This is a genomic window from Oceanisphaera submarina, from assembly GCF_046521305.1.
In the GTDB taxonomy this organism is placed as follows: Bacteria; Pseudomonadota; Gammaproteobacteria; order Enterobacterales; family Aeromonadaceae; genus Oceanimonas; species Oceanimonas submarina.
Genome location: NZ_JBKGFN010000013.1, coordinates 1 through 57,054, shown reverse-complemented (window position 1 = coordinate 57,054; position 57,054 = coordinate 1). Strand labels below are relative to the sequence as shown.

Below are 57,054 nucleotides of genomic sequence, written 5' to 3'. Positions count from 1 at the left end.
GTCTGAATATGAAATTGAAATAGATACCTCGCTCGGCACCTTTCGGGCCGAGCTGGACTTCGACTACCTCAAACGGCTGGCACGGATTCAGCTCCGGCAGCCGCCGGGCGAGCTGGAGCAGGCCGCCACCGAGTTGCTGGGCGCCCTGGCCTTTCAGTTGGTGCCGCTGGAGCTGGTTAGCCCCCCTTTGCCGCTTTCCCGACTCGATCAATTGACACCACTGTTTGAGCGGCTGCGTGCCCACGGCGCCAAAGGCACCCGTCACGCCCTGCACTATGCCTTTGGCCTGCACCTGAACCCGGAACTGCCGGACACCGACAACCTCACCCTGCTGCGTTACTTCAAGGCCTACCTGTGTCTGCATGACTGGCTGGAGCAACGGGAAGACATAGTTGCGGCCCGTACGCTGTCGCCCTATATCCGTGGCTTTGCCAGAGACTACAGCCGCAAGGTGATTGACCTCGACTACTGGCCCGACTTGCCACAATTCAGCGAAGACTACCTGGCTGCCAACCCCAGCCGCAACCGCTCGCTGGACTTGCTTCCCATGCTGGCCTGGCACGACGAAGCTCGGGTGCAAGAGGTGGTGAAGGACGGCAAGGTCAACAAGCGGCCCACGCTGCATTACCGGCTGCCCAACTCCGACATCGACAATCAGCGCTGGTCGTTGCAACACGCCTGGAACGGCTGGCTGCAGGTGGAAATGCTGGCCAACGATGAACGCCGGCTGGATCAGCTCTGTCGACACTATGCCGCCCATCTGGACAGCCTGACGCCCGATTTTCTCGATCCCTGGAAGAGCAAGGTCACGCCATGGCTCCGCTGATTGGCGTGACCGGCCCCGACAGCCGACTCCCCTGGGCCTGGTGGGCCACCAGGCTGGCCATTTTTCTGGCCGGAGGCCGGGCGCTGCGGCTGACCCCCTCTTCCATCCGCCCCCATAAGCGGGACAAACTGCAGGGGCTGATCATCGGTGGCGGCGACGATATCGATGCCGCCCTCTATGGTGAAGATACAGGTCGGGCGCCCGCCGACCCCGAGCGGGACGCCTTCGAAATCGAGCTGATCGAGCATGCTCTGGACACTCAACTGCCCCTGCTCGGCATCTGCCGCGGCGCCCAGTTGATCAACGTGGTGCTGGGCGGATCCCTGCATTCGGATATCCGACCGCTGCGCCACCATACCTCCAACCGCCGTACCCTCTTGCCACGCAAGACCGCCATCGGCCGGGGCCAGGGCCGGTTGCATGACAGCATTCGCCGGCCGCGCTGGCGCATCAACAGCCTGCATCATCAGGCGGTGGACCGACTCGGCGACGGCCTGACGGTGGCGGCCCGGGATCTGGACGGCTTGGTGCAGGCCATCGAGAACCGAGGCGAGCACTATATGCTGGGGGTACAGTGGCACCCGGAATACCTGCCCTACCTCGGTCATCAGCGTGCCATCTTCCGCACCCTGGTCCGGCTCGCCCGCGCCGCCCGCCCCGAACGACTCTATAGTTGATGATCTTATGCTTGATTATCTGATTGTCTTTGCCAGCAGCCTGCTCGCCGCCACCATAGCGCCCTTTTATTCCGAGGTGGTGCTGGCGGCGGTGCTGACCCGCCAACCCGATGCTGCCGTGCTGCTGTGGGCCCTGGCCAGCGTCGGCAACACCCTGGGCTCCGTGGTCAACTGGTGGCTGGGTAAATACCTGCTGCATTACAAACACAAACGCTGGTTTCCCATCAAGGACAAGCAACTGGAGCGGGCCCAGCGCTGGTTTCAGCGTTTCGGCGTCTGGTCATTGCTGCTCGCCTGGGCCCCGGTGGGGGGCGATGCCCTGACCTTTATCGCCGGTATCATGAAGGTGCGCCTGCTGCCTTTCATCCTGCTGGTATTCATCGGCAAGTCGGTGCGTTATCTCATCGTCATCTATTTCGCCGAACGGTTTTTGCTGTAGCTACAATGCGGATAAATCTCGATGATACGCCGTGGTATTGCGACACAAACCGGTAACATGGCTACCCGTATTATGCTAGAAATGTGGCATGGCTAGCCGAAAGTCTAATTGAGCATGGCGACCATCTGCGTCACCTTGTTACACAATGGTTATTGGATATACCCCAAGGAGCGGAATAATGAGTGAAGTCAAGGTTCATCCCGTCATGGCACAGTTTGCCGAACACGCCCTGATAGACGATGCGGGTTATCAGCGTATGTATCGGGAGTCCATCGAAAACCCGGATAAGTTCTGGGGTGAACAGGGCAAACAGGTCGACTGGATCAAACCCTATACCAAGGTGAAGAACACCTCTTACGATCCCGGCCACATCAGCATCAAGTGGTTTGAAGACGGTACTCTTAACCTGTCCGCCAACTGTATCGACCGTCATCTGGCTACCAGGGCCGACGAGATCGCCATCATCTGGGAAGGCGACAGCCCGGACGACGACAAGAAAGTCACCTATCGCGAGCTGCACGAGCAGGTGTGCCGTTTTGCCAACGTGTTGAAAGCCCAGGGCGTGAACAAAGGCGACGTGGTCAGCATCTATATGCCCATGGTGGTGGAAGCCGCCGTGGCCATGCTGGCCTGTACCCGCATCGGCGCCGTGCACTCCGTGGTATTCGGTGGTTTCTCTCCCGACGCCCTGGCCAGTCGCATCATCGACTCCGAGGCCAAGGTGGTGATCACCGCCGACGAAGGCCTGCGTGGCGGCCGAAAAGTGGCACTCAAGGCCAACGTGGACACAGCCCTGACCAAACCCGGTGTCAGCCCGGACTGCAAGGTCATCGTCTATCGCCGTACCGGTGGTGACGTGGCCTGGTTCGAAAACCGCGACATCTGGTGGCACGAAGCCGTCACCAAGGTCGATGCCGACTGCCCGCCGACCGAGATGAACGCCGAAGATCCGCTGTTCATCCTCTATACCTCCGGCTCTACCGGTACGCCCAAGGGCGTACTGCACACCACCGGCGGCTACCTGGTATATGCGGCCATGACCTTCAAGTACGTCTTCGACTACCACCAGGGTGACGTTTACTGGTGTACCGCAGATGTGGGCTGGATCACCGGCCACAGCTACCTGCTCTATGGCCCCCTGGCCAACGGCGCTACCACATTGCTGTTCGAAGGCGTGCCCAACTACCCCAAGACCAACCGCATGGCGCAGATCGTCGACAAGCATCAGGTCAATATTCTTTATACCGCGCCCACCGCCATTCGCGCCTTCATGGCCAAGGGTGACGAGGCGGTGGAAGATACCAGCCGTGCCAGCCTGCGCGTGCTGGGCTCGGTGGGCGAGCCCATCAACCCGGAAGCCTGGGAATGGTATTATCGAGTGATCGGTGACGAGCGCTGCCCCATCGTCGATACCTGGTGGCAGACCGAGACCGGCGGCATTCTAATCACCCCGCTGCCCGGCGCTACCGATCTCAAACCCGGCTCTGCCACCCGCCCCTTCTTCGGCGTACAGCCGGCACTGGTGGACGGTGAAGGCACTGTGCTGGACGGCGTGACCGACGGCAACCTGGTGATCCTGGACTCCTGGCCGGGTCAGATGCGCACCATCTTCGGTGATCACGACCGCTTCGAGCAGACCTATTTCTCCACCTTCCCCGGCACCTATTTCAGTGGTGACGGTGCCCGCCGTGACGAAGACGGTTATTACTGGATCACCGGCCGGGTGGATGACGTGCTCAACGTATCCGGTCACCGCATGGGCACCGCCGAAATCGAATCGGCCCTGGTGGCCCATCCGAAAATCGCCGAGGCGGCGGTGGTCGGCGTGCCGCACGACATCAAGGGGCAGGGCATTTACGCCTATGTCACCCTCAACGCCGGCGAACTCCCCTCCGCCGAGCTGCATAAAGAGGTGAAAGACTGGGTGCGCAAGGAAATCGGCCCCATCGCCACTCCGGACATCATCCACTGGGCCGAGGGCCTGCCCAAGACCCGCTCCGGCAAGATCATGCGTCGCATACTGCGCAAGATTGCCACCGGCGATACCGGCTCTCTGGGCGATACCTCCACCCTGGCCGATCCGGCCGTGGTCGATCGTCTGATCGAAGAACGCGGCCGCATCGCCTGACGAGGAAGCCCCGACAAATAAACGCCGCCTTCGGGCGGCGTTTTTGTCGCGGTCGTCTGCTCGGCCCTCTCCGTGTAAGATGCATGTTAATGACCGAAAATGTCGCACCAACCGTCGAGCCGCGCTACATGGCGTCTCTGCACTCGGCTCCCGGCGGCCCTCAGCCACCGGTTACCGGGCTTTAACCTGCAATCAGTGATTAGACCAGTAAATTGCTGCCAATTTTCACGAAATCACTATAATTGACCGGTCTGAGTCGAGCCGTACGATTTTATTTGCCAGAAATGGGTAAAAACGGCTAGGCTCCCTGTTGCTCGATGTGAACACCGCAAGATTGCCGAGGATTGCTGCATAATGACCGATAAATTCCGAATTCTGTTGCTGAACGGACCCAATCTTAATCTATTGGGTCAGCGCGAACCCGGCATCTATGGTCAAAACAGCCTGAACGACATCGTTGCCCGCCTGACCGAACAGGCAGCCGAGCGCGATATCGAACTCAGTCACCTGCAATCGAATGCAGAGCATCAACTGATCGACGCCATCCACCAGGCCTATGGCAAGCAGGATTTCATCATTATCAATCCTGCCGCCTTCACGCACACCAGCGTTGCCATTCGTGATGCCCTGCTGGGGGTCAATATCCCCTTTATCGAGGTACATCTGTCGAATGTGCATGCCCGTGAGCCTTTCCGCCATCATTCCTATCTTGCCGACAAGGCGACAGGCGTGATTTGTGGCTTCGGCGCCGATGGTTACGAATTTGCCCTGGAAGCGGCGGCACGCCATCTGGCCCGTCGTTAACCCCTCAGCACAGTACTAACATAACAAGAGAACGCTCATGGATATTCGTAAAATCAAAAAACTGATCGAACTGGTAGAAGAATCCGGCATCGCCGAGCTGGAAATATCCGAAGGTGAAGAGTCCGTTCGCATCAGTCGTTACGGTAACCCCGGCCAGGTCATGCAGCCCCAGTATCAGCAGATTCAAGCCGCGCCGGCACCGGCCCCCGCCGCTCCCATGGCTGCCGCGCTGGCACCCGCCGCTGCAGAAGCCGCCGCTCCGGCCGTTAGCGGTCATGTGATGCGTTCCCCCATGGTCGGTACCTTCTACCGCGCCTCCAGCCCCGGTGCCAAGAATTTCGCCGAAGTGGGCCAGACCGTTAACGTCGGTGACACCCTGTGCATCGTTGAAGCCATGAAGATGATGAACCAGATCGAAGCCGACAAATCCGGCGTGATCAAGGCCATCCTGATCGACAACGGCCAGCCGGTCGAGTTCGACGAGCCGCTGTTCATCATCGAATAAGGAATTCTCATGCTGGATAAAGTAGTCATCGCCAACCGCGGTGAAATTGCCCTGCGGATCCTGCGCGCCTGTAAAGAGCTCGGGATCAAAACGGTGGCGGTGCACTCCACCGCCGACCGTGAGCTCAAGCATGTACTGCTGGCAGACGAGTCCATCTGTATTGGTGGCAACCAGTCCCATCAGTCATACCTGAACATTCCATCCATCATCGCCGCTGCCGAAGTGACCGATGCGGTGGCCATTCACCCGGGTTACGGCTTTCTGGCCGAGAATGCCGACTTTGCCGACCAGGTCGAGAAGTCCGGTTTCGTCTTCATCGGCCCCCGTGGTGATACCATCCGCCTGATGGGTGACAAGGTCAGTGCCATTTCGGCCATGAAAAAAGCCGGCGTACCCTGCGTACCCGGCTCCGACGGCCCCATCGGTGACGACGCCAAGAAAAACGCCGCCATTGCCAAGCGCATCGGTTATCCGGTGATCATCAAGGCCGCCGGCGGCGGCGGTGGTCGCGGCATGCGCGTAGTGCGTAACGAAAGCGAGCTGGAAAAATCCATCGTCATGACCAAAGCCGAAGCCGGTTCCGTTTTCGGCAACGACATGGTGTACATGGAAAAATTCCTGGAAAACCCGCGCCATATCGAAATCCAGATCCTGGCCGACGGTCAGGGCAAGGCCATTCATCTGGCCGAGCGGGACTGCTCCATGCAGCGTCGCCACCAGAAGGTGGTGGAAGAAGCACCGGCACCGGGCATTACCGCCGAAATGCGCAAGTTTATCGGCGATCGTTGCTGCAAGGCCTGTGTCGACATCGGCTACCGCGGTGCCGGTACCTTCGAGTTTCTATATGAAAACGGCGAATTCTATTTCATCGAAATGAACACCCGTATTCAGGTAGAGCATCCGGTTACCGAGATGATCACCGGTGTGGATCTGATCAAGGAGCAGCTGCGCATCGCCGCTGGCCAGCCCCTGTCTATCACCCAGGAGCAGGTAACGGTTCGCGGCCATGCCATCGAATGCCGGATCAACGCCGAAGATCCGAAGAGCTTTATCCCGAGCCCGGGCGAAATCACCCTGTTCCATTCTCCGGGTGGTCTGGGCGTGCGTTGGGATTCGCACATTTATGCCGGTTACAAGGTTCCGCCCTACTACGACTCCATGATCGGCAAGCTGATCTGCTACGGCGAAAATCGCGACATCGCGATCGCCCGCATGACGCACGCCCTGAACGAGCTGGTAATAGAAGGCATCAAGACCAATATACCGCTGCATAAAGAAATCATGAGTGATGAAAATTTCCGCAACGGCGGCACCAATATTCATTATCTCGAGAAGAAGCTGGGTCTGTAAGACACCGCGACTGCTGATTGAAAACGGCGCCTTCGGCGCCGTTTTTGTTTTTTCCTCTCGCCGCCCTTTGCCGTTAGAATATCGCCTCAACGCCCCCTGAAGAGAGACAAGATGACAATCCATCGTATCAATCCCTGCCAACGCTGGTCCGACATTACCGTATTCAACGGCATCGCCCACTTCGTCGAAGTGCCCGAGTCCGATCTCGATGCCGACGTTCAGGGCCAGACTGCCCAAATCTTCGCTCAGGCCGAACAGGCCCTGGCCAAGATAGGCAGCGACAAGACGCGCCTGCTGTCGGTCACCATCTACCTGACCGACTTCACGAACCTGCCCGCCTTCAATGCGGTATGGGACACCTGGTTCGAGTCCGGTACCGCTCCCAGTCGAGCCTGCGTCAAGGCCGAGCTGGCCAACCCGCGCTACCTGGTAGAACTGGCGTTTGTGGCCGCCGCCGGTGACGGCTTTAACGACTGATCCGTACCTTCTGGCGGGAGGCGGCGAGCCTTCCGCCACAGACGCAAGTCATGAATTGATTACTGTTGGCCCCCGCTGGTATCCTTCGCCCCCTTCAAAGGGGACTCCTGATGACCAATATCGTATCCATTGCCCGTCGAGAAGCCGCCTTGAGTGTGATATTGGCGGTGCTGTACATGCTTGGCTGGTGGCTAAGCGCCTATCTGGTGCCGCCCGGCATCATACTGGCCGGCTGGCCGCTGTGGTTTGTGCTGAGCTGTCTGTTCAATCCCTTGCTGTTTGTCGTGCTCTGCATGCTGATGGTGCGTTACTGCTTTAAAACCGTTGCTTTGGACAGCCCCGTGCCGGGTAAAAAGAGCGGCCTGGAGAACAGCCATGAACCTTGAGTTGTTGATCCCGCTGGTTATTTACCTGTGCGCCATGCTCGGGCTCGGTTTCTGGCTGAGCCGTCGCCCGCAGGAAGGCAGCTTCGTACAGGACTATTTTCTCGGCAACCGCTCCATGGGCGGCTTTGTGCTGGCCATGACCATGGTGGCCACCTATGCCTCGGCCTCTTCCTTTATCGGCGGCCCCGGTGCCGCCTATCGCATGGGGCTGGGCTGGGTGCTGCTGGCGATGATACAGGTGCCCACCGTATGGCTGACCCTGGGGGTGCTGGGCAAGCAATTCGCCCATATCGCCCGCCGGGTCAACGCGCTCACCATCAACGACATGCTCTATGCCCGCTATCGCAGCCCGCTGGTGGTAATACTGGCGGCACTGGGCCTGCTCGCCGCCTTTGTCGCCACCATGGTGGTTCAGTTTATCGGCGGCGCCCGGCTGCTGGAAACCGTGACCGGTCTGCCCTATCAGGGCGGCCTCGTCATCTTTGCCACCACTGTGCTGCTCTACACCCTGATTGGCGGCTTTCGCGCCGTGGTGATAACCGATGCGGTGCAGGGCGTACTGATGCTGCTGGGGACCCTGGTACTGCTGGCTGGCGTGCTGCACGCCGGTGGCGGTGCCGGCGCCATGTTCAGCGCCCTGTCCGAGATCGATCCGGGCCTGGTAGAACCTCGCGGACCGGACGGCTTTCTCGGCACCAGCTTCATGCTGTCGTTCTGGGTACTGGTCTGTTTCGGGGTTATCGGCCTGCCCCACTCTGCGATACGCTGCCTGGCCTATAAAGACAGTGGCGCCATGCACAAGGGCATTATCATCGGCACCCTGATCGGTGCCCTGCTGATGTTCGGCATGCACTTTGCCGGTGCCCTGGGTCGAGTACTGCTGCCCGAATTGAGCGTGCCCGACAAGGTAATGCCCACCCTGATGCTCACCGTGTTGCCTCCCATCGTGGCCGGGCTGTTTCTGGCCGGGCCCATGGCCGCCATCATGTCGACCATCGACTCCCAGTTGATCCAGGCTTCTGCCACCCTGGTAAAAGACCTGTACCTCAACTACCTGAGTCGCACCCCGCCCTCTCCCACCGCCATCAAGCGCGCCAGCCGGCTGGTGACTCTGGTGCTGGGCCTCGTCGTGCTGTGGGCGGCGCTGAGCCCGCCGGACATGATCATCTGGCTCAATCTTCTGGCCTTCGGCGCCCTGCAGGCCATCTTCTTCTGGCCGCTGGTGCTGGGACTGTACTGGTGGCGCGGCAACGCTACCGGGGCGCTGGCGTCCATGGTCACCGGTGCCGTCTGCTACGGCTTGCTAACTACCCTCGGCATCAAACCGCTGGGACTGCATGCCATAGTGCCCAGCCTGGCCCTGTCGGGCCTGGCCTATGTGTTCGGATCGCTCTCGACCGCGCCGCCCACCACCGAGGTACGCCAACTGTTTGGTCGCGATTAACTTCAAGCTACGGATACAGACGTTGGTCGGTGCTCCTGAGGCAACAGACTACTCTGCTGCCAGATAAGGACAAAGGGATCTGCTCAGCCGCGCCAGGGGTGGCGCGGCTGAGCCCCCAGGGAGGAGGTTACGGCGTGTCGGCAAAGCAGTGTCCGTTGTCCGACTTCCTGCTGCTCACCTTTCCTGCAGCCCGCCAACAGGACACCGGAGCGCTGCAATGTTAGAATCCCCACTTTACCGTTTGATGAAGCCTCGCCATGCCCTGGATACAAATTCGCATTAACGCCACCGAAAAAACCGCCGACAAGGTCAGCAACATGTTGCTGGGACGCGGTGCTCAGGCGGTGACCTATATGGACGCCGAAGACAAACCGGTATTCGAACCCCTGCCCGGCGAAACCCTGCTGTGGGACGACACCGTGGTCGTAGGCATGTTTGATGCCGAAACCGATCCGTCTCCCATCATCGAGTTCCTGAAAAAATACTATCGCAAGGATCTGACCTACAAGGTCGAACAGCTGGAAGACAAGGACTGGGTACGAGAGTGGATGGACAGCTTCCACCCCATGCGTTTCGGCCAGCGACTGTGGATTTGTCCCAGCTGGCGCGATGTGCCGGATCCCACGGCGGTCAACGTGATGCTGGATCCGGGGCTGGCCTTCGGCACCGGCACCCACCCCACCACGGCCCTGTGTCTGGAATGGCTCGACGGCCAGGATCTGAACGATAAAACCGTGATCGACTTCGGCTGTGGCTCCGGCATTCTGGCGCTGGCGGCCCTCAAGCTGGGCGCCAAGGAGGTGATCGGCATCGACATCGATCCCCAGGCACTGCAGGCCAGCCGCGACAACGCCGAGCGCAACGGCGTGGCCGACCGGTTGAGCGTCTATCTGCCCCAGGATCAGCCCGACGGCCTCAAGGCCGACGTGGTGGTCGCCAACATACTGGCCGGCCCGCTCAAGGAGCTGTCACCGCTGATCAGCAACCTGGTCAGGCCCGGCGGCAAGCTCGCGCTGTCCGGTATCCTCGAGAGCCAGGCCGACGGCCTGAATCAGGTCTACGAGCAGTGGTTCGACATGGACAGCCCCGAGCTGCGCGAAGACTGGGCCCGACTCAGCGGTATCAAGCGATAAGCAGTAAAGGCTCATAGACAAGGCGCTCATCGGAGAGGCTCCTGCCGGAGCCTTTTTCATTGCCGTGCAAACGTCGGACAAAAAGACGGCGCCGCAGACCCGCAATACGAAATAGTACCAAATGGGGACTATTGGCCGATACCAGGGCAAAACCGGCGGAACTCACGAATTGAACGAGCTCCATACCAGAGCCGGCCGGCGCAAACAACGCCAGAAAGCCCGCCAAATCGCCCTGAAACTGCATAAAAAATGCACCGACGTCTTGACTTATAAAAAATTACGCGCCGCTCAATTTGTGACCTTTTCAGCCCCTTAAAAAATGCGTAAGATACGCGACCCTGAGCCGAGATAGCCGTATTCTCATGGAAATTGGTCCTTACAAATTGTCTAGCCCCCTGTTGGTGGCACCGATGGCCGGAGTAACCGACAGGCCCTTTCGTACCCTGTGCCTGCGCATGGGAGCCGGAATGGCGGTATCGGAAATGATGTCGTCAAACCCCAGGGTGTGGCAGTCCGAGAAGTCTCTTCGGCGTATGGATCATGAAGGGGAAACGGGTATCCGATCCGTCCAGATTGCAGGGGCAGATCCGGCGTTGATGGCCGAGGCGGCCCGGTTCAATGTGGACCAGGGCGCGCAGATTATCGACATCAACATGGGCTGTCCGGCAAAGAAGGTAAACAAGAAGATGGCGGGGTCTGCCCTGCTGCAATTCCCGGAGCTGGTACAAGAGATTGTCAGCGCCGTGGTGAATGCAGTAACGGTTCCGGTCACCCTGAAAATTCGTACCGGCTGGGATCCGGACAACCGTAACGGCGTGCACATTGCGCGTATCGCCGAAGACTGCGGTATCCGGGCCCTGGCCGTGCATGGTCGCACGCGGGCCTGCATGTACAGGGGTGAGGCGGAATACGACACCATCAGAGCAGTAAAACACGCCGTCTCTATTCCCGTGATAGCCAACGGGGATATCGACAGCCCGACAAAGGCGCGTTTTGTACTGGATTATACCGGCGCCGATGCCATTATGATTGGCCGGGCTGCACAGGGACGGCCGTGGATTTTTAGAGAAATCCGCCACTATCTTGAACAGGGTACTACTCCCGCACCGCTTCCCAAGGACCAGGAGCGGGCGATGATCCGGGAACATGTTGCCGCACTGCACGCGTTTTACGGTGAGGTAATGGGCGTAAGGATTGCCCGGAAACATGTGGGGTGGTATCTGCAAGGTAGTGATGCGGGCCGTGACTTTCGCAGTGATTTCAACGCTCTCGACGAAGCCGGGCACCAGCTCGACTCGTTGGAGCAGTATTTCGCGAATATAGCTTAACGAACAAAAGAAGAGCCGACTGAATATGTTCGAACAAACTACGACTTCTGATGCACTGGTTACTACCACTAAATCTCCGACTTCCGAGCAGCCCACTCAGCGCCCGCTGCGCAACTCGGTCGATCAGGCCCTGCGCAATTACCTGTCCCAGCTCAACGGTCAGGAAGTAACCGAGTTGTATGAGTTGGTCCTCGCCGAAGTCGAAGCACCGATGCTGGACGTGATCATGCAGTACACCCGCGGTAACCAGACCCGCGCCGCCAACATGATGGGCATCAACCGCGGCACCCTGCGCAAGAAGCTCAAGAAATATGGCATGAACTGATAACTATCAGTTAAAGCATTGAATTAAAAGGCATTAACCTGAATGGGTTAACGCCTTTTCTCGTTTTGACCCCACACCTTGCAAGGTACCCCCATGAGAAAGCATCATGAAGGGCTTCCTTGGTATCCAGACCTAAAACCGTGACAACGTTTCCCGGTACGCCTTGCTTTCCGCTATCTCCACCGATATCCCCTACCTGACCACCTTCATTATCCGCTTGCTGATCTGCTTGGCCAGGGCAGTGTCAGTTGCTCCAGCTCATTTACGGGATAACTGAGATAACCTCCAAACTTTTTCGGGAAATATATTTACTACCACCTCCTTTATCAAACCAATAGCGACATAAATGAGTCGCTTTCAGACATTTCATATCACTAAGTCAGCCATATCATCGTATAGCCAATACAACATGGATAAATAAAGCCCCTAATCTTAAGGATAAGATATGAAGAGAACCGTGAAAATATCGGTCATTGCCACCGCAGTTGCTGCCTGCGGCCTCGGATTTATGGCAAGCGCCCATGCTGACGCAACCAAAACATTAAAGTTTCATAGCGGCCTGGCCCAATCCCGTCCGGAAGCGGAACATATTGAGCATTTCGCTGAGCTGGTTAAAGAGAAATCGTCCGGTACTCTCAAGGTCGATGTTTATCATGCAGGCTCACTGGGCCTGAAAGAAGCCGATATGCTACGTATCCTGCAGGCAGGAATGATTGATATGGCACTAATGTACGGTGAATATTATAAACGTGACGCTCCGGCACTTGCCTCCGTTTATGCCCAAGGTGCCATTACCGAAAGCAGCCAACATCTGGAAGTACTACCCACCCTCCACAGCATCTATCAAAAGGCCTATGCAAATTGGGGGATTAAAACGGTTGGCGGCGTTGTCGCCCCCATCTTTGATGTCGGCCTTCACTGCAAAGAGCCAATCAATACCCTGGAAGGATTGCAAGGAAAAAAAGTACGGGTATGGTCAGGTCACCTTGTAGATACCTTCAAAAAACTCAATGTATCAGCACAGGTCATTCCACAAAATGACATGTACCTTGCCCTCCAAACCGGAGTGGTCGACTGCGCTTACTATCTTTCAACCGTTGCCAAGACCGTTTCTCTGCAAGAAGTGACCGAGTATGAAGCCTACCTGCACCCATGGGCTGCTTCACCCTGGATGTTCGGCATTAGCAACAAAATCTGGGAAACACTCGACAAGCAGCAACAGGACGCCTTGATAGCTGCCGGTAACGAAGTATGGAATCAAACTCAGTCGCTTTCCGTAGATGAGCAGCGGGAGACTACAGCACGTGAAGAGCGCGTGGCCATGGGTATCAAGGTACTACCAGCGTTTAGTGCCGATGATGTCCAAACCTTCGTCCAAGCGGCCGATCAGGCCTGGCAGGAAATGGCGGAAAAGTCGGGGGAAGAAGGCCTGAATTACTATCAGACCGTCTCCTTACTAACCAAATAATCTCCATACCAGCCCCGAAGTTACCTCCGGGGCTGGTAGTCGCCTCAGCGCATGATTTAGCCATACAGCAAATGATGAGGGCGATATCTACACCGCCACATCGTCAATGCTTAGTGTCATTTATGCCCCAGATATCCAAATTGTGGAGCCTTCATGAAGTCAATCCTGTCCCGTACCCTTGATGGAATAGTAAAAGCACTATTTTTTATTGGTGTATTATCCGGGATCACCATGACCTTGCTGATCTTAATAAGTACCCTGTCGCGCTACCTTGCCAATCAGCCATTATCTTTTTCAGACGAGTTGGCAGGACTTCTTTTCCTTTCAATGGCCTTCAATACGCTACCGTATGTCCTGAATACATCGGGGCACATCAGCCTTAATCTGTTAACCAACCGACTACCAGCCCATCTTCAGGTCATATTCACCATCATAACCGCCTCTATTTTTATGGCATTTGCGGTGGTGTTTTCCTATCAGGCCTGGCAGTTCATGGAGTTTTCGAGAGCTATCCAGTCTCGTTCCGATATCAGCGAAATCCTTTTATGGCCCTGGATGGCACTAATGCCCTTTTCAATGGCTCTGTGCATCTTGGTGGAAATAAAAAAAGTCTTTTTTAATCAACTTGCTGAAAATACCGAGGAGATCTCGTTATGAGCTGGATAATACTAGGGTCAAGCTTGGCCATCCTTCTTGGCTCAGGCGCACTGCTGGGGGCTGCACTCGGTCTGACTGGCTTTATCCTGCTACATTTTCAAGCCAACGGTGCTTCTTCACTTGCCATTAACTCCGCATGGAATCTTCTCACCGAATTTACCCTAAGTGCCGTGCCACTGTTTATCATCCTTGGCGACATCCTTTTGGCAAGCGGCGTATCCACTCGGGTTTACAACGGATTAACCCCTTTGTTCCGCCGCATTCCCGGCCAGCTGTTACACACCAATATCGCCGTCTGTACCCTCTTCGGTGCCGTCAGTGGTTCCAGCACCTCGACCGCTGCCGCCATTGGCTCTGTCAGTTATCCCGAACTGAAACGGCGCGGCTATTCCCCCGGCATGGTGGTCGGCTCCCTGGCTGCAGGGGGAACGTTAGGCCTGTTAATTCCCCCCAGTCTGGCCCTACTTATCTATGGTGCTACTCAGAACGTTTCCATCGGGAAACTGTTTATGGCTGGCCTGATCCCCGGTGCCATGATAGCTGCCGGCTTTTCCGCATGGATTTTCTTCCGCTCACGGTTCGGTAACCTGGTGACTCCCGTTACCGACGAGCCTTTTTGCTGGAAAGAGGTCCGACAAGGCTTGCTGCAGATTTGGCCTTTGCCGATATTAATTTTCTTTGTGCTCGGTACCATCTATATGGGTATCGCCACACCAACGGAAGCTGCGGCACTAGGCGTGACCGTGGCGATTGTCCTCGGTTTCAGCTGGGGGGATTTGACCCTACCCAAACTGTGGGAAGCATTTACCCGCGCCTCCATCATGTTCAGCGCAATTGCATTCATATTGGTCGGTACCGTCGTTCTGGCTCAGGCCGTCAGCTTGCTGGGCCTTCCCCGAGCGGCAGTCGAAATGATCACTGATCTGGGCTTCAATCGCTATGGGGTGCTAGTGATGGTAGTGCTCGTCTATCTGCTGCTAGGCTGCTTCTTCGACGGTATCTCATTACTGCTGATGACTCTCCCCATTACCTTTCCCATGGTCACCAGCCTGGGATTTGATCCGGTATGGTTCGGGGTCATCGTCACTCTACTGATGGAAGTCGGGATGATTACTCCTCCCGTGGGGCTAAACTTGTTCGTACTCAGCTCCATTACCAAAAATGAGGTTAACGTCGCAGAGGCAGCCAAAGCATCATTGCCTTATTGGCTCATATTGCTGATGGGGATAGCCCTGTTGACTGGATTCCCGTCTATCGCTCTCTGGCTACCCGATATCATGCACTAGGGAAAGCTTACCTGAGACCATTAAATTCATCAGGTACCATTTTGTGTTTATGGTGCCTGATGATGAAACACGACTGGTTACGAAGAGAACACAGGTACACCCAATGAGTACTCTGCAAAGGTAATGGCTAAATTGAATAGCAGAGAGACAACCTCCCTGCCCCAGCCCTTATCCCTGAGATTGAACCTGCATTCCCTGCAGCCCCTTGAGTCGCATGCCCAGTACCAACTGGGTGAAAGCCTTTGGCGACGTCCGGGTCAGAGAGCTATTGCATCGACAGATGCAGGTAAGAGGCCATGCTGTCGATCATCGCCAGCTCCACGGCCTTGGGGAAATCGCCCAGCATGATTTACTCGCTGGAGTGTTGCGCACCTGAGCCATCACGATCGGCCACCTTTCGGGGCTGCTTGTCATCATGGCCTTTCAGCATTGGTTTAATTTTGAGTCAGTTAACGTCATTTCTTAACCCACACTTTGCTTAATACCCCCTAAAATAGCATGGAATGATGCGGGATAAGATAGGGTTCTAAACTATTGAACAATATGGATTTAGTGGCATTACAAAAGATGAACTGAAATCCTGTGAAAACAGCAAAATGTAGATATGGCATGAACTGATAGCTACCAGTTAAAGCATTGAATTAAAAAGGCGCTAACCTGCATGGGGTAGCGCCTTTTTTGCTGTGCGTGATACGCAGCGTAGTCCATCAACCTTTCATATGTTTCGAAATCTGTTGGATCTAGATAGCCAGGGTCTGCCCTTTTAAGGGGAAGAATATGGTCGGCATAGCAGAAAGCGAAGTCGATTTTCTGAAGTAAGGCGCCCACGGAGAGGGAGCGCCTTGAAGGGTGAGACTTAAAACTCGACCGTCACCTTGGCGGCACACTGGCTGGCCCTGGTTTTGGCCGCTTCTATGTTATCGGCCAACGCCAGGGCGACGCCCATGCGGCGGCGACCGTTAATGTCGGGCTTGCCGAACAGACGCAGCTCGGTGTCCGGCTCGGCCAGCGCCTGGTTCAAACCACCGAAGCGGGTCTGGCAGGACAGGCCTTCGGGCAGGATCACCGCCGAGGCGGCGGGACCGTACTGGCGGATCAGCGGAATGGGCAGGCCCAGAATGGCGCGGGCATGCAGGGCAAACTCGGACAGGTTTTGCGAAATAAGGGTCACCAGGCCGGTGTCGTGCGGCCGGGGCGACACTTCGCTGAACAGTACTTCATCACCGCGAATAAACAGCTCGACGCCGAACACGCCGTAACCGCCCAAGGCACCGGTCACCTGCTCGGCCACCTGTCGAGCCGACTCCAGCGCCGCCTTGCTCATGGTCTGGGGCTGCCAGGAGGTGCGGTAGTCACCGTCTTCCTGATGGTGACCGATGGGATCACAGAAGCTGGTACCGTTGGCGTGGCGCACGGTCAGCAGGGTAATTTCATAATCGAAGTCGACGAAACCTTCGACTATCACCCGGCCAGCACCGGCCCGGCCGCCTTCCTGGGCGTAATGCCAGGCGGCATCCAGCTCGTCTTCATGGCGCAGGGTACTCTGGCCCTTGCCGGATGAACTCATGATCGGCTTCACCACACAGGGCAGACCAATCTCGGCCACCGCCGCCCTGAACTCGACCAGGCTGCCGGCAAAACGGTAGGGAGAGGTCTTCAGGCCCAGCTCTTCACCGGCCAGCCGGCGAATGCCTTCCCGGTTCATGGTCAGCTGGGTAGCGCGGGCGGTTGGAATAACGGTAAAGCCTTCCTGCTCCAGTTCGGCCAGGGTATCGGTAGCAATGGCTTCAATTTCGGGCACGATCAGGTGCGGCTGCTCCTGTTCAATCACGGCCCTCAGGGCGGCCCCGTCCAGCATGGAGATGACATGCGAGCGGTGAGCCACCTGCATGGCCGGTGAATTGGCGTAGCGATCCACCACTATCACCTCCACGCCCAGGCGCTGCAGTTCAATTACCACTTCTTTACCCAGTTCGCCGCCACCGCACATCAATACGCGGGTCGCCGTCGCCGAAAGAGGAGTTCCAAGCGTCGTCATTCTGATCTGTCCCTGTTACGAAATATGGCTACATTATAAGGGCCGGGTAAAAGGCTGTCCTCCCTCATCTTTCAGACTTCGGGCGCGAATTCAGGTCTACGGTTCAGGGGTCGGCTCGACGGGCTGCGCCGCCAGCCAGGTGCTGGCCGCCTGTTGCCAGTTCCCGCTTTGCTGCCAGTTGGCAATGATCTGTTCGAGATCCTCCGGTTGCCAGCGCAGCGCCACCAGTATCGCGAAGGCCTCCGGTGCATCCTGTTCCAGGCTGCGCCGCACCAGGACATGTGGCCTGTCATTGGCCGGCCAGAGCCCGGCTTCACTCGCCAGAATGCCGTCTCTGGGCCCCAGATCCTCCAGCCGTTCGAAAAAGCGTTCCACAAAAGGCGCCGATGCTTCGGGCAACCACACCGACAGGCTGGCATCGCCCTTGCCGGCCCAGAGCCGCTGCCAGACTTGCCCCAGTCGGGCTTCTTCTACGATAACGGTAACCCCCTTCCGTTCCAGTACGGCACCGGCCAGATGGCTACGCGCCAGCTCGGCGGGGCTGGCACCGCTCAGCAGGTGGATCTCTCCCTGCGTCGAGTCGGTGCAGCCGGCCAGCATCAGGCTCAACATCAACAGTGCCGCTTTGACTACTGCTCTCATCGCTTGTCCCCATGAAAAAAGGCAAGAGTGCCAGAAAATGACGCCGAGATCATGCCTGCCGTCTGGGTCATACCCGAGCCGGGTTCACAGCCCTCCCGGAGATAAAAACATCATTTAAACCGGAGCTTATGCCAAGATGAGTCCCGGTATTTCAGCCAAAAACCGGGCCCCGACAGCCGAATTATTTTCGCTTACCCGGCTGTTTTTTCACCAATGTGTGATACCGTGCGCGCACCTTATCTTGTCGCCAGACCCGGGTCTGGACTCGTTTAGGTAAATCATTGTTTTTATTATCTAAAATGGATTCTCAGATGCGTCTCTTACCCTTCTTGAAAGTGGCCGCACTCACCCTGCTGCTGAGCGGTTGTGTCGCCCCCCTGCTGGCCATGGGCCAGGGCCAGTTGATGTGGGCTCTGCTCAAGCCCATGGTGGGACTGGATCCCAACAACAGCAACCTGTTGGAGCAACCCCTGATCAAAACCCGAATGACCGGTCTGCTCGGCCCCAACTACGACACCACGGTCAAACTGCTGCGTACCGCCAGCGAACTGCAACAGGAAGGTCCGCTGTTTTATCTGGCTTCTCGCTATGATCCGCTGCAAGGGCCGGAGCGCGCCAGCCTGGTGTGGAACTCTCAGACCAACCAGATGGCGGCGCTGCTCAATAACGGCGAGCAGACCAAGGTGTTTACCGAGTCTCACACCGGCAAGGCCGCCGTGTGGCCACAGGCCATGCAAGACTGGTTGAGCCAGGATAATACCGCTCCGGCGCTCTCGTTAACGCCTGCCGCCCAGGCCGCAGCATCTCCTCTCTCGGCAGTCACGAACATGACTCCTGCCGTCACAGAAAGTGACAGTCAGCCGGCACAAAGTGAGTTGCTGGACGCTCAGGCACAGCTGAAGGCGGCCCAGGCCAGGATAAAGACGCTGGAAACCGAGAACAAAACGGCAACCATACCGCCGGCAGCCACCGCCGAGCCTCGTGCCAAAGTCACGGCCAAGGCCGCCCCCGCCCCCCTGAGTGGCGAGCAGGCCGAAGCGGCGATGGAAGCCCTGCTGAGTCAATAACGGCCTGGCGACAAAAACGACAAGGGCGCGGAACTCCGCGCCCTTTTTTGTGCCCGAAAGCCGGCGGTCAGCCGGTCAGGTTCCCCAGGTTGACGTACTTGGTTTCGAGAAACTCGTCCAGTCCTATATGGGATCCTTCGCGGCCCAATCCGGACTCCTTGACCCCGCCGAAGGGCGCCACCTCGTTGGAAATAATGCCTTCGTTCACCCCCACCATGCCCGATTCCAACGCCTCCGACACCCGGAATACCCGGTTCAGATCCCGGGTATAGAAATAGGCCGCCAGACCGAAGGGGGTGTCATTGGCCCGGCGGATAACCTCGGCCTCGTCGTGAAAGCGGAAACAGGCGGCCACCGGCCCGAAAGTTTCTTCCTCGGCCAGCAGCATGTCTTCGCTGGCGTCGGCAATCACGGTCGGCTGATAGAAGGTGCCGCCCAGCGCATGCGGCTGGCCGCCACAGACAAGACGCCCCCCTCTTGCGAGGGCATCGCTGACGTGTTGTTCCACCTTTTTCAGCGCGGCCTGATTGATCAGTGGCCCCTGCTGGGCGCCGGATGTCAGGCCGTCAGCCACCGTCATGGCGCCGGCGGCATCGGCCAGCTTCTGCACGAAGGCGTCATAGATACCGTCCTGCACGAAGAAGCGATTGACGCAGACACAAGTCTGGCCTGTGTTGCGAAACTTGGAGGCCATGGCTCCGGCCACGGCGGCGTCAAGGTCCGCATCGTCGAACACGATAAAGGGCGCATTGCCACCCAGCTCCAGCGACAGCTTCTTCACCGTGCCGGCGGCCTGCTTCATCAGCTGTTTGCCTATCCTGGTCGAGCCGGTAAAGGACAGCTTGCGTACCACGGAACTGCTCATCAGCGCATCACCGATGGCTCCGGAATCACCGGACACCAGGTTGAGCACCCCCGGAGGCATACCCGCCCGCTCGGCCAACACCGCTAGCGCATTGGCGCACAGCGGGGTTTCGCTCGACGCCTTGACCACGGCGGTACAACCGGCGGCGATGGCCGGCCCCAGCTTGCGGGTCAGCATGGCGATGGGGAAGTTCCAGGGCGTAATGGCCGCCACCACCCCCACCGGCTGCTTTATTACCCAGAGGCGATTTTCGGCCTTGGGGCTGGGAATGGTCTCGCCATAGGCGCGCTTGGCCTCCTCGGCAAACCATTCGAGAAAGCTGGCGGCGTAGGCCACCTCGCCCTTTGCCTCGGCCAGGGGCTTGCCCTGCTCCAGTACCATCAGCGTGGCCAGTTCATCCTGATGCTTCATCATCAGTTCAAACCAGCGGCGCAATACCGCCCCTCGCTCCTTGGCCGTGGTGTGACGCCAGCCTTCGAAGGCCCGTTCTGCGGCGGTAATGGCGGCGTCGGTCTCCTCACTGCCACACTTCGCCACCTTTGCCAGCAGTTCGCCGCTGGCGGGGTTGTAAACCTCATACTGGCCGACGCCATTACGCCACTGGCCATCGCAGTACCAGCCGGTTTGCCACAAAGGATGTGAACTGTCCATCAGGTATCTCCTTAACAGGTGAATCGACAGATGTTGTCGCCGTTATCAAAACGTTATCGATTACCGAGTATAGGTGCAACCAGACTCTCAAAATGGAGCCAGTCAAACCAGGCCACGGGGACCAGAATAAAAAGGCCGGGCGATAAGCCCGGCCTTTGCAGCAATGCCGTTTCTGTTGTGTTAACCGCGCTCTGCCTCGGCGTCGATCAATACCTCATCGGCAATGGTACCGGTTCTGGCTTTCTTGTCCTTGACCCAGATATCGGCGTTCTTGATACCCAGCTTCACCGGATCGAAAGTCGGATCCAGCCCCTGGGCTTTCTGTGCCTCGTAGTCTTTCAGGGCGATCAGCGCCGGCTTCTGCAGCAGCAGGATGGCGACGATGTTCAGCCAGGCCATCATGCCCACACCGATGTCACCCAGGCCCCAGGCCAGCTCGGCAGTCTTGACCGCACCGTATACCACAGAAGCCATCAGGGCTATTTTAAGCACAAAGGTCAACCAGGGACGATGTACCTGACGGTTGATGTAGGCCACGTTGGTTTCGGCAATATAGTAGTAGGCCAGTATGGTGGTGAAGGCGAAGAAGAACAGCGCCACCGCCACGAAGGTACCACCGAAACCGGGCATGACCGACTCGACCGCCGCCTGGGTATACCCCGGGCCCGCCTCTACGCCGGGCAGCTGCTCGACGATGACCTCGCCCGCCTTGCCCATGACGTTATAGGCACCGGTGATGATGATCATGAAGGCGGTTGCTGTGCAGACAAACAAGGTGTCCACATAAACGGAGAAGCCCTGTACCAACCCTTGCTTGGCCGGATGAGACACCTCGGCCGCCGCCGCAGGATGCGGCCCCGTCCCCTGACCGGCTTCGTTGGAGTAGATACCGCGCTTCACGCCCCATTCGATGGCCAGGCCCAGAATGGCGCCAAAACCCGCTTTCATGCCGAAGGCACTGCCGACGATAAGGCCGACCACGTCAGGCAGCATATCGATGTGCATCACGATAATAACGAAGGCCACCAGTATGTAGCCCAGCGCCATGAAGGGCACCACTATCTGGGTGAAGTGGGCAATACGCTTGACGCCACCGAAGATGATCAACCCCAGCAGTACCACCACGACGGCGGCAGATACAGAGGTGGAAATACCGAAGGCATTCTCGATACCGGAGGCGATGCTGTTAGCCTGAACACCCGGCAGCAGCAGACCACAGCCGATAATGGTGGAGATGGCGAAAATCCAAGCATACCACTTCATGCCCAGGCCTTTCTCTATGTAGTAGGCCGGACCGCCGCGATAGAAACCCTTATCGTCTTTTTCCTTGTAGATCTGCGCCAGGGTCGATTCCACAAAGGCGGTGCCGGCCCCCAGAAAGGCCACGACCCACATCCAGAAGACGGCGCCGGGACCACCGAAGGTGATGGCGGTGGCCACACCGGCGATGTTGCCGGTACCCACGCGACCAGACAGCGACAGCGTCAGGGCCTGGAAAGAAGTGATGCCTGCAGGTGAGTCTTCACCCTTGAACATCAGCCGTACCATTTCCTTGATATGTCGGATCTGCAAAAAGCGGGTACGCAGCGAGAAGTACAAGCCTCCCCCCAGACACAGATAGATCAGCGGTAAGCTCCATATATAACTGTTTATGCCATTAACCAGGTCACTCATATAACGTCCTTTGTTCTGATTAAATCGTGCTGCAATAGCAGAACATTCCCTCAAAGAGGCATTGATTAACGATTAAGCGATGCTAAATCGTTAGTGCGTAGAAAAATACTCCGCAATGTTCATCAGCACAAGCAGGACTAACTCATTAGAATTTCTTATCTATGGATGGATTATTGCGCAACATTTGAATAACATTTCATCCAGACCAAGATACCCCATCGTTTCAGATGCGTTCAAACACAGATAAGCAATTGTAAATAAACAATAAAATATAACGATCATGCTGCAAGGCTCTGTTCCCAAAACGCATTTTAATTTAAAAATACGCAGAGCAGCCCGAGGGGAAACACAGATTAAATGTCAAAAAGTGAGAGGAAAGTCACACATAGGTGTGCTGAATAACGAGGGGTTGTAATAAAAATTAACAAAACAAGTCGTGACGCCGGTGACCGATAATGGCCGTAAACGGCCATACACAACGCAATTAAAACTCATAAAGAACCACAACATGCCCGATAGTCGAGCTTATTGCACAAAGTTCGCGACCTGACGCAACCAGCGTTGCCCCAGCGGCACCAGTGAGGTGGCGCCAAATTTTGCCTCTGTCGCCTGACTGTGCCAGGCCCAGGACTGATTGCCGTAATCGAAATGCCACCACTCGCTGGCCAGATTGGTAAAACCGGCGTGTGTCATCACACTATGCAGCAGACGACGGTTCTCGATGACGTCGGCTTCTCTGGAGGACGGCTTGCCGATGGCCTCGAAGGCGGCGCTGTAAGACCAGGGGCTGATATCGTCAAACTTGGTGCCCATGTCGAGCCAGTTACCCTCGCCGTCGCACAGGGTCACATCGACGGAGCCGCCGGTCAGATGAGGGCTGGGGGCCCCGGAATCGGCGCTGGGCGGTGCCACGAAATGGCGGATACGCGCCAGCAGTTCGGCCTCACTGTCGTCGGCATGATGCTCCCGCATGGCCGCAGACAGGGTATTGAACAGATATTGCTGCACCGTGAATGGTCGCCAACCATCCAGCACCACCAGCTCGATGCCGGCCGGCAGCAAGCGAGCCGCCTTGTGTAATTGTGCCGATACCGAGCGACGTACGTAACAATCACTTAGCGCCCCGGGCACGCCCAGATGGAAATAGGCCGGATAAACACGCAACGGCGAGGTCACCAATCCCAGCGGCATCAGCGGTTCATCGCTTTCTGCAATGGGTAACGCCTGAAGTTGTGACCAGTCCGGCTCGGGTTGGGCCGGAATGGCCTGGGACAAGAAATTCATTCATTTAGCCAAGGGTTATGAGGGATGGCTCAGACTCGCCAATCCCTGCGTTTTTTGCAAGCGGGCTGGTACCCACCGATGAACTTAAAGATCCCGGATAAATGACTTGTCCAGCTGCTTGAAGGCCAGACTGAGAGCCTCTCCCAGCTCGAAATAACGGGGCCGGGCTACTGGTTCCTTGATAGGCACACCGGCAGCGGCGATTTTTACGTACAGCTGTCGATACCAGTTCACCAGGGTCGGCGGCAGCCGGGTATCGGCCCGCTTGCCCAGCCAGTACAATCCCTGCACCGGCAGGCTGGCGAGAAACAGTACAGAGGCAACCACGCCGGGCCAGTACAGGGGATCGCCCAACTGAAACTGCACCAGCAGGCTCAGGGTTATCAGCGCCGGCATGGCTTTTATCCCCAGGCGGGTCGCCGACATCACTCTATGTTCCGGAAACAGCGCCGCCAACTGCCGTTCTTTCGGCCAGACGCCGAGGTAGTCGCTACCTCTGTGCAGGGTGGTGGTGAAAGTGCTCATGATACCTCCGGGGCTGGACGCCACTTTGCAGGTAAGTGGCCATTAATCGACCCAGGTCAAAAAACCGAGCTCGCATTCTGTTATTTTACGACAGAGGAACGGTATTATCCCGCCCTCATTTTATCCGGTAAAGCCGGGTAGGTCAGGGATGGCAATGATGCGGCGCCGATCGGATATGGCGCTCCAGCCGTTAAGGCTTGAATTTAACCGGCATGGATAGCCTGAAAAGCGGTTTCGGGCGGCAATGTTCCATCACTCTGACGACAAGGTTTACAGATGACTAGCAAGCTGGTTCTTGTGCTTAACTGCGGCAGCTCGTCGCTCAAGTTCGCCATTCTCGATGCCGAAAGCGGCAATGAAAAGCTGTCGGGTATCGCCGAATGTTTCTACCTGCCCGACACCCGTATCAAGTGGAAACTCGACGGTCACAAGGACAGCGCCTCGCTCGGTGCCGGTGCCGCCCACCAGCAGGCCCTGGACTTTATCGTCGACAAGCTGCTGATGTCCAACCCGACGCTGATGGCCAATCTATGCGCCGTGGGCCACCGGGTGGTACACGGCGGCGAGCAATTCACCCAGTCGGTATTGATTGACGAGTCGGTCATTCGGGGCATCGAAGACTGCGCCAGCCTGGCCCCGCTGCACAACCCCGCTCACCTGGTCGGTATCGCCTCGGCACGTCGTTCCTTTCCCGAGCTGCCCCAGGTAGCAGTGTTCGACACCGCCTTTCATCAGTCCATGCCCGAACCGGCTTACCTCTATGCCATTCCCTATCATTTATACCGGGAGCACGGCATCCGTCGCTATGGCATGCACGGCACCAGCCATTATTTCATTGCCCAGCAGGCCGCCAAACGACTGAACAAACCGCTGAGCGAACTCAATATCATCAGCTGTCATCTGGGTAACGGTGCCTCGGTCTGCGCCATCAAAAATGGCGAGTCGGTCGATACCTCCATGGGCCTGACCCCTCTCGAAGGGCTGGTGATGGGGACACGCAGCGGTGATATCGACCCGGCCATCATCTTTCATCTGCACGACACCCTGGGCTACAGCACAGATCGCATCAATACCATGCTGACCAAGGAGTCTGGCCTGCTGGGCCTGACCGAGCACAGCAGCGACTGCCGCTTCGCCGAAGAAAACTATGATCAATTACCCGAAGCCAGACGGGCACTGGATATTTTCTGTTACCGCCTGGCCAAGTATATTGCCGGTTATGGCTGCTCGCTGGACGGCCGCCTGGATGCCATTGTGTTTACCGGCGGCATCGGCGAAAACTCCGCCCTGGTGCGGGAGCTGACACTGTCAAAACTGAGCCTGCTGGGCTTCAGGCTCGATCCGGAGGCCAACCTGGCCGCCCGCTTCGGCAAGGCCGGGTGCATCACCACCGCAAACAGCGCGCCCGCCTGGGTGATTCCGACCAACGAAGAATGGGTCATCGCCCGGGATGCGCTGGCGCTGTCGTGTGCTCAACACCTTTCCGCTCAACAGTAAGGGAACCAGAATGGCCAGAACCATAATGCTCATCCCCGTCAGCGGCGGCGTCGGGGCCACCTCCGTCAGCCTAGGCATGGTCCGCGCCATGGAGCGCAACGGGGTTAACGTCACTTTTTTCAAACCGGTGTCCCAGCCGCATCATCGCAGTATGGTCCAGGATCATTCCACGGCGGTGATCGCCAACGGCTCCAATATCACGCCGCCGGAACCCTTCGCGCTGAGCTATGCCGAAAGCATGATCTCCCGCGGCAACCTGGACGTGCTGCTGGAAGAGATTGTCGCCCGGGTTGAAAAGCACGTATTGGACAGCGGCGCCGAAGTGGTGGTGGTGGAAGGCCTCATCCCCACCGATAAACAACCCTTCGCCAATCGCATCAATTACGATGTGGCCAAGGCGCTGGACGCCGACATGGTGTTTATCACCCAGCCGGGCAACGACACCAGCCAGCAACTGAAAGAGCGGCTCGAGCTGGCCTGCTCCAGCTTCGGCGGCATGGCCAACAAGCGCATCGTCGGTTGTATCATCAACAAGGTCGGCGCCCCCATGGATGAGCAGGGCAATACCCGTCCCGATCTCACCGAAATACTCAACCCCAGCAGCAACAATACGCATTACATCCCCAATCTGGAGGTGCTGCAGGTATTCGGCAAGACCCCGCTGCGTATTCTCGGCTGCATCCCCTGGAATGCCCAGCTGGTGTCACCTCGGGCGGTAGATCTGGCGCGTCACCTGAATGCCACCATTATCAACGAAGGCAAACTCCACAGCCGCCGGTTACAGAGCGTGACCTTCTGCGCCCGCGCCCTGCACAACATGGTGCAGCATTTCAAGCCGGGCAGCTTACTGGTGGCTTCGGGTGATCGCTCGGACGTGATCGTTTCGGTCTGCCTGGCGGCGATGAACGGGGTCAAGATCGGCGCCCTGCTACTCAATGGCAGCTATCACCCCGAGCCCCAGATCATGGACCTGTGTCAGCGGGCCATCGAAACCGGCCTGCCAATCCTGATGGTCAATACCAACACCTGGCAGACCGCCGTCAGCCTGCAGCATTTCAATCTGGAGATACCGGTGGACGATCTGGGGCGCATCGAGCTGGTACAGGATTACATGGCCAGCCATATCGACAAGCACTGGATTGAATCCCTCAGCGCCAAGTCGACCCGCAGTCGCCGCCTGAGCCCACCGGCGTTCCGCTACCAGCTGACCGAGCTGGCCCGGCGCGCCGCCAAGCGCATAGTGCTGCCGGAAGGAGAAGAACCACGCACCATCAAGGCCGCCGCCATCTGTGCCGAGCGTGGCATTGCCCGGCCGGTCTTGCTCGGCAATCCGGAAGAAATACTGCGGGTAGCCGCCCAGCAGGGCGTGGTGCTGGATGAACGGGTGGACATCATAGACCCGACTCAGGTACGGGAGCACTATGTAGAGCGGCTGGTGGAACTGCGCAAGGCCAAGGGCATCACAGAAGTGGTGGCCCGGGAGCAACTGGAAGACAAGGTGGTGCTGGGCACCATGATGCTGGAACGGGACGAGGTGGACGGCCTGGTGTCCGGCGCCATCAATACCACCGCCAACACCATTCGCCCACCGCTGCAGATCATCAAGACAGCGCCCGGTTCGTCGCTGGTGTCGTCGGTGTTCTTCATGCTGCTGCCGGATCAGGTGCTGGTGTACGGAGACTGCGCCATCAACCCGGACCCCACCGCCGAACAGCTGGCGGAAATCGCCATCCAGTCGGCCGAATCGGCACTGGCCTTCGGCATAGAGCCTCGGGTGGCGATGATCTCCTACTCCACAGGTACTTCCGGTACCGGAGCCGATGTGGAAAAGGTGCGCGAAGCCACCCGCCTCGCCCAGGAGAAGCGTCCGGATCTGGTGATCGATGGCCCGCTGCAATACGACGCCGCCATCATGGAAAACGTGGCCAAGTCCAAGGCGCCCAACTCGCCGGTGGCGGGCAAGGCGACCGTGTTCATCTTCCCGGATCTGAATACCGGCAACACCACTTACAAGGCGGTGCAGCGCTCGGCCCAGCTGGTATCCATCGGCCCCATGCTGCAGGGAATGCGCAAACCGGTGAATGATTTGTCGCGTGGCGCCCTGGTCGACGACATCGTCTATACCATAGCCCTCACCGCCATTCAGGCCGCCCAATTGGCGGACAAGGCCAGGGTCTGAACCTGGCCGCCGTGCAATCTGGGTCATCTCCACTAAGCTGGAATCATTAAACAGGACACTGAATTCCCGCCTTCGCGGGAATGGCAACAGCCGGCCCGCCCTTCATACCTAGTGCATTCACCACGTATGAGGGGCGGCATTTTTTTGGCCGGACCACAGGCGACAACCTCGGAGTGCAAAAATAAAAACCTTTTCCTTATGGTGAAAACTGGTAACTTAACCCTTTTCACACAAGGAGATAAATCATGTCTGCAGTGACTTTTCAGGGTAATTCCGTCGCCGTTTCCGGTCAGTTCCCCCAGGCCGGTCAGGCCGCACCCGATTTCACCCTGACCGGTGCCGACCTCAACGATATCCGCCTGGCTGATTTCAAGGGCCAGAAACTGCTGCTCAACATCTTTCCCAGCGTAGATACCGGTGTTTGTGCGACCAGCGTGCGCACCTTCAACGAGAAAGCCGCCGCTCTGGGCAACACCAAGGTACTGTGTGTATCCATGGATCTGCCCTTCGCGTTCGGCCGTTTCTGCGCTGCCGAAGGCATCGAAAATGTACAGGCCGCTTCCGCCTTCCGTCACACCGAATTCCTGAATGCCTACGGCGTGGCCCTGAGCGATGGCGCCCTGCGTGGTCTGTCTGCCCGTGCCGTTGTCTGCATCGATGAGCAAGGTAAAGTGGTTTATGGCGAACGCGTTGCCGAGCTGACTGACGAGCCGGCCTACGACGCAGCCATCGCGGCGCTGTCCTGATCCTGCTGGATCCCTGCCCGATCTGTTTTTTGATGTAATATCAACAGACTAGCGATACTGTCCGGGGTAATCTACAGACTTACTCACAGTTTATGTGGATAACCCCGGCTTTTTTTCTGCCTTTTCCCCGCCCTGTTCCCACTCCTGGTGCCGTATATCCGTAAGCCTCTGTTATTCTGATGGTGTATTATCGATCAAGACAGCATCGGGTCTGGCCGGTATCGCCTGGCTAACCGATATCAATCTGGCTGCAAGAGGGAGGGTGCATGAATATACTGCTTACCGGTGGCACCGGCTTTATCGGCCATCGCCTGATGAGCCACCTGCGGCCTCATCATCATATTACCGTGTTGAGCCGCACGCCGAACAAGGTCTACCAACGCCTGGGCCACGACATCAAGGCCCTCTCTTCTCTCGATCTGCTCGATAACCTCGATAACTTTGATGCGGTGATCAACCTGGCGGGTGAACCCATTGCCGACAAGCGCTGGACCCAGGTCCAGAAAGAGCGGATTTGCCAGAGCCGCTGGCAAATTACCCGGCAACTGGTCGAAAAGCTCAAGGCCGGCCAACAACCACCCAGTGTACTGATCAGCGGTTCGGCAGTTGGCTTTTATGGCCGTCAGGACGACGCCCTGGTAGATGAAGACTCCCGCCCGAATGTCGAATTCAGCCATGAAGTCTGTGCTCGGTGGGAACAGCTGGCCCAGGTAGCCGAAAGTGAACAGACCCGGGTGTGCCGTATTCGACTCGGCATGGTACTGGGTGCCGAAGGTGGCGCCCTGAAGAAAATGCTGCCCGGCTATCGGCTTGGCCTCGGTGGTCCCATCGGCTCAGGCAAGCAGTATATGTCTTGGATACACATCGAGGATGTGGTGAAACTGATCCTGTTCCTGCTGGAGCATGATGAATGTAACGGTCCCTTCAACGCCACCGCCCCCGAGCCTATCACCAACGAACATTTCAGCCGTAACCTGGCCCAGGTGCTGGGCAAACCGCACTTTGCCCGCATCCCCGCCTGGGCAATGAGGCTGTTGTTAGGAGAAATGGCCGATCTGCTGTTGACCGGCCAGAGGGTGATGCCGGTGCGGCTGCAGCAGGCCGGGTTTCACTTTCGTTACCCCACCCTCGACAAGGCACTGAAAGAAACCCTGAGCACGCCCCAAAGCCGCTGACACCGGCTTATCCCCATTGGCGCAGTCGTCCCATCAGGACGCCGCGGGTAATGCCACCGGCACGCCCGGTGAGCAGCAGCAAGACGGCGCCGAGCAGCGGCAGTCCCAGCCAGATTTGCGGGTGCGGCTGCCACGGCAGGCCCAACCACCAGGGCAAGAGCACCGCCACACACAACTCCACCGCCAGCGCCGCCGCCAGCCCCGAGACCAGCCCCGCCGCCAGCCACTCCCAGCGCAGTGATGCCACTATCAGCCACTCGCCCGCACCCAGAGTACGCAACAGCACCAGCTCGCGCCGGCGACTCTCCAGAGTCGTTTCCATTTGGGCCAGTAGCACCAGCAGACTGGCACCGGTCACCAGCGCCATGATCACCAGCAACGCCTGACCGACCTGGGCCAGCACCTGTCGCAACTGCGCCAGCAACGCCTCCACATCCAGCAGGGTGATGGTGGGAAAGGCCCGGATCAGCGAGACTTCAAAGGCCTGCTGCTCCGCCGGCAAATAAAAGCTGGCCAGCCAGGTAGCCGGATAATCCGCCAGCACATCTGGGCTGAAGATCAGATAGAAGTTGGGCTTCATGCTGTCCCAGTCCACCTCGCGCAGGCTCTGTACCTCGGCCGACACCGACTGACCGGCCAGATCCAGCGTCAGCCGATCGCCGAGCGTCAGCCCCAGCCGCTCGGCCAGGCCCGACTCGACGGACACGCTATCCGGCTTCAGAGTCCACTCCCCCAGCACGATGCGGTTGCCCTGCGGCAGCTGCTCGCTGTAGGTCAGGTTCAGCTCACGCCCCATGCCACCGCCGCGATTACTGTCCACATCCGCCACCGTCTGCTTGTCGTTGATGGCACTCAGGCGACCGCGCACTATGGGATAAAACTGCGAGCGGTCGAGCCCGGCCTGTTCCAGGCGCCGGCGTAACGGATCCAGCTCGTGGGGGGCTATGTTGATCAGGAAACGGTTGGGGGTATCCGGCGGCAAACGGGCCAGAAAGCCGTCCGTCAGCTCGCCGCGCACCACCCACAGCAGGGTACCGAGAAACAAGGCCAGCGCCACCCCGCCAAACTGCACCAGGGTGGCCATGCGGGCACGCTGCAAGCGACTCACCGCCAGCCGAAAGGCAATGCTACCCCTGCTGCGGCGTGCAGCTGCCAGCATCAGCCAGCACAAGCCACCCAGCAGGGCAACCAGGGCAAGCAGTCCCAGCAGCAGTCCGACGGCCAACCCCAACTGACCGGCAAACAACCAGCTCAGCACGAAGGTGCCCGTCAGCAGGATACCGGCGCTCCACCAGGGGGAAATCCGGATCTCGGCCTCGGAACGCAACACCCGCAGCGGCGACACGCCGAGCAGACGTGCCATGGGCACCACCGACAACATCAGGGTAGTGAGCAACGCCAAACCCGCCGCTACCATAAAGGGAGACATCGATGGCGGCGGCAAGGGCATCGACAGCGCCTCGCCCAGGCTCAGCAGAATCAGCTTGTGCAGGCCATAACCGACGACGGCGCCCAGCACGGCGCCCAGCAATAGCAAGGTCAGCAACAGGCGGCTCAGCCAGCCAATCAACTGACGACGCCCCGCGCCCAGCGTTTTCAGCAGGGCAATCCGGTCCTGCTCACGCCGGGAGAAATAGCCCAGGGCAATGGCCATGGCCAGAACGCCGAGCAGCACCCCGGTGAGCGAGGCCAGCCGGAAAAACTGCTCGGCCCGGGTGAGGGATCGGGCGACCGGGGTATCCGCGTCATTCGGACCGCGCCACTGCTGACCTGCCTGTAGCTGCGGCCGTAACCAGTCGGCATAGGCCACTAATTGCGTCTCGGTCCCCTTGAACAGGTAGCGATAACGTACCCGGCTGCCTTCCATCAGGATGCCGGTAGCGGCCAGATCGTCCAGGTGGATCATGGCTCTCGGCGCCAACTGCATGGGCGAAAAGCCTTCATCCGGCTCCCTGACCAGCTCGCCGGCCACCTCCAGCTCGCTATTGCCCAGTTCCAGCCTATCCCCCGGCACCAGCTGCAACAGTGCCAGCAGACGGGCCGAAAGCCAGATGGTGCCAGGCCGTACCCTGCCTGCAGGTGCCAGCTGCAACTCGCCATAGAAGGGAAAGGCATCGTCCACCGCGCGCACGCTGGCCAATTGCAGGTTATCACCGGCGAAGAGTACGCTCTGAAACGACTGGGTACGAGACACCGCCAGCCCCATCCTCTCGGCCTCGGCCAACCAAGAGGGATCGGCGGCGCGGCTGCCGGACAAGATGCGATCGGCGGCAATGTAGTCTCGCCCCGAGACCTTGAGCGCCTGATCCAACCGATCCGCCACCAGGGTCACGCTGAGCATGCTGGCGACACTGAGGGCCAGCGCCAATATGAAGAGTCGTAGAGGCCCGCGCCCCGCCTCACGCCAGATAAGCCCTGGTCCCAGACTACGCATGCTGCTCCTCCAAACGACCGGCGGTCATCAACAGGCGCCGCTCACAGCGGCTCGCCAGGGCCTCATCGTGGGTAACCATCAGCAGTGTGGTGCCGTGTTTACGGTTCAGCTCGAACAAGAGCTCGATGATCTGGGCCCCGGTATGATGATCCAGGTTGCCGGTGGGCTCGTCCGCCAGGAGGATATCCGGCTGAGTCATGAAGGCCCGAGCGATAGCCACCCGCTGCTGCTCGCCACCGGACAGCTGAGCGGGAAAATGCCGCAGTCGTTCTTGCAACCCCACCAGCTCCAGTAGCTCTCGGGCCCGTTGCTCGCCATCACTGCGGCCCTGCAACTCGGCGGGCAGCATGACGTTTTCCAGTGCCGTCAGGGTCGGCAGCAACAGGAAGGACTGAAACACGAAGCCGATATGATGGCCTCGCAACCGGGCGCGCTGCTCTTCGTCCAGGGCGGACAACATCTGGCCGCCGACTTCTATGTCGCCTTCGGTGGCGCTGTCCAGTCCGGCCAGCAATCCGAGCAGGGTCGACTTGCCGGAGCCGGAGGCCCCCACCAGCGCCACGCTCTGGCCGGGCTTGACTTCCAGCCCTATCCCCTCAAGGATGGTGAGTGATTCGTCGCCCAAAAGCACCCTGTGGGTCAGCCCGGCCACCTTGATAATCGGAGAAGTCGTCATGCCTCGTATCCTTCTGCTGATACTGCTGTTGGTGTCATACGTTACCCATGCTAACACCGTCCTTATTCTCGGCGACAGTCTCAGTGCCGGTTACCGCATGAGCGCCGAACAGGCCTGGCCTCACCTGCTGGCGGAGCAATGGCGATCGGAAGGCCGAGCGGTGGAGGTGGTGAATGCCAGTGTCAGCGGTGACACCACCCAGGGCGGGCTACAACGGCTGCCGCCTCTGCTCGAACGCCATCAACCCTGTCTGGTCGTGCTGGAACTGGGCGGTAACGACGGCCTGCGCGGTCTGCCGCCGCCGCTTATCGAGCGTAACCTGAAGGCGTTGATCCTGCTAGCGAACCAGTCCGGGGCCCGGGTGGTGCTAACCGATATCCGGCTGCCACCCAATTACGGTCGCCGTTATCTGCAGCAGTTTGAGCCCATCTTCGGCAAGCTAGCCGAAGCGCATCGGCTTCCCCTGTTACCCTTTTTTGTGTCACCACTCATCGGTGAAAACGGCATGATGATGGACGACGGCATTCATCCCACCGCCAGTGCCCAGCCGCTGATTGCTCGCCAGGTACATGCGTTTTTAACACCCTACCTCGCTCATTAACCACCTGACCCATTAACCAATAGAGCAGGCGATGGTTTTGCTGATTTCGCTGAAGCTGAGCCCGCTTTGCCACCGCCATTCGTTAAAGGCCGCCTGGGCCTCGGCCATGCCTTTTTTGCTGCCGAGGCCGGCGCTGACCACCCGATGATGACGCAGGTAGGCGCTGACATCATGGGTAAAGACGAAGGTATCCACCCCCAGTCGACGTAAACCGTAGGCGGTGATATTGCCGCCCAGCAACAGGCCCTGTCCCTTGATCTGCTGCCAGAGTCCGGTGATGTCGTCTTGCGGCCACTGAGCCACGAAGGCACCGAAACCACCATGCTCCCGGCCCAGATCCAGCACCATGCGGGCATTGGCCGGCACCGCCGCTATTTTTCTGACGTGGCGTACTATGCCTCCATCGTTGTTGAGCCGCTCCAGGTGCTGCTCGTCCAGCAACAGCATTTTTTCCGGATCGAAGCCGAAGAAGGCCCGCTCGAACTCCGGCCATTTATTGCGAATCACCTGCCAGACGAAGCCGGACTGAAAGAGGCTCATGGTGAAAGACGACAGCCAGCGATCATCGGGAATCGCCGCCAGTTCGGCGGGGGTACACAAGGGCGTGGCAATACGCTGCCTCAGCGCCGCTTCTCCGCCGTGACGGGCGCAGGCTCGCTGAAAGATAGGATCGAAGTGCTCCACAAAGTCAGTCTCGTTTGGATTTTGTTTATTGTGCGCGGGGATCGCTCAAAAGGCCAGAGGCCGAAGGGCTGAATGCCAGAGACAGAAAAGCCGCTGCATTTCTGCAGCGGCTTTCGTGATTCCACAAAATAAGTGGTGGAGCTACGCGGGATCGAACCGCGGACCTCTTGCATGCCATGCAAGCGCTCTCCCAGCTGAGCTATAGCCCCGAATTCGGGTCAGATTATTTTGGTGGAGCTACGCGGGATCGAACCGCGGACCTCTTGCATGCCATGCAAGCGCTCTCCCAGCTGAGCTATAGCCCCAAAACAATGCTGTTTTACTGGTGTTTTCTGCCATTTGGTGGAGCTACGCGGGATCGAACCGCGGACCTCTTGCATGCCATGCAAGCGCTCTCCCAGCTGAGCTATAGCCCCATTTGGCAGACATTTCTTTTTCAATTTCGATAAGTGGTGGAGCTACGCGGGATCGAACCGCGGACCTCTTGCATGCCATGCAAGCGCTCTCCCAGCTGAGCTATAGCCCCGCTTATCTTTCTTCCCGGACCATGTCCGTTCAGACGAGGCGCATAATAGGCAGGGTGCCTTTTTGTGTCAACCAGAAAATAAAAAAAGCCGCGCAATCAGTCATTTTTTAACCTCACTGCTGAGATCGCCGCCAATTCAAGCCGTCAGCCTGTCTATTGGTGACAAATCCAGAGCAGGAGACAGGCCGTAAACCGGCATGTGCTTGCAAACAAAGACATTCAGCAATAAAAAACGGCGCTGTCTGGGACAGCGCCGTTTTTCCTGCAGCTTACCGCTTGAGGCCCGGTTTTAACCCTGGGCGCGTTCGGCGATAAAACCCAGTGCCATGTCGATACGGGCCAGCACCCGCTCCTTGGTCAGCAGCGCAATGACACCGTCGATGGCCGGCGACTGGCCGATGCCGGTCACCGCCACGCGCAACGGCATGCCGACCTTGCCCATGCCCAGTTCCAGCTCGGCGGCGGCGGCGTTAACGACCTCGTGAATCGCCGGTGCCTGCCAGTCGGTCAGCTCCGCCAGCTTGGCACGTACCAGCGTCAGCGGCTCACCCGCCACCGGGCGAAGATGCTTCTTGGCAGCACCCGCCTCGAACTCGGCGAAGTCTTCAAACAGATAGCGACTCTGGGCCGCCAGCTCTTTCAGGGTGTTACAGCGCTCGGCAAACAGGGTCACCAGCTCGGCCAGAGACGGACCCTTGCTGGTATCGATGCCCTGATCCTGCATATGCCACTGCAGATGCTCGGCCACTTCGGCAGCAGGCAGGGTCTTGATATAGTGCTGGTTCAGCCACAACAGCTTGTCGGTATTGAAGGCAGAAGCAGACTTGCTGATGGCGTCGAGCGAGAACAGTTCGATCATCTCTTCCAGCGAGAAGATTTCCTGATCACCATTGGACCAGCCCAGACGTACCAGATAGTTGAGCAGCGCCTGAGGCAGATAGCCGTCGTCCCGGTACTGCATCACACTGACCGCGCCATGGCGTTTGGACAGCTTGGCACCGTCGTCGCCCAGAATCATCGACACATGGGCAAATTCCGGCACCGGCGCGCCCAGAGCCTGATAAATGTTGATCTGGCGCGGGGTGTTGTTGATATGGTCTTCGCCGCGAACCACATGGGTGATTTCCATATCCCAGTCGTCCACCACCACACAGAAGTTATAGGTGGGTGCGCCATCGGTGCGGCGAATGATGAGATCGTCCAGCTGATTGTTGCCGGTTTCGATGCGACCTCGTACATGATCCTCGAATACAACTGTACCTTCGGTCGGGTTCTTGAAGCGGATGACACAAGGTGCATCGGCGGCGTGCTCATGAGCGCCGTGACGGCAGGTACCGTCGTAGCGAGGCTTTTCGCCGTCGGCCATCTGCTGCTCACGCAGCGCATCCAGTCGCTCGCGAGAGCAGTAGCATTTATAGGCTTTGCCTTCGGCCAGCAACTGCTCGATAAGCGCGTTATAACGGTCAAAACGCTGAGTCTGATAATAGGGACCCTCGTTCCAGTTCAGTCCCAGCCAGTTCATGCCTTCCAGGATGGCGTCGATGGCCTCCTGAGTGGAGCGTTCCAGATCGGTATCTTCGATACGCAGCACGAATTCACCCTGCTGATGACGGGCATAGAGCCAGGAATACAGGGCCGTACGGGCACCACCTACGTGGAGAAAGCCGGTGGGGCTGGGAGCAAACCGCGTTTTAACTGTCATTCTTTCTGCCTTAGCTGGTAAATAAAGCCCAAATGAGCTTGGGTTAAACAAAGTGGCGACTATTTTAGCACCCGCCTGTAACGGGTTAAACGCTTTGTCATCGAGTTGGTCGCGTCGCCAGCAACAAACGCTTCAAAAGGAGCTGCCCGACCGCTTGTCGGCCGCACGGCCCGCAGATACACTGATGGCCACGAGGTGCCTAATCATGACCAGAAGACAATCAGCAATGAAACAGAACAAGCCGGATTCTTTCGGCACCAAACTAAATCAACTGACCCTGCCTGCCAGGCAAGGGCTGGGCCAGGCACTGGATTGCTGGCCGCGGCTACCCCGCATACACAAAATCGGGTTACTGGCACTGGTACCCGCTTGGTTGCTGCTGCTGGCCTGGCAACCGGCGCCAGCGCCATTGGCGGCACCGGTAACCGGCAGCCTGAGTCTGCCGCTGTCTGCGGCCGAAAAACGGGAAATTCCGGTACCCGATGGCGGCAAGCGCATCGATCACACCCTGGCCCAGGGCGAGACACTGGCCGCCCTGTTCCGCCAATGGCAGTTGCCGGGTCATGATCTTATTGCCCTGGTGCGGGCAGAGCCGTCCTACAAGCCGCTCAGTAACCTGCGCGCCGGTCAGGACCTGACCCTGGTGCTCAACAGCAGCGGCCAACTGCATTATCTGGAAGTCAGAGACAAGGGCCTGCTGCTGAACGCCTTTCGCCGCATGGGCCAGGAATTCAGCATGCTGACCACTCAGTAACCAGAGTCGGCCTGCGACACAATGAGGCCACAGGGTTACCTCCCCCGACACGCTTCAAGTGCATCCATGTAACGCTCAGTAAATTCCATCCCTGGCGGTCAGATGGGGCGGCTGAGCCCCCAGGGGCGAGTTTTCTCGCCGTGACGAGCCGTTTCGGCCTGACCGAATATCCAGTGAATATTCGCAGTAGGCTGAAACAGCGAGTGTCATGTCATACGGCATGTCGGCAAAATAGTGCCCTTTGCCCGATTTCCTGCTGTTATCAAAAAACTTGTGGCGCAGAGACTGAGTGCTTACTCACAACTCTTTTACCTGTGTTCTGCCAGCAACATCAGCAGTCCGTCTTCGTCCATGATGTCGATGCCCAGCTCCTGGGCCTTCACCAGCTTGGAGCCTGCCGCTTCACCGGCCACCACGCAACTGGTTTTGGCCGATACCGATCCTGCTACCTTGGCGCCCAGCGCCTGCAGTGCCGTCTTGGCATCGCTACGGGACAATTGCGTCAGGGTACCGGTCAGCACAAAGGTCTGCCCCGCCAGCGGCTGGGCATCGACGGCCACCGGTTCAATCGTCGGCCAGTGCAGACCGCAACCACCCTGTTCCCGAGGATCCGTCAGCGCCAGTACCACCTCCAGGTTATGAGGCTGGCGGAAGAAATAGTAAAGGTGCTTGGCCACAATTTCGCCCACATCCGGCACCGCCAACAGGCTGTCTACCTCAGCGTTCATCACCGCCTCCAGGGTCAGAAAGTGTTGCGCCAGGTTGTTGGCGGTCGCCTCCCCTACTTCCCGTATCCCCAGCGCATAGAGAAAGCGAGCCAGGGTAGTGCTGCGCGCCTTCTCCAGTGCCGTCAGTAACTTGGTGGCCGATTTGTCGCCCATTCGTTCCAGCCCCGCCAGATCCTGATGATTCAGCCGAAACAAATCCGCCGGGGTCTTGATCTTGTCCTGCTCCACCAACTGATCGATGAGTTTGGTGCCCAGTCCCTCTATATCCAGCGCCTTGCGCGAAGAGAAATGCTTGATCGCCTCCTTGCGTTGAGCGGCACAGAAGAGGCCGCCGGTACAGCGAGCCACCGCCTCCCCTTCGATACGCTCAATGTCCGAATCGCATACGGGGCAGCAAGCCGGAAAATCGATGGCTCGGACATCTTCGGGCCGTCGGTCCAGTACCACCGCCGCCACCTGGGGGATCACGTCTCCGGCCCGGCGCACTATTACCGTATCGCCAATCATCACCCCCAACCGGGCAATTTCGTCGGCGTTGTGCAGGGTCGCATTGGACACCATCACCCCGGCCACCCGCACCGGCTCCAGCTTGGCGACCGGGGTAATGGCGCCGGTGCGACCGACCTGAAATTCCACATTCAGCAGCCGTGTCAGCTCTTCCTGCGCCGGAAACTTGTGGGCGGTGGCCCAACGCGGCGCCCGGGCCACAAAGCCGAGCCGCTCCTGCAGCGCCAGTTCGTCCACCTTGTAGACAACCCCGTCGATTTCGTAGGGCAGCCGATCGCGCCGGTGCAGAATATCATCGTGATATTGCTCACAGCCGGCCCTCCCCTGCATGCGTTTCACCTCGGGGCTGACCGGCAGCCCCCAGCCCTTGAGCCGTTGCAGAATATCGAAATGACGCTCGCCCAGCGGTTCGCCTTCGACCAGGCCGACCCCGTAACAGTAAAAGGCCAGCGGCCGCTTGGCGGTCACTCGTGAGTCCAGCTGGCGCAGGCTGCCGGCGGCGGCGTTGCGCGGGTTGGCAAACACCTTGTCACCGCAGGCCCGGGCCGCCTCGTTCATTCGTTCGAATCCGGCGCTGGGCATGAAGACTTCGCCGCGCACTTCCAGTCGGGCCGGCCAGTCGTCGCCTCTCAGCCTGAGCGGTATCGCCTTGATGGTACGCACGTTTTCGGTAATACCTTCGCCGGTGCTGCCGTCGCCCCGGGTGGCGGCCTGTACCAGCCTGCCCCGTTCATACAGCAGGCTCACCGCCAGGCCGTCGAGCTTGGGCTCACAGCAGAACTCGATGGGGGCGTCACTGCCAAGCCGGCTGTGCAGACGTTTTTCGAAGGCGGCCAGCTCATCGTCACTGAACACGTTATCCAGCGACAGCATCGGCAGGGCGTGGCGTACCTCGGGGAAGGCAGAGACCGGAGCACCGCCTACCTTCTGGCTGGGCGAGCTCGAGTCCAGCCATTCGGGATGAGCCTGCTCCAGCGCGATCAGCTCGCGCATCAGCCGGTCGTACTCCACATCCGGCACCGTGGGGGCATCGGCCACATAATATTGTTCGTTATAGGTGTCGAGTTGTTCGCGCAGGGCAAGAATTCGGGCTTGGGTATCGTTCATGGGGCTATTCCGCTTAAACAAAAAGTGCGGCCCTCGGCCGCACTTTATTATTACAATCAAGGTTACAGGGCACAATATGGTTATTGGGCCTGACTGTCGTAGTTTCTCAGCTGCTCGCGGCAATGGGCCAGATAATCGGGGCTGAGCGGACTACGCTGGCCATCCAGCAGCAGGGCATCCAGATCTTCGGCCATGTTTTCGGCCGTTTGCACCATCAGATTGAAATGATTCTTGGCCATACCGGGTTTCGGTAGCTGCATGAACATCGACACCCCGGGGGTGCTGAATTGGGCCATGGCATTGAGGTTGAAGGTGCCGGGCTTGACCATGTTGATCAGGCTGAACAGCGCCTCACCCTGAGGGGTCGGGGTCTGGTGGCGATGAAAAATATCCATGTCACCGAAACAGAAACCGGCGTCAGTCAGGGCCCGGGTCAATTCGCCGCCTGCCAACTGCTGATTGGGACGGGCCACCAGATTGATGACATAAACGTCCTGCCAGGTCTTGGGGACTTCTCGCCGCGGAGCGGCCACCTCGGGGACTGATTCCAGCTCGGCATCATGGACGGGGTCGGGTGCAAGCTCTGGCTCGGGAGCATACTGCGGCTCGACGATGTCGGCGCTGGGCGCCGGGGCAGCCGGCTCGTCGAACAGGGGATCAATCTCACCCTGGCGATACTGGCGCTCACGTTGCTGTAATTCGGTTTCGGCAACGACCGGTTTGTCTGCAGAAAAAGGCCTGGCGGCAGAAGCGGCTTTTTTAGCCGGCGAAGGTGTCGTCGGCGTCAGTCCGATGCCGGGTTCGTCTTCATCGTCGTCGTTAATGGCAGAAAAATGCGGGGATGTTTGCCAGTCATTCTCGTCTTCATGCTCACGGCGCAAGGTTTCGGCCTTGTGCGTACCCAGTACCCGCACCTTGCCGATACCATCACGATCAAAGTCGTCGTCGCCGGCCGCTCCATTCACTACCTTGCCTATCGGTTTTTCACGCATCGGCTTTTGACGTCCTTTCTGGCTGGTCCACAGCCCGTGGATCAGCAAGGCGGCAATGGCCACCGCACCCAGAATGATCAAGATAATTCGCAAATCCTGCATTATCGCTTCTCTAAAGTTTTTGCCTGTATTCAGCCATGTTGCCAACGCAAGCGGTAATCTGATGACTCGAGCCAGCATATTATCAAAGACACCGACAAGGGTATGTTTACCATACGGGTTTGACAAGAGTCATCTCGGTGAGTAACGGATAAAAACACGCATTTTGCACCTATTTATCCCTCAGAGGACCGATACTGGTGCTGTCAGGATGCCTGGGGCCGGATACAGACAGAATTCATACCCGCTGTCGTTTACCCTGTGCTACGACAGGCTGCTTCGCGACGACTTCCATCCCCGGGCTTGGCAGCCCGCCCAAGGCTCTCTAATATATGTTTTTTTCTAAAGGAAGCCTTAATGCCTGCCACTTACCATACGGCCAGCGGTCCACAGTATCTGCTCAAGGGGTTGTCCCTGATCCGGGAGCCGGATTTACGCCTCTTCGTGCTGATTCCGCTGGCGATCAATCTACTGCTGTTCGGTGGCGCCTTTTACTGGCTTTACTTGCAGCTGGGGCAGCTGTTTACCTGGTTTGAGGGGATGATTCCAGGCTATCTGCAGTGGCTGAGCTATCTGCTCTGGCCTCTGGCCATTATCACCATCGCCGTGGTGTTTTCGCTGATGTTCACCAGTTTTGCCAACCTGCTGGCCGCCCCCTTCAACGGCCTGCTGGCCGAACGGGTAGAGCAGAAGCTGACGGGAAAGAAACTGCCCGACAGCAGCTGGGCCGCTCTGGTGCGGGATACTCCCCGCATGCTGGGCCGTGAAGTGCGCAAGATGACCTATTATATACCCCGCGCCTTCGGCTGCCTGCTGCTGTTTCTGGTGCCCGCCTTCGGACAAACCCTGGCGCCGCTGATCTGGTTTGCGTTCAGCGCCTGGATGATGGCCATTCAGTATTGCGACTACACGTTCGATAATCACAAGATCGATTTTGATGTGATGCGCCGCTCACTGGCGCAGAAAAGACGGCTCAGCTGGGGCTTTGGTGCCAGCGTCGCACTCTGCTCCGGCTTGCCATTTATTAATCTGCTGATCATGCCGGTGGCGATTTGCGGCGCCACCGCTCTGTGGGTCGATCATTACCCCCAGCTACGTACCGGCCCGGTGTCGAGATGAATAAAATCTGACGAGGGATAATAGCCGACTCCGCCTACCTTCAGCTGCAAGGCGGCCTTGCGGACGTCGGCCAGCGGCACCTCGGGCAAGCGCAGATCGATGGCTTTTCCCTGCATATGAAAGCTCTTCTTGGCCACGCCGTTGCTGTTTTGGCGCAGCATGGCATTGGTTTTGGGTGAACGATAGCCGGAGATAATCTGGATCTCTCCGGCTTTGCCCAACCGATGTTGCAGCAAAAACAGCTGATCGAACAGCTTGGGGTCGATGTCATGTACCTCGTTACTGCGAAAGTCGCGCATCACCTGGTTAAAGGTGCTGAGTCCTTCCTTGAGGTAATGGCCTTCTTCCCAGAAGCTGGCAGTGACCTGTTCACCGGTGTGTAGATTGTGCAGGCTCAACTTGCGTACCGGAGCGGACAAACTGGCCTGTGCCGGCAGCGACACCAGTGACGCCATCCCCAGACCACCCATTCCCATTAAAAAGCGACGACGATCCACGCCACGCTTCAACATATTTTCTCTTTCAAACATTATTTCAAACTCATTTTTCAATACAACAAGGGGACATCAGCCAGACCCAAGCCCGGTTGATCAGGCAAGCGCTACCAAGGGAGAGCTGAACAGAAGGCCGCCTTCGCCCGCTACAGGCATTGCCTTTCGGTTATTCGATGTCACCGTATGCATAACAAACGGGCGGAAATTATCCTATAAAGGATTAAATAATCAACAACCATTGGTTATAAGGCCGCCGTAAACGACGGCCTGACCGGGTTGAGGCTAGCCGGAAGTGAAGGGGCTGGACAAGGCTCGATCGAAATCATAAATATCGTTGCGAAAGCGGGGCAAACCATCGGAGCCCAGCCAGCCCGGCCAGTACACCATGAACACCGGCAAGGGCTGAGCCACCCGCAACCAACGAGTGACACCGCTGCCTTTCAATGCCGCCAGCCGCTCCGGGCTCATTTGTCCACTCAACAACCAGTTGGCCAGCTGTTCCGCGCCCTCTACCCGTACGCAACCGGAGCTGAGTGCCCGGCTGTCGCGGGAAAAGAGGCTACGGCCCGGAGTGTCATGCAGATAGATGGCATCGTCGTTGGGGAGATGAAACTTATAGGCACCGAGGGCATTGCGGGCTCCTGGTTTTTGCCGTAATCGATAGGGAAAACCACCGCCGTTATAAAGCCGGGCCTGCCATTCGGCCCTGGGCACCAGGCCGGCACCATCGAGCACCTCGAAGCCTTCCCGCTCGATATAATCGGGCTCCCGGTACAGCCTGGGCACTATGTCCCTTTCGATAATGGAACGCGGTACATTCCAGGGCGGGTTGAGCACCACATTGGTGATCTTGCTGGACATAATGGGGGTCCTGCGCTGGCCTTTACCGACGATCACGTCACTGTCCAGCACCACCACCTGGTCCTGATAAAGTCGTAGACGGTATTCGGGAATATTCACCAGCAGATAGGACGACGGCAACTTGTCGCCAATCAGGGTTCTCAGCATGCTGCGCATCAGCAACTGGGCCCGCCGAAGTGGAGCCACATCCAGCCAGGCGAAGGTCTGGGGACCGATAACACCGTCTACCTGCAGACCATGTCGCTGCTGAAAATCACGAACAACCCGTTCCAGATCCGCATCATATACTTCTGGGTCATGGATGGGGCTGACATCGACGAATGCGCTCCGGATGCCATCAAGCGACACTCTGTCATCGGACACCACAACGCCATCGACCACACGGCTGCTGTCGAGGACAGCGGCATTGTCGATCGGGCTGACGGTATCGCTGTCATCGGTGTCATAAGGAGCACCTGTGTCATCAGACACGACGGAAAGGGAGGCTCCAGTCTCCGCCGGCATATCGCCCAGCAGCCGCAGTCGCTCACGAATATGGGGAACCACGGCGACACGTTCTCCAGGACGGACGGTTGCGGTACGCAGCGCGGGCCAGGGCTCAACATTCAGTGCCAGCAGCCGGGCCAGCTGCTGCTGCAATTGTTCATGAGAGGCGTAACCCGGCGCCAGCTTCTGTACCAGAACATGGCGGCGCCGCTGCTCCGCCGCCAACAGCAATTCGCTCTTGTCCTGCTCCTGGAACAAAAGAGGAACGTCAGTGGTACTCAGATACTGGCGATCAACGAAGGATAACGAAGCCCAATATCGCCAGAATGCCTGCATACCCAGCAATAAACGATCGTCAGCTTCATCGGAGGCGCTATCAACCGACACCGCCTGTTGCCACCACAGGGTCAGCATGGGGTGCACATCGGCCAGCGCCAGTTCCAGCCCCTGTTGATGCAACTGCAGACGAGCTTCGGGCTCGTCCTGCCAGGAGGAGGCAGCCGCGCTGCTCATAGCGGCACAAAACAGCAACCACAGCCCGAACACCACACGAAACCCTGTCATTTCACCGCTCATCATTTTGCTGCTCGCCCATTCCCTGAATTGAATACCTGCCAAGTTTCACAGTACACCCGGACATACATCAAGGGATAATATCCCCTTCATGACCTACCTTGATAACAGACCCTTGATTCATGCACCACCTGTCAGTTCGACAACAATGGAATACCAACCTATCACTTTATAACATATGGTTATAACCATTCGTCATTTCTCATTCTATAAAGAATGGTTAAGCTGACAATATAGATACTTCTGGTGTTACTGAACCTTAGGGATAGCCGTGATGAGCAACATTTTTGAAGATAACTCACTGACCATTGGTCATACTCCGCTGGTCAAACTGAACCGGGTCAGCAAGGGACGAGTACTGGCCAAGATAGAAAGCCGCAACCCCAGTTTCAGCGTCAAGTGCCGTATCGGCGCAAACATGATATGGGATGCCGAAAAACGGGGTGAACTGGTACCCGGCAAAGAGCTGATTGAGCCCACCAGCGGTAACACCGGTATTGCGCTGGCCTTCGTGGCCGCCTCTCGTGGCTACGCCATTACCCTGACCATGCCCAACACCATGAGCATGGAACGCCGTCAGCTGCTGAAAGCCCTCGGGGCCACTCTGGTACTGACCGATGGTGCCAAAGGCATGAAAGGCGCCATCGAAAAAGCCATGGAGCTGAAAGAAACGGCACCGGAAAAATACGTGCTGCTGCAGCAATTCAACAACCCGGCCAACCCGGAAATCCATGAGAAAACCACCGGTCCCGAACTGTGGGATGATACCGACGGCGAGATCGATGTGTTCGTGGCCGGCGTCGGCACCGGCGGCACCCTCACCGGTGTGTCCCGCTATATCAAGAACACCAAGGGCAAGGCCATTACCACTGTTGCCGTCGAGCCGGTCGAATCACCGGTGATCACTCAGGCCCTGGCCGGTGAAGAACTCAAGCCTGGTCCGCACAAGATTCAGGGCATCGGCGCCGGATTTATTCCCGGCAACCTGGATCTGTCTTTGATCGACAGGGTCGAGCAGGTATCCAGCGAAGATGCCATCGAGATGGCCCGCCGCCTGATGAAGGATGAAGGCATTCTGGCCGGCATCAGCTCTGGCGCCGCCGTGGTGGCCGCCAATCGCCTGGCCGAATTGCCCGAGTTTGCCGACAAGACCATAGTGGTGATACTGCCCAGCTCCGGCGAGCGTTATCTCAGCACCGCCCTGTTCCAGGGCATCTTCACCGAGCAGGAACTGCAAGCCTGATAGGATAAATCACTTGCCACAGGTGCTGTAGCCAGGGCAAGTGACGCCGGTATGGACACAAGTCCAGTCAGGTTTTCCGGAAGCTCCCGGTATTCCCGCGCAGAAGGCGGGAATACCGGGCAAAAAGGCGCAGTACAGCCTCGACTCTCGTCGAATATTCCTCCCTTCTCAAGCTCCCCATGTACATTGACGCTCCAGCCCTTACAATGATGGAAGTCTTTGCCCAAGCTTAATATTTTCGGATCGATTTACCCCCTTTCTCTTGAGAAAGTCCGTCTGTTATCATCATCATAAAATAATGCCAGGAGCTGATATTATGGGTCTGTTCGATAAACTGAAAAGAATGGTGTCTGACGATACCGGTGAGACCAGCGGCATCGATATCTTCGCCCCTCTTTCCGGTGAGCTGGTCGCCATCGAAGAAGTACCGGATGTGGTGTTCGCCGAAAAAATAGTGGGTGACGGCATCGCAATCAAACCCAGCGGCAACAAGATGGTTGCCCCCTGCAACGGCACCATCGGCAAGATATTCGAAACCAATCATGCCTTCTCTATCGAATCCGATTCAGGCCTGGAACTCTTCGTCCACTTCGGCATCGACACCGTGGAGCTCAAGGGTGAAGGTTTTACCCGCATCGCCCGGGAAGGCCAGCAGGTGAAAAAAGGCGACACCATCATCGAGTTCGATCTCGCGCTGCTGGAAGCCAAGGCCAGGTCCACCCTGACTCCCGTGGTTATATCCAACATGGATGAGGTCAAGGAAGTCATCAAGCAAGGCGGTGCCGTGACCCTGGCCGAAGACGTGATAATGCGCGTCAGGAAGTAACCCGGTCTGCTGTTGCAAGGCGCCGCAGCGGCGCCTTTTTTGATGGCGACCTTATTCACCGTTACAGGAAAACTCATCGCCATGTTCAACTGGCTAAAAAAATGGTGCCAACAAGGTGCCTCTGCTGCCGCTCCCCGTGTTGAGCCCGCATCCTACCAGGGCTTCGACATCTACCCCGAGCCCATGGCCGAGGGCGGCCAGTACCGGCTGCACGGTCGCATCACCCGGCTAAAAGACGGGAAGCTGCAGGAGTATCGGCTGATCCGTTCAGATCTGCTGCCGTCGGCCGAGCAGGCCGCCGAACTGATGATCGCCAAGGCCAGGCGGGTGATCGACGAAAATGGCGAACGCATTTTTGACTGAATGGTCACACTGGCGCCGGCAGCTGCGCCACAACGGCGAACGCCGCCTGCTGGTGCTGAGTGGCAGCCAGGAGTGGGCCATAGCCCGGGCCGGCGAACTCGTCGATGACAACGGCAACGGTAATTGCCTCTGGCTGGGCGAGGCAGCCGCCGCTCGAGCGTCTTGCCCCCAGAGCAAGTTTCAGGTGGCTCTCGGCCAAGAATACGACAGCCTGGTGTTCAACGCCTATAGCGGCCTGCATCCGGATGCCTTCGGCGCCGCCGCCGGTGCCGTCATGGCCGGTGGCATTGTGTTGCTGCTGTGCCCGCCCCTGTGTGAATGGCCGGCTTATGCAGATCCGGATCTGGTGCGCTATGTGGCCCTGCCGGAACAGGCCGCAGGGATCAACAGCCATTTTCTGCATCGTTTTACCTCCCTGTTACGACAGGACGCAGAGGTGCTGCTCTGGCATCAATCAAGCCCCTTTCCCGCCCTGCCCGCGTTGTCTCGCACTCTCTGGCAGCCAGTGCGCGACCGCCGAGGCTGCCTGAACTCGCAGCAACGCCATGCGCTGGCAATGATGCTGCAAGCCGCCCGCCGCCGACAGCCGCTGGTACTGACCGCCGACCGGGGCCGGGGCAAGTCCTGTCTGCTGGGACTGGCTGCCGAACGACTGCTCGCCGCCGACTACCGGGTATTGCTGACCGCTCCCAGCCCGGGGGCCGCCGCCCAGGCGCTGGCGCAATGTGATGGGCCACTGGACTTTATTGCCCCGGACGCCCTGCTGGCCCAACAGCCAGATGCAGACATACTGCTGATCGACGAAGCTGCCGCCATTCCTGTGCCCATGCTACTGACCCTGGCCCGACGCTATTGCTGTCTCTTCGCCAGCACTGAGCACGGCTACGAAGGGACCGGACTGGGCTTTCAGCTGAAGTTTCAGCCGGCGCTGACGGCATTGGTGCCTGACTGGAAGAAGGTTCATATGGATACGCCGGCACGCTGGAGCCTGCGAGATCCGCTGGAGCCACTGGTATTCCGGTTGCTCGCCCTCGATGCGGACCCGGCCACGCCGCCTCGGGAAGGCGAACTGACCCTGCGCAGGGTCAACCGCCAACAGTTGCTGGACGATGAACGGCTGTTGCAGCAGCTGTTCGGCCTGCTGATCCTGGCCCACTATCAGACCCGCCCCAGCGATCTGCGCCAGCTGCTGGACGCCCCCGACTTGAGCCTGGTGGTCGCCTTTCGTGCCGCTATTCCGGTGGCCGCCGCCCTGCTGACCCGGGAGGGCGCACTGCCTCCTGCGCTCGGTCAGGCCATCTGGCGCGGCCAGCGCCGCCCTCGCGGCCATCTGTTACCCCAGTCGCTGGCCTTTCATGGCGGCATTGAGGAAGCTTGCCGGTTCAGCTACCAACGGGTGATGCGTATCGTGGTCCATCCCCATTGCCAGCAGCAGGGCATCGGGTCACGGCTACTAAACTGGCTGCAGCTGGAATCACAGCAGCAAGAGTACGATTTTCTCGGTGCCAGCTTCGGGGCCAGCACCGAGTTGCTGGACTTCTGGCAAAACAACGGCTTCGGCGCCGTGCGTATCGGTCTCGGTATCGATGGAGCCAGCGGCCTGCATGCGGCCATGATGCTGTGGCCACGTTCCCCTCAAGCGCAACAAATGTTGCCGTTGTGGCAGGGCCAGTTCAGCGCCAACCTGACCTTTTACCGTCGGGGGCTGCTGCGAGATCTGCCCGATGCCTGGCGGCGGCACCTGAAACTGCTCCCCCCCGCTTCGGCCGCCACCCGTGATAACACCATCGCCCATGACTTCGCCTTCTACCACCGGGATCTGTTGTGCGATCAAGCGGCCCTGGCCCGTTTTATACAGGCGAACGCGCCGCTCACGCCCCTGTCTCGGTGCCAGCAACAACTGCTCCATGCGCTACTGGCACCCGGTGCTGTTCCTGCCGAGGTGGCACGACAACAGGGCCTGCCCGGGCAAAAAGCCGTCATCCAGCAATGTCGCCTGCTACTGCGTCATTTTTTTTCGGTTCCATCCGACACATAAAATCATTATTCATTTACCGAAAACAGCGCTAGGCTAGTACAGTAAAGTCCTGTTGATTCAATATTATTCACGCGAGGAGCCGCGCAGATGGAATTGCTTACCGAATTACTGACTTCAATCAATGGCGTGGTCTGGGGCGTCCCCATGCTGGTGGGTATCCTGGGGCTCGGCCTCTACCTTCAGCTCGGGCTCGGCCTGATGCCCATCCGCAAACTGGGTACGGGCTTCAGGCTGCTGTTTTCCAAAGCCGAAGCCGGCAGTGGTGAAATCTCGCCGTTCAATGCCCTGATGACGGCGCTTTCCGCCACCATAGGGACGGGTAACATCGCCGGGGTAGCCACCGCTATCTTCTTCGGCGGACCCGGCGCCCTGTTCTGGATGTGGATGACTGCCCTGGTCGGTATGGCCACCAAATATGCCGAGGCGGTCTGCGCGGTCAAGTATCGGGAAACCGACAAGCTCGGCAACCACGTCGGCGGCCCCATGTACTACATCAAGAACGGCCTCGGCGCCAAGTGGGCCTGGCTGGGAATCGCCTTCGCCGTCTTCGGCGGCATCGCCGGTTTCGGTATCGGTAATACGGTGCAGGCCAACTCGGTGGCCGATGCCCTCGACTCCTCCTTTGGTATATCCCATGTCACCACCGGCATAGTACTGATGGTGCTGGTGGGCATGGTACTGATTGGTGGTATCCGCTGGATCTCCGAGGTGGCCGGCAAGCTGGTACCACTGATGACGGTAGCCTACTTCAGTGCCGGCATGGTGGTACTGGCCATGAACCTGAGCGCCATTCCCGCCGCCTTCGGTCTGATTATCGAACATGCCTTCAGCCCCGTGGCCGCCCAGGGTGGCTTTGCCGGCGCCGCCGTGTGGGCCGCCATTCGTTTCGGGGTGGCGCGCGGGGTCTTTTCCAACGAGGCAGGCCTCGGCAGTGCGCCCATTGCCCATGCTGCCGCCAAAACCGACAGCCCGGTGCGCCAGGGCTTGATCGCCATGCTGGGCACCTTTATCGATACCATAGTAGTCTGTTCCATTACCGGTCTGGCCATCATAGTCACCGGCAGCTGGACCAGCGGTGAAGCCGGGGCTTCGCTTACTACCCTGGCCTTCTCGCTGGCCATTCCCGGCGGAGAATACATAGTGGCTGTGGCACTGGCCATCTTCGCCTTCACCACCATCCTCGGCTGGAGTTTCTATGGCGAGAAGTGCGTGCAGTTTCTGTTTGGCGTCAAGGCGATAGTGCCCTTCCGCATCGCCTGGGTGCTCGCCCTGCCTATCGGCGCCACCCAGTCGCTGGAGTTTATCTGGTTGATGGCCGATACCATGAACGCCATGATGGCCATTCCCAACCTGATTGCACTGGCCCTGCTGAGTCCTGTCGTGTTCCGCCTGACCAAGGATTACTTCGCCAAACAGTGATCTTTATCGCCGGGGAGGAATGGCATCACTACAGCCATCTCCTTTCCGGCTGGTATACTGTCCCGAGCCCATTTTCAGGACTCGATACCATGCACTCACACCCCAGCTACTCCAGAGAGGCTATCGCTCATCTCTGCCAGACTCATCCTCTTGTCGACGCGCTGATGGCACTGCAACCGCTCAGCTGGTTCAATCCTGAACGGCAACCTGTCGAACAGGCCTTGCCCGCCGTGGGTTTGACCGCCAGTGATGTCGCCGATGCCAGCCAGCGACTGACCCGATTTTCCCGCTATTTCTGCGCCGCCTTTCCCGAAACAGCCTCCGGCGGTGGCTTGCTGGAATCGCCGGTGCAGGCCATCCCGGCCATGCAACAGGCGCTGACGAAACGCTATGACCAGTCCATCGATGGCAGTCTGCTGCTGAAACTGGACAGCCAGCTGCCCATTTCCGGCTCCATCAAGGCCCGCGGAGGCATCTACGAGGTGCTGCAACACGCGGAAAAGCTGGCGCTGAAAGCCGGTCTGCTGCATTTGGACGACGATTATGCCCGTCTGCACAGCGAGGAATTTCGCGAGTTTTTCGGTCGGTACAGCATCGCCGTCGGCTCCACCGGCAACCTGGGGCTGTCTATCGGCATCATCAGCGCCAAACTGGGCTTCAAGGCCAGTGTGCACATGTCGGCCGATGCTCGTCAGTGGAAGAAGAACATGCTGCGCAGCCACGGGGTGACAGTGGTGGAATACGAGAGTGACTACTCGGTGGCGGTGGCTCAGGGCCGGGCGGAAGCCGAACAGGATCCCAACTGCCACTTCGTGGACGATGAAAACTCGGTGCAGCTGTTTCTGGGATATGCGGTTGCCGGAGAACGGCTCAAGGCCCAACTGGCGCAACAACATATCAAGGTAGACAAGGAGCATCCGCTGTTTGTCTATCTGCCCTGCGGCGTGGGTGGTGGCCCCGGCGGCGTGGCCTTTGGCCTCAAGCTGGCCTTTGGCGACGCGGTACACTGTATCTTTGCCGAGCCGACCCACTCGCCCTGCATGCTGCTGGGGGTCTATACCGGTCTGCACGACCATATTTCGGTACAGGATCTCGGCATCGACAATATCACCGCCGCCGACGGCCTGGCCGTGGGCCGCGCCTCCGGCTTCGTGGGTCGCACCATGGCGCCCATGCTCGACGGTTTCTACACCCTGAGCGATGAAGAGATGCTGAGCCTGCTGGGATTACTGCACGAGCAGGAAAATATTCGTCTGGAGCCCTCCGCCCTGGCCGGTATGGTCGGTCCTGTGCGGGTATTGCAAGAAACCGAAGGCTACCGCAAACGACTCGGGCTGACTCCGGATCGACTGGCCCGGGCTCATCACCTGGTGTGGGCTACCGGCGGCGGCATGGTGCCGGAGCCGGAAATGACCCGCTATCTGGCTCAGGCGGCTTCAGCCAAACCAGCCGCGGTTTAACCGGTCCTTGCACTGCCAGTACTGGCCCGCGTAGCGTTTGGCGCGGGCTTCTACCTTGCGTGATGTTTTCAGCAGCCAGCCTTTGCGATGGTGGCTGCCGCGGCGGTAGCCACCCCAGCCCTCGTGATAGTTCAGGTACTGACCATAGGCATCCCACTTCGACACACCGTTGATCCTGCTGGTCTTGCTCATGTACCAGCCCATGAAGTCGATGGCATCGTCGAAGTCGTCCCGGCTCGACCAGCCGTTGCCGCTTTCACGCTGATAATCGCCCCAGGTGGCTTTCTTGGCCTGGGCATAGCCATAGGCATTGGAGGCCCGACCGTAAGGGATAAACAGAAAATAACGCATCGGCGGCCGGGCATCGTGTTTGAAGCTGCTTTCCTGATACATCATCGCCATGGTCACATGTACAGGCGCGCCCCATTTTTCCCGTGTTTTTTGGGCGGCCTTGTGCCAGCTGCCATGCTGCTCGAAAATGGCGCAGATATTTTCCGGGTTGCGGGGCGGCGAGGCGGCACAGCCGGTCAGCACCACCGCAGCCAGTAACCAGCCTGCGGCTTTAGCCATAAAGTTCATCGAAGCTCGTCATCATCAGCGAAGGGTGACTGCAAATAGTGCCTGCAGTTAACCGGGATTTCCAGTGAGGGCACGCCTCCACTTTTCTTCATTTTTAATCATCAGTTGTGCATAACCATTTTTTGTCAGCCCCGACACTAAGCAGTAGAATAGGCTCAGGACGGGCTCGGTTATCGAGCATCTTTACCGGAAACTCAAGGAAACCCGATGCGCTTTTATTTCCCCATCATCATTATTGATGAAGATTTTCGCTCCGAGAACACCAGCGGCTCGGGCATTCGTGAACTGGCCGCCGCCATCGAGAAGGCCGGTATGGATGTGGTGGGTTACACCAGTTACGGTGATCTGACCTCGTTCGCCCAGCAGCAGAGCCGGGCCGCCGGCTTCGTGCTGTCCATCGATGACGAAGAGCTGGCCGGCAGCCATGAAGAAGCCCACTCGGTGCTGGAACAGTTGCGCCGCTTCGTGGAACAGATACGCCATCGCAACCCGGATATCCCCATTTATCTCTACGGCGAGACTCGCACCGCCCGTCATATTCCCAATGCCATACTGCGCGAACTGCATGGGTTCATTCACATGCACGAAGATACTCCCGATTTCGTGGCCCGGCATATCATCCGCGAGGCCAAGGGCTACCTGGACACCCTGGCGCCCCCCTTCTTCCGCGCCCTGACCCATTATGCCCAGGACGGTTCCTACTCCTGGCATTGTCCCGGCCACTCGGGCGGCGTCGCCTTCCTGAAATCCCCGGTCGGTCAGATGTTCCACCAGTTTTTCGGCGAGAATATGCTGCGGGCCGATGTGTGTAACTCGGTGGACGAACTGGGCCAGTTGCTCGATCACACAGGCCCGGTGGCGGCCAGCGAGCGTAATGCCGCTCGCATCTTCAACGCCGATCACCTGTTTTTCGTGACCAACGGCACCTCCACCTCCAACAAGATAGTGTGGCACTCAACAGTGGCGCCCGGCGATATAGTGGTGGTCGACCGTAACTGTCACAAGTCGATACTGCACGCCATCATGATGACCGGCGCCGTACCGGTGTTCCTGATGCCGACCCGTAATCATTACGGCATTATCGGCCCCATACCGCGCAGCGAATTCGAGCCGGCCCGCATCCGCGAAAAAATGGAAGCCAATCCCTTCTGCCGCGAACTGCTGGCCAAGAACCCGAGCCTCAAGCCGCGAGTGCTGACCATTACCCAGTCCACCTACGACGGTATTCTCTATAACGTGGAAGAGATCAAGCATCTGCTCGACGGTGAAATAGAAACCCTGCACTTCGACGAAGCCTGGCTGCCCCACGCCGCCTTCCACGACTTCTACGGTGACTATCATGCCATCGGAGAAGGCCGCCACCGCTGTCAGGACTCCATGGTCTTTGCCACCCAATCAACCCACAAAATGCTGGCCGGCCTGTCACAGGCGTCACAGATACTGATACAGGATGGCGAGGCCAATCGTCTCGACCGCGACGTCTTCAACGAAGCCTATCTGATGCACACCTCCACCAGCCCGCAGTATGCCATTATCGCCTCCTGCGACGTGGCGGCGGCCATGATGGAAGAGCCTGGTGGCACCGCCCTGGTGGAAGAGTCACTGGCAGAGGCTCTGGAATTCAGGCGCGCCATGCGCAAGGTGGGTGATGAATACGGCAGCGACTGGTGGTTCCAGGTCTGGGGACCGGATGATCTGACCGATGACGGCCTGGATGATCGCGATGCCTGGATGCTGCACCCCGACGAAAGCTGGCACGGCTTCGGCGAGGTAGAGTCGGGCTTCAACCTGCTCGATCCCATCAAGGCGACCATACTGACGCCGGGACTGAACATGCAGGGCGAGTTCTCCGACAGCGGCATGCCGGCGGTGGTGGTCACCAAGTATCTGGCCGAACACGGTATCGTGATCGAAAAGACCGGTCTCTATTCGTTCTTTATCATGTTCACCATCGGCATCACCAAAGGCCGCTGGAACAGCATGGTCACCGAATTGCAGCAGTTCAAGGACGATTACGACAACAACGTGCCCTTGTGGAAGGTGTTGCCCAAGTTCATTCAGGGCCACCCCAGCTACGAGCGGGTGGGCCTGCGTGATCTCTGCGATCAAATCCACCAGATCTACAAGGAAAACGACGTTGCCAGGCTGACCACGGAGATGTATCTGTCGGATCTGGTCCCGGCGATGAAGCCCGCCGATGCCTTCGCCAAGATGGCGCACAAGCAAATGGAGCGGGTGCCGCTGGACGAACTGGCCGGCCGCACCACGGCGGTGATGGTGGCGCCCTACCCGCCGGGTATTCCACTGCTGATCCCCGGTGAGGTATTCAACGAAACCATCATCAGCTACCTGAAATTCGCCCGCGAATTCAACAGCCGCTTCCCCGGCTTTGAAACCTATATTCACGGTCTGGTCGCCGAAGACGATCAGGGCACCACCCGCTATTTCGTGGATTGTGTGGCCTGAAGCAACACGGCTCCCACTTCGGTGGGAGCCTCCTGTCCTGATTTTCCCTCTCCCCCTCCTCCCGGTTATGTGATCCCGTTTGTTGATTTTTTGTTAGCGTTAAGCCGCCGTCTTTGCTGGTAGCATTCACGAAATACAGGTGCAGTTGCTGATGGGCGAGCTGCCCTCGCCCATCAAGCCACCGTCTGGCTGCGTATTCCGCACCCGGTGACGACTGCGTCCATAGCAACCCCTTGTTGGAAGGCAACTCGGCATAGGGTGGCCTGTTTAAACGTCGCGACAGATACGGAAATGAGTGAATGCGGAGAATAAACGATGGGCCTGACGAGGCCAGGCCCAGAAACGATCATTTGTCATATAGAACAACACAAGCACACTCTTCTTATTTGTTTATCGCCGGCGCAGTCTTTCAATAGCATAGAATCGACATTAACTCTTCATGTTCTTCATGCACTTCATCAATCAACTCACACAGCGCAAGTGCGTCACCGTGCGAAAGATCCAACTGAACACTTCCGGGGGAGTCTCTGTCTTTTTCATTACACACGAGTAATATTCCCTGTTCCGTGGGCTTGAAATTCATAAGCTCTAACGCACTACGAATATACTGCCGCCTCTCCGGCACCTCTATTTCTATGGTGCAACACGGATTAATCGTTATATAAACATAGAGAGAAGTGTCACTTTGCAGGGGATAACTACACCTTCTGGCTAACATCATTGTCTCCTCTATTATTCAACTCGATCAGAGAGAATCTCTCTCGGACAGAGAGCAAACAAAACAGAACAACTTCTGCATGGCGCATTAAGGTTAGCCTAGTTATCACAGCTTGCATCGCAAGCGCGATATTTCACCACTATGACATTAGTAATTTCGGTCGATTCTTTCGGTCTCAATAGGCCGTTGTGATCAAATAAGAACCGGGACAGCCTGTTTCTACCGGGCTTTCGGCCCTTGACTGACCGGCTGACGAACAGGCATACCAGGCCCTATGACTTTGTTCATGGCTTTTACCCCGGCCCGGATTTCACCGACCTGGCTGTGGTAGTTACGTAGGCTCAATGTGGAACTTACCAACTGTTTGCATCGGGAAAAGAGAGGTGTAACTTACGCCGGATCCGGCGTTTACCCCTCGAGTTACCCTATGCCCAAGTGGTGGTGGCAGTGGTGATCTTTCCGTCACCGAATTGAATGACTCTCTGGCTGCTTATCATGTTATTGGCGGCGGCCTGACGCTGTTTGGCGTCTTATTGTTGGAACGTGGACACAAGCACTGCGCCAAACCTGATGTGGAGAAAGCACTCGCTTACTAGGCATCATCAGTCTGCGGCCTAACCGTAATACAGGCAAATGCGCTGGCCGCGGATCTCGGCGATATCGAACCAGGTTTCATAGATATCGGACAGCACGGCCGACTGGATCACCTCGCTCACCGCGCCCTGAGTGATCACCTGGCCGTTTTTCAAGGCAATAATATGATCGGCGTAACAAGAGGCAAAGTTGATATCGTGTATCACGATCACCACCGCCTTGTTCAGCTCGTGAGCCAGTATGCGGATGTTGCGCATGATCTGCTGCGAGTGCCTGATGTCCAGGTTATTAAGCGGTTCATCCAGAAACACATATTCGGTATCTTGCGCCACCACCATGGAAATAAAGGCCAGTTGCCGCTGGCCACCGCTTAACTCATCCAGAGAACGGTGTTGAATATCGGTGAGATCCAGGTAGTCGATCGCCTTGTCGATCACCCTTTTATCTTCAGCCGTCAACTTGCCGCCGCTGTGTGGGAAACGACCAAACGCCACCAGTTCGCGCACACTAAAGCGCATGTTCAAATGGTTGGCTTGGCGTAAAACTGCCAACCGTTTGGCCAGCGCCTTGGTCTGCCAGTCGGCCAGCTCTTTGCTGTCGATAATTACCTGACCACTGTCTTTGCTTAGCAGCCGACTGGCCATGGAGAGCAAGGTGCTTTTGCCGGCGCCATTGGGCCCGATAATGGCAGTCACTTGCCCGGTTTTAAAACAGGCAGAGGCGTTGTCCACCACCATTTTGCTGCCAAATTGTTTACTTAACCCCGTTAGTTCGATCATGGTGCCTGCTCACATCGTTATATTTTTTGCCGAACCAGCAACCAGAGAAAATACAGGCCGCCAAAAAAGTTGATCACCACACTCAAGGTGGTATTCAAGGCGGCGTTGTTTCCTAAACCAGGGGACTATCTGACTCTCCCGTGATCCGATCTCCTAACAGACGGACTCAGGAGCAGACAGATGGGTAAGGCGCGACACAACATCAGCAATTGGCGGCAGTACAATCGAGCCTTAATCAATCGTGGTTTACTCACTTTTTGGCTGGATAAACAGGCCATCCATCCGTGATATAGCGATGAACATCATGGCCGTAGAGGTCGCGGTTTTCACTACAGCGACAGTACTATCGAAATCGTGTTAATGCTCAACGCATTACTAGAAGGCTTCATCAATTCCCTTTTTTAGTTGATGGATGCCCCGATCACGTCGCTAGGATACAGCTGTATCTGCAAACGGGCTCTAACCGTCACAAAATGGTCACAGTTTGGTCACGAGGGGGGAGTTGGCAAACGGGAATGGATGGATTTATTGAACGGCAGACAGCAAAAAACCCTTAGCTTTCAAAAGCTAAGGGCTTCTCTAATAATGGCGGAGTGGACGGGACTCGAACCCGCGACCCCCGGCGTGACAGGCCGGTATTCTAACCAACT

The 57,054-nt window shown here is 58.1% G+C and carries 48 protein-coding genes, 4 tRNA genes and 1 pseudogene (1 of these 53 only partly in view); 32 read left to right on the top strand and 21 right to left on the bottom strand.

Annotated features, from left to right (window positions below):
* The 11 genes from ACLEIV_RS13075 to prmA all read left to right on the top strand — a co-directional run.
* Window positions 1–826: the 3' portion of an amidoligase family protein gene (locus tag ACLEIV_RS13075; protein WP_410457079.1), read on the top strand. 143 nt of this gene lie to the left of the window's left edge; the window shows 826 of its 969 coding nt (coding positions 144–969); the start codon falls outside the window, past its left edge; its stop codon occupies window positions 824–826.
* Window positions 814–1,503, top strand: coding sequence for a gamma-glutamyl-gamma-aminobutyrate hydrolase family protein (locus tag ACLEIV_RS13070; RefSeq protein WP_410457078.1), 690 nt, complete (start codon window positions 814–816; stop codon window positions 1,501–1,503). Before ACLEIV_RS13075 ends, ACLEIV_RS13070 begins: the two co-directional genes overlap by 13 nt.
* Before the next feature lie 7 nt (window positions 1,504–1,510).
* Window positions 1,511–1,942 (top strand): YqaA family protein, encoded by a 432-nt coding sequence (locus ACLEIV_RS13065; RefSeq protein ID WP_410457077.1) that lies wholly within the window; start codon window positions 1,511–1,513, stop codon window positions 1,940–1,942.
* Window positions 1,943–2,120: 178 nt separating this feature from the next.
* The gene (acs, locus tag ACLEIV_RS13060; RefSeq protein ID WP_410457076.1) at window positions 2,121–4,070 is read left to right on the top strand and encodes an acetate--CoA ligase; all 1,950 of its coding nucleotides are present in this window, start codon (window positions 2,121–2,123) and stop codon (window positions 4,068–4,070) included.
* Window positions 4,071–4,424: 354 nt separating this feature from the next.
* Window positions 4,425–4,874, top strand: a complete 450-nt coding sequence (aroQ, locus tag ACLEIV_RS13055; RefSeq protein ID WP_410457075.1) for a type II 3-dehydroquinate dehydratase — start codon at window positions 4,425–4,427, stop codon at window positions 4,872–4,874.
* Between the two features lie 37 nt (window positions 4,875–4,911).
* Window positions 4,912–5,379, top strand: coding sequence for an acetyl-CoA carboxylase biotin carboxyl carrier protein (accB, locus tag ACLEIV_RS13050; protein ID WP_410457074.1), 468 nt, complete (start codon window positions 4,912–4,914; stop codon window positions 5,377–5,379).
* A 9-nt stretch (window positions 5,380–5,388) separates the two neighbouring features.
* The gene (accC, locus tag ACLEIV_RS13045; protein WP_410457073.1) at window positions 5,389–6,729 is read left to right on the top strand and encodes an acetyl-CoA carboxylase biotin carboxylase subunit; all 1,341 of its coding nucleotides are present in this window, start codon (window positions 5,389–5,391) and stop codon (window positions 6,727–6,729) included.
* Between the two features lie 111 nt (window positions 6,730–6,840).
* On the top strand, window positions 6,841–7,206 hold the full coding sequence (locus tag ACLEIV_RS13040) for a RidA family protein (RefSeq protein ID WP_410457072.1): 366 nt from the start codon (window positions 6,841–6,843) through the stop codon (window positions 7,204–7,206).
* Between the two features lie 110 nt (window positions 7,207–7,316).
* Window positions 7,317–7,592: a YhdT family protein gene (locus ACLEIV_RS13035; protein WP_410457071.1), complete on the top strand. Its 276-nt coding sequence runs from the start codon at window positions 7,317–7,319 to the stop codon at window positions 7,590–7,592.
* The gene (gene panF / locus ACLEIV_RS13030; RefSeq protein WP_410457070.1) at window positions 7,582–9,036 is read left to right on the top strand and encodes a sodium/pantothenate symporter; all 1,455 of its coding nucleotides are present in this window, start codon (window positions 7,582–7,584) and stop codon (window positions 9,034–9,036) included. The genes ACLEIV_RS13035 and panF overlap by 11 nt, the downstream gene beginning before the upstream one ends.
* Before the next feature lie 257 nt (window positions 9,037–9,293).
* Entirely contained in the window at window positions 9,294–10,169 is an 876-nt protein-coding gene (gene prmA, locus ACLEIV_RS13025; protein ID WP_410457069.1) for a 50S ribosomal protein L11 methyltransferase, read from the top strand.
* On the opposite strand, the gene ACLEIV_RS13020 is transcribed toward prmA, so the two are convergent.
* Complete coding sequence (locus tag ACLEIV_RS13020; protein ID WP_410457068.1) at window positions 10,159–10,413, bottom strand: hypothetical protein; 255 nt, start codon at window positions 10,411–10,413, stop codon at window positions 10,159–10,161. The genes prmA and ACLEIV_RS13020 overlap by 11 nt on opposite strands.
* A gap of 118 nt (window positions 10,414–10,531) precedes the next feature.
* Here ACLEIV_RS13020 and dusB point away from each other — a divergent pair, with 118 nt between their 5' ends.
* From dusB to ACLEIV_RS12995, 5 genes are all read left to right on the top strand, one after another.
* A complete protein-coding gene (gene dusB / locus ACLEIV_RS13015) occupies window positions 10,532–11,497 on the top strand; it encodes a tRNA dihydrouridine synthase DusB (protein WP_410457067.1) in 966 nt (321 codons plus the stop codon).
* Window positions 11,498–11,522: 25 nt separating this feature from the next.
* Window positions 11,523–11,822 (top strand): DNA-binding transcriptional regulator Fis, encoded by a 300-nt coding sequence (gene fis, locus ACLEIV_RS13010; RefSeq protein ID WP_104486259.1) that lies wholly within the window; start codon window positions 11,523–11,525, stop codon window positions 11,820–11,822.
* Window positions 11,823–12,267: 445 nt separating this feature from the next.
* Entirely contained in the window at window positions 12,268–13,290 is a 1,023-nt protein-coding gene (locus ACLEIV_RS13005; protein WP_410457066.1) for a TRAP transporter substrate-binding protein, read from the top strand.
* Between the two features lie 153 nt (window positions 13,291–13,443).
* Window positions 13,444–13,947 (top strand): TRAP transporter small permease, encoded by a 504-nt coding sequence (locus ACLEIV_RS13000; RefSeq protein WP_410457065.1) that lies wholly within the window; start codon window positions 13,444–13,446, stop codon window positions 13,945–13,947.
* A complete protein-coding gene (locus ACLEIV_RS12995; RefSeq protein ID WP_410457064.1) occupies window positions 13,944–15,233 on the top strand; it encodes a TRAP transporter large permease in 1,290 nt (429 codons plus the stop codon). The genes ACLEIV_RS13000 and ACLEIV_RS12995 overlap by 4 nt, the downstream gene beginning before the upstream one ends.
* Before the next feature lie 856 nt (window positions 15,234–16,089).
* Here ACLEIV_RS12995 and purT read toward each other — a convergent pair.
* Together purT and ACLEIV_RS12985 are read right to left on the bottom strand one after the other, a co-directional pair.
* Window positions 16,090–17,271, bottom strand: coding sequence for a formate-dependent phosphoribosylglycinamide formyltransferase (gene purT, locus ACLEIV_RS12990; protein ID WP_410457063.1), 1,182 nt, complete (start codon window positions 17,269–17,271; stop codon window positions 16,090–16,092).
* A gap of 96 nt (window positions 17,272–17,367) precedes the next feature.
* Window positions 17,368–17,913 (bottom strand): glycine betaine ABC transporter substrate-binding protein, encoded by a 546-nt coding sequence (locus ACLEIV_RS12985; protein WP_410457062.1) that lies wholly within the window; start codon window positions 17,911–17,913, stop codon window positions 17,368–17,370.
* A gap of 311 nt (window positions 17,914–18,224) precedes the next feature.
* Between ACLEIV_RS12985 and ACLEIV_RS12980 the strand changes: the two genes are divergently transcribed.
* Window positions 18,225–18,980, top strand: coding sequence for a hypothetical protein (locus tag ACLEIV_RS12980; RefSeq protein ID WP_410457061.1), 756 nt, complete (start codon window positions 18,225–18,227; stop codon window positions 18,978–18,980).
* 67 nt (window positions 18,981–19,047) lie between these two features.
* Here ACLEIV_RS12980 and ACLEIV_RS12975 read toward each other — a convergent pair whose 3' ends face one another.
* The 4 genes from ACLEIV_RS12975 to yfbV form a co-directional block, all read right to left on the bottom strand.
* Window positions 19,048–20,496 carry an NAD-dependent succinate-semialdehyde dehydrogenase gene (locus tag ACLEIV_RS12975; RefSeq protein ID WP_410457060.1) on the bottom strand — a complete coding sequence of 483 codons (1,449 nt, stop codon included), beginning with the start codon at window positions 20,494–20,496 and terminating at the stop codon, window positions 19,048–19,050.
* Window positions 20,497–20,676: 180 nt separating this feature from the next.
* Window positions 20,677–22,170 carry an alanine/glycine:cation symporter family protein gene (locus ACLEIV_RS12970; protein WP_410457059.1) on the bottom strand — a complete coding sequence of 498 codons (1,494 nt, stop codon included), beginning with the start codon at window positions 22,168–22,170 and terminating at the stop codon, window positions 20,677–20,679.
* A 525-nt stretch (window positions 22,171–22,695) separates the two neighbouring features.
* Window positions 22,696–23,454, bottom strand: coding sequence for a M15 family metallopeptidase (locus ACLEIV_RS12965; RefSeq protein ID WP_410457058.1), 759 nt, complete (start codon window positions 23,452–23,454; stop codon window positions 22,696–22,698).
* A gap of 84 nt (window positions 23,455–23,538) precedes the next feature.
* Window positions 23,539–23,979 (bottom strand): terminus macrodomain insulation protein YfbV, encoded by a 441-nt coding sequence (gene yfbV / locus ACLEIV_RS12960; protein ID WP_410457057.1) that lies wholly within the window; start codon window positions 23,977–23,979, stop codon window positions 23,539–23,541.
* A 276-nt stretch (window positions 23,980–24,255) separates the two neighbouring features.
* Between yfbV and ACLEIV_RS12955 the strand changes: the two genes are divergently transcribed.
* From ACLEIV_RS12955 to ACLEIV_RS12940, 4 genes are all read left to right on the top strand, one after another.
* On the top strand, window positions 24,256–25,476 hold the full coding sequence (locus tag ACLEIV_RS12955) for an acetate kinase (protein WP_410457056.1): 1,221 nt from the start codon (window positions 24,256–24,258) through the stop codon (window positions 25,474–25,476).
* A 10-nt stretch (window positions 25,477–25,486) separates the two neighbouring features.
* Window positions 25,487–27,655, top strand: coding sequence for a phosphate acetyltransferase (gene pta / locus ACLEIV_RS12950; RefSeq protein ID WP_410457055.1), 2,169 nt, complete (start codon window positions 25,487–25,489; stop codon window positions 27,653–27,655).
* A gap of 245 nt (window positions 27,656–27,900) precedes the next feature.
* On the top strand, window positions 27,901–28,401 hold the full coding sequence (gene tpx / locus ACLEIV_RS12945; protein WP_410457054.1) for a thiol peroxidase: 501 nt from the start codon (window positions 27,901–27,903) through the stop codon (window positions 28,399–28,401).
* A 266-nt stretch (window positions 28,402–28,667) separates the two neighbouring features.
* Entirely contained in the window at window positions 28,668–29,576 is a 909-nt protein-coding gene (locus ACLEIV_RS12940) for a TIGR01777 family oxidoreductase (protein ID WP_410457053.1), read from the top strand.
* Window positions 29,577–29,583: 7 nt separating this feature from the next.
* On the opposite strand, the gene ACLEIV_RS12935 is transcribed toward ACLEIV_RS12940, so the two are convergent.
* Together ACLEIV_RS12935 and ACLEIV_RS12930 are read right to left on the bottom strand one after the other, a co-directional pair.
* Window positions 29,584–32,010: an ABC transporter permease gene (locus ACLEIV_RS12935; protein WP_410457052.1), complete on the bottom strand. Its 2,427-nt coding sequence runs from the start codon at window positions 32,008–32,010 to the stop codon at window positions 29,584–29,586.
* Window positions 32,003–32,686 (bottom strand): ABC transporter ATP-binding protein, encoded by a 684-nt coding sequence (locus ACLEIV_RS12930; RefSeq protein WP_410457051.1) that lies wholly within the window; start codon window positions 32,684–32,686, stop codon window positions 32,003–32,005. The genes ACLEIV_RS12935 and ACLEIV_RS12930 overlap by 8 nt, the downstream gene beginning before the upstream one ends.
* Between ACLEIV_RS12930 and ACLEIV_RS12925 the strand changes: the two genes are divergently transcribed.
* Window positions 32,685–33,287: an arylesterase gene (locus tag ACLEIV_RS12925; protein ID WP_410457050.1), complete on the top strand. Its 603-nt coding sequence runs from the start codon at window positions 32,685–32,687 to the stop codon at window positions 33,285–33,287. The two genes, ACLEIV_RS12930 and ACLEIV_RS12925, sit on opposite strands and share 2 nt — an antisense overlap.
* Window positions 33,288–33,299: 12 nt before the next feature.
* On the opposite strand, the gene ACLEIV_RS12920 is transcribed toward ACLEIV_RS12925, so the two are convergent.
* From ACLEIV_RS12920 to gltX, 6 genes are all read right to left on the bottom strand, one after another.
* Window positions 33,300–33,971, bottom strand: coding sequence for a DNA-3-methyladenine glycosylase I (locus ACLEIV_RS12920; RefSeq protein ID WP_410457049.1), 672 nt, complete (start codon window positions 33,969–33,971; stop codon window positions 33,300–33,302).
* Between the two features lie 133 nt (window positions 33,972–34,104).
* Window positions 34,105–34,180, bottom strand: a tRNA-Ala gene (locus ACLEIV_RS12915).
* Between the two features lie 20 nt (window positions 34,181–34,200).
* Window positions 34,201–34,276 (bottom strand) — tRNA-Ala (locus ACLEIV_RS12910).
* 35 nt (window positions 34,277–34,311) lie between these two features.
* Window positions 34,312–34,387 (bottom strand) — tRNA-Ala (locus ACLEIV_RS12905).
* Between the two features lie 34 nt (window positions 34,388–34,421).
* A tRNA-Ala gene (locus ACLEIV_RS12900) sits at window positions 34,422–34,497 on the bottom strand.
* Window positions 34,498–34,786: 289 nt separating this feature from the next.
* Window positions 34,787–36,199, bottom strand: a complete 1,413-nt coding sequence (gene gltX, locus ACLEIV_RS12895) for a glutamate--tRNA ligase (protein WP_410457048.1) — start codon at window positions 36,197–36,199, stop codon at window positions 34,787–34,789.
* Between the two features lie 205 nt (window positions 36,200–36,404).
* Here gltX and ACLEIV_RS12890 point away from each other — a divergent pair, with 205 nt between their 5' ends.
* Window positions 36,405–36,953, top strand: coding sequence for a LysM-like peptidoglycan-binding domain-containing protein (locus ACLEIV_RS12890; protein ID WP_410457047.1), 549 nt, complete (start codon window positions 36,405–36,407; stop codon window positions 36,951–36,953).
* A 308-nt stretch (window positions 36,954–37,261) separates the two neighbouring features.
* Here the strand turns inward: ACLEIV_RS12890 and ligA are convergent, their stop codons facing one another.
* Entirely contained in the window at window positions 37,262–39,295 is a 2,034-nt protein-coding gene (gene ligA, locus ACLEIV_RS12885) for an NAD-dependent DNA ligase LigA (RefSeq protein WP_410457046.1), read from the bottom strand.
* 80 nt (window positions 39,296–39,375) lie between these two features.
* Window positions 39,376–40,389 carry a cell division protein ZipA gene (gene zipA / locus ACLEIV_RS12880; RefSeq protein WP_410457045.1) on the bottom strand — a complete coding sequence of 338 codons (1,014 nt, stop codon included), beginning with the start codon at window positions 40,387–40,389 and terminating at the stop codon, window positions 39,376–39,378.
* A 354-nt stretch (window positions 40,390–40,743) separates the two neighbouring features.
* Between zipA and cysZ the strand changes: the two genes are divergently transcribed.
* Window positions 40,744–41,505 (top strand): sulfate transporter CysZ, encoded by a 762-nt coding sequence (cysZ, locus tag ACLEIV_RS12875; protein WP_410457044.1) that lies wholly within the window; start codon window positions 40,744–40,746, stop codon window positions 41,503–41,505.
* Here cysZ and mepK read toward each other — a convergent pair.
* On the bottom strand, window positions 41,469–42,017 hold the full coding sequence (gene mepK / locus ACLEIV_RS12870; RefSeq protein WP_410457043.1) for a peptidoglycan L,D-endopeptidase MepK: 549 nt from the start codon (window positions 42,015–42,017) through the stop codon (window positions 41,469–41,471). The genes cysZ and mepK overlap by 37 nt on opposite strands.
* Window positions 42,018–42,281: 264 nt before the next feature.
* Window positions 42,282–43,910: a L,D-transpeptidase family protein gene (locus ACLEIV_RS12865; RefSeq protein WP_410457042.1), complete on the bottom strand. Its 1,629-nt coding sequence runs from the start codon at window positions 43,908–43,910 to the stop codon at window positions 42,282–42,284.
* Window positions 43,911–44,193: 283 nt separating this feature from the next.
* On the opposite strand from ACLEIV_RS12865, the gene cysK reads away from it, so the two are divergent.
* From cysK to dsdA, 6 genes are all read left to right on the top strand, one after another.
* Entirely contained in the window at window positions 44,194–45,162 is a 969-nt protein-coding gene (gene cysK, locus ACLEIV_RS12860; RefSeq protein WP_410457041.1) for a cysteine synthase A, read from the top strand.
* 316 nt (window positions 45,163–45,478) lie between these two features.
* Complete coding sequence (crr, locus tag ACLEIV_RS12855) at window positions 45,479–45,988, top strand: PTS glucose transporter subunit IIA (protein ID WP_410457040.1); 510 nt, start codon at window positions 45,479–45,481, stop codon at window positions 45,986–45,988.
* An 81-nt stretch (window positions 45,989–46,069) separates the two neighbouring features.
* On the top strand, window positions 46,070–46,351 hold the full coding sequence (locus tag ACLEIV_RS12850; RefSeq protein ID WP_410457039.1) for an HlyU family transcriptional regulator: 282 nt from the start codon (window positions 46,070–46,072) through the stop codon (window positions 46,349–46,351).
* Window positions 46,344–48,389 carry a tRNA(Met) cytidine acetyltransferase TmcA gene (locus tag ACLEIV_RS12845; RefSeq protein ID WP_410457038.1) on the top strand — a complete coding sequence of 682 codons (2,046 nt, stop codon included), beginning with the start codon at window positions 46,344–46,346 and terminating at the stop codon, window positions 48,387–48,389. The genes ACLEIV_RS12850 and ACLEIV_RS12845 overlap by 8 nt, the downstream gene beginning before the upstream one ends.
* An 87-nt stretch (window positions 48,390–48,476) precedes the next feature.
* A complete protein-coding gene (locus ACLEIV_RS12840; RefSeq protein ID WP_410457037.1) occupies window positions 48,477–49,808 on the top strand; it encodes an alanine/glycine:cation symporter family protein in 1,332 nt (443 codons plus the stop codon).
* Window positions 49,809–49,897: 89 nt separating this feature from the next.
* Complete coding sequence (gene dsdA / locus ACLEIV_RS12835) at window positions 49,898–51,268, top strand: D-serine ammonia-lyase (RefSeq protein ID WP_410457036.1); 1,371 nt, start codon at window positions 49,898–49,900, stop codon at window positions 51,266–51,268.
* Here the strand turns inward: dsdA and ACLEIV_RS12830 are convergent.
* Window positions 51,245–51,838: a transglycosylase SLT domain-containing protein gene (locus tag ACLEIV_RS12830; protein WP_410457035.1), complete on the bottom strand. Its 594-nt coding sequence runs from the start codon at window positions 51,836–51,838 to the stop codon at window positions 51,245–51,247. The two genes, dsdA and ACLEIV_RS12830, sit on opposite strands and share 24 nt — an antisense overlap.
* A gap of 216 nt (window positions 51,839–52,054) precedes the next feature.
* On the opposite strand from ACLEIV_RS12830, the gene ACLEIV_RS12825 reads away from it, so the two are divergent.
* Window positions 52,055–54,313 (top strand): Orn/Lys/Arg family decarboxylase, encoded by a 2,259-nt coding sequence (locus ACLEIV_RS12825; protein WP_410457034.1) that lies wholly within the window; start codon window positions 52,055–52,057, stop codon window positions 54,311–54,313.
* A 1,332-nt stretch (window positions 54,314–55,645) separates the two neighbouring features.
* Here ACLEIV_RS12825 and ACLEIV_RS12820 read toward each other — a convergent pair.
* The gene (locus ACLEIV_RS12820; protein WP_410457033.1) at window positions 55,646–56,404 is read right to left on the bottom strand and encodes an iron ABC transporter ATP-binding protein; all 759 of its coding nucleotides are present in this window, start codon (window positions 56,402–56,404) and stop codon (window positions 55,646–55,648) included.
* 180 nt (window positions 56,405–56,584) lie between these two features.
* Between ACLEIV_RS12820 and ACLEIV_RS12815 the strand changes: the two are divergent.
* A pseudogene (locus ACLEIV_RS12815) lies at window positions 56,585–56,872 on the top strand (transposase); the annotation flags it as partial.
* Window positions 56,873–57,054: the final 182 nt, after the last annotated feature.

Excerpts from the sequence above, each read along its gene's own strand:
- ACLEIV_RS13070 (WP_410457078.1), top strand. The coding sequence starts at position 814 with ATGGCTCCGCTGATTGGCGTGACCGGCCCCGACAGCCGACTCCCCTGG.
- ACLEIV_RS13065 (WP_410457077.1), top strand. The coding sequence starts at position 1,511 with ATGCTTGATTATCTGATTGTCTTTGCCAGCAGCCTGCTCGCCGCCACC.
- acs (WP_410457076.1), top strand. The coding sequence starts at position 2,121 with ATGAGTGAAGTCAAGGTTCATCCCGTCATGGCACAGTTTGCCGAACAC.
- aroQ (WP_410457075.1), top strand. The coding sequence starts at position 4,425 with ATGACCGATAAATTCCGAATTCTGTTGCTGAACGGACCCAATCTTAAT.
- accB (WP_410457074.1), top strand. The coding sequence starts at position 4,912 with ATGGATATTCGTAAAATCAAAAAACTGATCGAACTGGTAGAAGAATCC.
- accC (WP_410457073.1), top strand. The coding sequence starts at position 5,389 with ATGCTGGATAAAGTAGTCATCGCCAACCGCGGTGAAATTGCCCTGCGG.
- ACLEIV_RS13040 (WP_410457072.1), top strand. The coding sequence starts at position 6,841 with ATGACAATCCATCGTATCAATCCCTGCCAACGCTGGTCCGACATTACC.
- ACLEIV_RS13035 (WP_410457071.1), top strand. The coding sequence starts at position 7,317 with ATGACCAATATCGTATCCATTGCCCGTCGAGAAGCCGCCTTGAGTGTG.
- panF (WP_410457070.1), top strand. The coding sequence starts at position 7,582 with ATGAACCTTGAGTTGTTGATCCCGCTGGTTATTTACCTGTGCGCCATG.
- prmA (WP_410457069.1), top strand. The coding sequence starts at position 9,294 with ATGCCCTGGATACAAATTCGCATTAACGCCACCGAAAAAACCGCCGAC.
- ACLEIV_RS13020 (WP_410457068.1), bottom strand. The coding sequence starts at position 10,413 with ATGCAGTTTCAGGGCGATTTGGCGGGCTTTCTGGCGTTGTTTGCGCCG.
- dusB (WP_410457067.1), top strand. The coding sequence starts at position 10,532 with ATGGAAATTGGTCCTTACAAATTGTCTAGCCCCCTGTTGGTGGCACCG.
- fis (WP_104486259.1), top strand. The coding sequence starts at position 11,523 with ATGTTCGAACAAACTACGACTTCTGATGCACTGGTTACTACCACTAAA.
- ACLEIV_RS13005 (WP_410457066.1), top strand. The coding sequence starts at position 12,268 with ATGAAGAGAACCGTGAAAATATCGGTCATTGCCACCGCAGTTGCTGCC.
- ACLEIV_RS13000 (WP_410457065.1), top strand. The coding sequence starts at position 13,444 with ATGAAGTCAATCCTGTCCCGTACCCTTGATGGAATAGTAAAAGCACTA.
- ACLEIV_RS12995 (WP_410457064.1), top strand. The coding sequence starts at position 13,944 with ATGAGCTGGATAATACTAGGGTCAAGCTTGGCCATCCTTCTTGGCTCA.
- purT (WP_410457063.1), bottom strand. The coding sequence starts at position 17,271 with ATGACGACGCTTGGAACTCCTCTTTCGGCGACGGCGACCCGCGTATTG.
- ACLEIV_RS12985 (WP_410457062.1), bottom strand. The coding sequence starts at position 17,913 with ATGAGAGCAGTAGTCAAAGCGGCACTGTTGATGTTGAGCCTGATGCTG.
- ACLEIV_RS12980 (WP_410457061.1), top strand. The coding sequence starts at position 18,225 with ATGCGTCTCTTACCCTTCTTGAAAGTGGCCGCACTCACCCTGCTGCTG.
- ACLEIV_RS12975 (WP_410457060.1), bottom strand. The coding sequence starts at position 20,496 with ATGGACAGTTCACATCCTTTGTGGCAAACCGGCTGGTACTGCGATGGC.
- ACLEIV_RS12970 (WP_410457059.1), bottom strand. The coding sequence starts at position 22,170 with ATGAGTGACCTGGTTAATGGCATAAACAGTTATATATGGAGCTTACCG.
- ACLEIV_RS12965 (WP_410457058.1), bottom strand. The coding sequence starts at position 23,454 with ATGAATTTCTTGTCCCAGGCCATTCCGGCCCAACCCGAGCCGGACTGG.
- yfbV (WP_410457057.1), bottom strand. The coding sequence starts at position 23,979 with ATGAGCACTTTCACCACCACCCTGCACAGAGGTAGCGACTACCTCGGC.
- ACLEIV_RS12955 (WP_410457056.1), top strand. The coding sequence starts at position 24,256 with ATGACTAGCAAGCTGGTTCTTGTGCTTAACTGCGGCAGCTCGTCGCTC.
- pta (WP_410457055.1), top strand. The coding sequence starts at position 25,487 with ATGGCCAGAACCATAATGCTCATCCCCGTCAGCGGCGGCGTCGGGGCC.
- tpx (WP_410457054.1), top strand. The coding sequence starts at position 27,901 with ATGTCTGCAGTGACTTTTCAGGGTAATTCCGTCGCCGTTTCCGGTCAG.
- ACLEIV_RS12940 (WP_410457053.1), top strand. The coding sequence starts at position 28,668 with ATGAATATACTGCTTACCGGTGGCACCGGCTTTATCGGCCATCGCCTG.
- ACLEIV_RS12935 (WP_410457052.1), bottom strand. The coding sequence starts at position 32,010 with ATGCGTAGTCTGGGACCAGGGCTTATCTGGCGTGAGGCGGGGCGCGGG.
- ACLEIV_RS12925 (WP_410457050.1), top strand. The coding sequence starts at position 32,685 with ATGCCTCGTATCCTTCTGCTGATACTGCTGTTGGTGTCATACGTTACC.
- ACLEIV_RS12930 (WP_410457051.1), bottom strand. The coding sequence starts at position 32,686 with ATGACGACTTCTCCGATTATCAAGGTGGCCGGGCTGACCCACAGGGTG.
- gltX (WP_410457048.1), bottom strand. The coding sequence starts at position 36,199 with ATGACAGTTAAAACGCGGTTTGCTCCCAGCCCCACCGGCTTTCTCCAC.
- ACLEIV_RS12890 (WP_410457047.1), top strand. The coding sequence starts at position 36,405 with ATGACCAGAAGACAATCAGCAATGAAACAGAACAAGCCGGATTCTTTC.
- ligA (WP_410457046.1), bottom strand. The coding sequence starts at position 39,295 with ATGAACGATACCCAAGCCCGAATTCTTGCCCTGCGCGAACAACTCGAC.
- zipA (WP_410457045.1), bottom strand. The coding sequence starts at position 40,389 with ATGCAGGATTTGCGAATTATCTTGATCATTCTGGGTGCGGTGGCCATT.
- cysZ (WP_410457044.1), top strand. The coding sequence starts at position 40,744 with ATGCCTGCCACTTACCATACGGCCAGCGGTCCACAGTATCTGCTCAAG.
- mepK (WP_410457043.1), bottom strand. The coding sequence starts at position 42,017 with ATGTTGAAGCGTGGCGTGGATCGTCGTCGCTTTTTAATGGGAATGGGT.
- ACLEIV_RS12865 (WP_410457042.1), bottom strand. The coding sequence starts at position 43,910 with ATGACAGGGTTTCGTGTGGTGTTCGGGCTGTGGTTGCTGTTTTGTGCC.
- cysK (WP_410457041.1), top strand. The coding sequence starts at position 44,194 with ATGAGCAACATTTTTGAAGATAACTCACTGACCATTGGTCATACTCCG.
- crr (WP_410457040.1), top strand. The coding sequence starts at position 45,479 with ATGGGTCTGTTCGATAAACTGAAAAGAATGGTGTCTGACGATACCGGT.
- ACLEIV_RS12850 (WP_410457039.1), top strand. The coding sequence starts at position 46,070 with ATGTTCAACTGGCTAAAAAAATGGTGCCAACAAGGTGCCTCTGCTGCC.
- ACLEIV_RS12840 (WP_410457037.1), top strand. The coding sequence starts at position 48,477 with ATGGAATTGCTTACCGAATTACTGACTTCAATCAATGGCGTGGTCTGG.
- dsdA (WP_410457036.1), top strand. The coding sequence starts at position 49,898 with ATGCACTCACACCCCAGCTACTCCAGAGAGGCTATCGCTCATCTCTGC.
- ACLEIV_RS12830 (WP_410457035.1), bottom strand. The coding sequence starts at position 51,838 with ATGGCTAAAGCCGCAGGCTGGTTACTGGCTGCGGTGGTGCTGACCGGC.
- ACLEIV_RS12825 (WP_410457034.1), top strand. The coding sequence starts at position 52,055 with ATGCGCTTTTATTTCCCCATCATCATTATTGATGAAGATTTTCGCTCC.
- ACLEIV_RS12820 (WP_410457033.1), bottom strand. The coding sequence starts at position 56,404 with ATGATCGAACTAACGGGGTTAAGTAAACAATTTGGCAGCAAAATGGTG.